Origin of the sequence: Thioalkalivibrio sp. AKL9, from assembly GCF_000377825.1 — a bacterium.
In the GTDB taxonomy this organism is placed as follows: Bacteria; Pseudomonadota; Gammaproteobacteria; order Ectothiorhodospirales; family Ectothiorhodospiraceae; genus Thioalkalivibrio; species Thioalkalivibrio versutus.
Window position 1 is genome coordinate 1 of record NZ_KB905118.1, and the last position, 41893, is coordinate 41893.

The 41893-nt window shown below is 68.3% G+C and carries 41 protein-coding genes and 3 pseudogenes; 33 read left to right on the top strand and 11 right to left on the bottom strand.

The window, feature by feature from the left end; genetic code table 11:
* The first annotated feature begins 23 nt into the window (after nucleotides 1-23).
* Nucleotides 24-237 (top strand): annotated as a pseudogene (locus D573_RS15010) (hypothetical protein).
* Nucleotides 238-518: 281 nt separating this feature from the next.
* Here D573_RS15010 and D573_RS0112500 read toward each other — a convergent pair.
* Complete coding sequence (locus tag D573_RS0112500; RefSeq protein ID WP_018939012.1) at nucleotides 519-1364, bottom strand: SDR family oxidoreductase; 846 nt, start codon at nucleotides 1362-1364, stop codon at nucleotides 519-521.
* Nucleotides 1365-1494: 130 nt separating this feature from the next.
* On the opposite strand from D573_RS0112500, the gene D573_RS0112505 reads away from it, so the two are divergent.
* Nucleotides 1495-1902, top strand: a complete 408-nt coding sequence (locus D573_RS0112505; RefSeq protein WP_018939011.1) for a YchJ family protein — start codon at nucleotides 1495-1497, stop codon at nucleotides 1900-1902.
* Entirely contained in the window at nucleotides 1899-2504 is a 606-nt protein-coding gene (locus tag D573_RS0112510; protein ID WP_026287994.1) for a DNA-J related domain-containing protein, read from the top strand. Before D573_RS0112505 ends, D573_RS0112510 begins: the two co-directional genes overlap by 4 nt.
* A 3-nt stretch (nucleotides 2505-2507) precedes the next feature.
* Here D573_RS0112510 and D573_RS0112515 read toward each other — a convergent pair whose 3' ends face one another.
* The 3 genes from D573_RS0112515 to queG form a co-directional block, all read right to left on the bottom strand.
* Nucleotides 2508-3299, bottom strand: coding sequence for a ferredoxin--NADP reductase (locus D573_RS0112515; protein WP_018175830.1), 792 nt, complete (start codon nucleotides 3297-3299; stop codon nucleotides 2508-2510).
* A gap of 110 nt (nucleotides 3300-3409) precedes the next feature.
* A complete protein-coding gene (locus D573_RS0112520) occupies nucleotides 3410-5854 on the bottom strand; it encodes an EAL domain-containing protein (protein WP_018939009.1) in 2445 nt (814 codons plus the stop codon).
* A gap of 142 nt (nucleotides 5855-5996) precedes the next feature.
* Nucleotides 5997-7166, bottom strand: a complete 1170-nt coding sequence (gene queG, locus D573_RS0112525) for a tRNA epoxyqueuosine(34) reductase QueG (protein WP_018939008.1) — start codon at nucleotides 7164-7166, stop codon at nucleotides 5997-5999.
* An 18-nt stretch (nucleotides 7167-7184) separates the two neighbouring features.
* On the opposite strand from queG, the gene D573_RS0112530 reads away from it, so the two are divergent.
* The 8 genes from D573_RS0112530 (at nucleotide 7185) to D573_RS0112565 (ending at nucleotide 16893) form a co-directional block, all read left to right on the top strand.
* Complete coding sequence (locus D573_RS0112530) at nucleotides 7185-8669, top strand: bifunctional ADP-dependent NAD(P)H-hydrate dehydratase/NAD(P)H-hydrate epimerase (RefSeq protein WP_018939007.1); 1485 nt, start codon at nucleotides 7185-7187, stop codon at nucleotides 8667-8669.
* Nucleotides 8666-9151 (top strand): tRNA (adenosine(37)-N6)-threonylcarbamoyltransferase complex ATPase subunit type 1 TsaE, encoded by a 486-nt coding sequence (tsaE, locus tag D573_RS0112535; protein ID WP_018939006.1) that lies wholly within the window; start codon nucleotides 8666-8668, stop codon nucleotides 9149-9151. The genes D573_RS0112530 and tsaE overlap by 4 nt, the downstream gene beginning before the upstream one ends.
* A gap of 191 nt (nucleotides 9152-9342) precedes the next feature.
* Nucleotides 9343-10647 (top strand): N-acetylmuramoyl-L-alanine amidase, encoded by a 1305-nt coding sequence (locus tag D573_RS0112540; RefSeq protein ID WP_051076222.1) that lies wholly within the window; start codon nucleotides 9343-9345, stop codon nucleotides 10645-10647.
* 120 nt (nucleotides 10648-10767) lie between these two features.
* Nucleotides 10768-12645, top strand: a complete 1878-nt coding sequence (gene mutL, locus D573_RS0112545; protein WP_018939004.1) for a DNA mismatch repair endonuclease MutL — start codon at nucleotides 10768-10770, stop codon at nucleotides 12643-12645.
* A complete protein-coding gene (gene miaA, locus D573_RS0112550) occupies nucleotides 12645-13613 on the top strand; it encodes a tRNA (adenosine(37)-N6)-dimethylallyltransferase MiaA (protein WP_018939003.1) in 969 nt (322 codons plus the stop codon). Before mutL ends, miaA begins: the two co-directional genes overlap by 1 nt.
* 128 nt (nucleotides 13614-13741) lie before the next feature.
* The gene (gene hfq / locus D573_RS0112555; RefSeq protein ID WP_018175824.1) at nucleotides 13742-14002 is read left to right on the top strand and encodes an RNA chaperone Hfq; all 261 of its coding nucleotides are present in this window, start codon (nucleotides 13742-13744) and stop codon (nucleotides 14000-14002) included.
* Nucleotides 14003-14026: 24 nt separating this feature from the next.
* A complete protein-coding gene (gene hflX / locus D573_RS0112560; protein ID WP_026287993.1) occupies nucleotides 14027-15367 on the top strand; it encodes a ribosome rescue GTPase HflX in 1341 nt (446 codons plus the stop codon).
* Between the two features lie 101 nt (nucleotides 15368-15468).
* Nucleotides 15469-16893: a rhodanese-like domain-containing protein gene (locus tag D573_RS0112565; RefSeq protein ID WP_018939001.1), complete on the top strand. Its 1425-nt coding sequence runs from the start codon at nucleotides 15469-15471 to the stop codon at nucleotides 16891-16893.
* Between the two features lie 94 nt (nucleotides 16894-16987).
* Here D573_RS0112565 and D573_RS0112570 read toward each other — a convergent pair whose 3' ends face one another.
* Nucleotides 16988-18568 carry a LysM peptidoglycan-binding domain-containing protein gene (locus D573_RS0112570; protein ID WP_018939000.1) on the bottom strand — a complete coding sequence of 527 codons (1581 nt, stop codon included), beginning with the start codon at nucleotides 18566-18568 and terminating at the stop codon, nucleotides 16988-16990.
* On the opposite strand from D573_RS0112570, the gene D573_RS0112575 reads away from it, so the two are divergent.
* Genes D573_RS0112575 through dnaQ form a run of 3 tightly spaced genes read left to right on the top strand, consistent with a single transcriptional unit; the run spans nucleotide 18567 to nucleotide 20504 of the window.
* Nucleotides 18567-19328, top strand: a complete 762-nt coding sequence (locus D573_RS0112575; protein ID WP_018939211.1) for a hypothetical protein — start codon at nucleotides 18567-18569, stop codon at nucleotides 19326-19328. The two genes, D573_RS0112570 and D573_RS0112575, sit on opposite strands and share 2 nt — an antisense overlap.
* The gene (gene rnhA, locus D573_RS0112580) at nucleotides 19321-19782 is read left to right on the top strand and encodes a ribonuclease HI (protein ID WP_018145389.1); all 462 of its coding nucleotides are present in this window, start codon (nucleotides 19321-19323) and stop codon (nucleotides 19780-19782) included. The genes D573_RS0112575 and rnhA overlap by 8 nt, the downstream gene beginning before the upstream one ends.
* An 11-nt stretch (nucleotides 19783-19793) precedes the next feature.
* Nucleotides 19794-20504, top strand: a complete 711-nt coding sequence (gene dnaQ / locus D573_RS0112585) for a DNA polymerase III subunit epsilon (RefSeq protein WP_018649705.1) — start codon at nucleotides 19794-19796, stop codon at nucleotides 20502-20504.
* A gap of 266 nt (nucleotides 20505-20770) precedes the next feature.
* Here dnaQ and D573_RS15015 read toward each other — a convergent pair.
* A pseudogene (locus D573_RS15015) lies at nucleotides 20771-21029 on the bottom strand (hypothetical protein).
* A 457-nt stretch (nucleotides 21030-21486) separates the two neighbouring features.
* Entirely contained in the window at nucleotides 21487-21966 is a 480-nt protein-coding gene (smpB, locus tag D573_RS0112590) for an SsrA-binding protein SmpB (RefSeq protein ID WP_018938998.1), read from the bottom strand.
* 198 nt (nucleotides 21967-22164) lie between these two features.
* Here smpB and D573_RS0112595 point away from each other — a divergent pair, with 198 nt between their 5' ends.
* The 3 genes from D573_RS0112595 to D573_RS0112605 are packed head-to-tail and all read left to right on the top strand — an operon-like array spanning nucleotide 22165 to nucleotide 24345.
* Nucleotides 22165-23523, top strand: a complete 1359-nt coding sequence (locus tag D573_RS0112595; RefSeq protein ID WP_018168070.1) for a sodium-dependent transporter — start codon at nucleotides 22165-22167, stop codon at nucleotides 23521-23523.
* Nucleotides 23523-23963 (top strand): type II toxin-antitoxin system RatA family toxin, encoded by a 441-nt coding sequence (locus D573_RS0112600; RefSeq protein ID WP_018938997.1) that lies wholly within the window; start codon nucleotides 23523-23525, stop codon nucleotides 23961-23963. The genes D573_RS0112595 and D573_RS0112600 overlap by 1 nt, the downstream gene beginning before the upstream one ends.
* 28 nt (nucleotides 23964-23991) lie before the next feature.
* Nucleotides 23992-24345, top strand: coding sequence for an RnfH family protein (locus tag D573_RS0112605; RefSeq protein WP_018145394.1), 354 nt, complete (start codon nucleotides 23992-23994; stop codon nucleotides 24343-24345).
* A 41-nt stretch (nucleotides 24346-24386) separates the two neighbouring features.
* Here D573_RS0112605 and D573_RS0112610 read toward each other — a convergent pair whose 3' ends face one another.
* Nucleotides 24387-24749, bottom strand: coding sequence for an outer membrane protein assembly factor BamE (locus D573_RS0112610; protein WP_018145395.1), 363 nt, complete (start codon nucleotides 24747-24749; stop codon nucleotides 24387-24389).
* A 98-nt stretch (nucleotides 24750-24847) separates the two neighbouring features.
* On the opposite strand from D573_RS0112610, the gene fur reads away from it, so the two are divergent.
* Nucleotides 24848-25273: a ferric iron uptake transcriptional regulator gene (gene fur, locus D573_RS0112615; RefSeq protein ID WP_018145396.1), complete on the top strand. Its 426-nt coding sequence runs from the start codon at nucleotides 24848-24850 to the stop codon at nucleotides 25271-25273.
* A gap of 423 nt (nucleotides 25274-25696) precedes the next feature.
* Nucleotides 25697-25904: pseudogene (locus tag D573_RS14855) on the top strand (hypothetical protein).
* 288 nt (nucleotides 25905-26192) lie between these two features.
* Here D573_RS14855 and D573_RS0112620 read toward each other — a convergent pair.
* Entirely contained in the window at nucleotides 26193-26882 is a 690-nt protein-coding gene (locus D573_RS0112620; RefSeq protein ID WP_018938996.1) for a glutathione S-transferase family protein, read from the bottom strand.
* Nucleotides 26883-26988: 106 nt separating this feature from the next.
* On the opposite strand from D573_RS0112620, the gene D573_RS0112625 reads away from it, so the two are divergent.
* From D573_RS0112625 to D573_RS0112680, 12 genes are all read left to right on the top strand, one after another.
* Nucleotides 26989-27429, top strand: a complete 441-nt coding sequence (locus D573_RS0112625; RefSeq protein ID WP_018938995.1) for an RNA-binding S4 domain-containing protein — start codon at nucleotides 26989-26991, stop codon at nucleotides 27427-27429.
* A complete protein-coding gene (locus tag D573_RS0112630) occupies nucleotides 27426-27896 on the top strand; it encodes an NUDIX hydrolase (protein WP_018144147.1) in 471 nt (156 codons plus the stop codon). The genes D573_RS0112625 and D573_RS0112630 overlap by 4 nt, the downstream gene beginning before the upstream one ends.
* Before the next feature lie 52 nt (nucleotides 27897-27948).
* A complete protein-coding gene (gene pcnB, locus D573_RS0112635; RefSeq protein WP_018938994.1) occupies nucleotides 27949-29388 on the top strand; it encodes a polynucleotide adenylyltransferase PcnB in 1440 nt (479 codons plus the stop codon).
* On the top strand, nucleotides 29385-29930 hold the full coding sequence (folK, locus tag D573_RS0112640; RefSeq protein ID WP_018938993.1) for a 2-amino-4-hydroxy-6-hydroxymethyldihydropteridine diphosphokinase: 546 nt from the start codon (nucleotides 29385-29387) through the stop codon (nucleotides 29928-29930). The genes pcnB and folK overlap by 4 nt, the downstream gene beginning before the upstream one ends.
* On the top strand, nucleotides 29927-30577 hold the full coding sequence (locus tag D573_RS0112645) for a deoxynucleoside kinase (RefSeq protein WP_018144144.1): 651 nt from the start codon (nucleotides 29927-29929) through the stop codon (nucleotides 30575-30577). The genes folK and D573_RS0112645 overlap by 4 nt, the downstream gene beginning before the upstream one ends.
* 34 nt (nucleotides 30578-30611) lie before the next feature.
* Nucleotides 30612-31406, top strand: coding sequence for a 3-methyl-2-oxobutanoate hydroxymethyltransferase (gene panB, locus D573_RS0112650; RefSeq protein ID WP_018144143.1), 795 nt, complete (start codon nucleotides 30612-30614; stop codon nucleotides 31404-31406).
* 30 nt (nucleotides 31407-31436) lie between these two features.
* Nucleotides 31437-32315 (top strand): pantoate--beta-alanine ligase, encoded by an 879-nt coding sequence (panC, locus tag D573_RS0112655; RefSeq protein WP_018938992.1) that lies wholly within the window; start codon nucleotides 31437-31439, stop codon nucleotides 32313-32315.
* A 320-nt stretch (nucleotides 32316-32635) separates the two neighbouring features.
* Nucleotides 32636-33016: an aspartate 1-decarboxylase gene (panD, locus tag D573_RS0112660; RefSeq protein WP_018144141.1), complete on the top strand. Its 381-nt coding sequence runs from the start codon at nucleotides 32636-32638 to the stop codon at nucleotides 33014-33016.
* Between the two features lie 68 nt (nucleotides 33017-33084).
* Nucleotides 33085-34245, top strand: a complete 1161-nt coding sequence (sucC, locus tag D573_RS0112665; RefSeq protein WP_018938991.1) for an ADP-forming succinate--CoA ligase subunit beta — start codon at nucleotides 33085-33087, stop codon at nucleotides 34243-34245.
* Complete coding sequence (gene sucD / locus D573_RS0112670) at nucleotides 34242-35117, top strand: succinate--CoA ligase subunit alpha (protein WP_018938990.1); 876 nt, start codon at nucleotides 34242-34244, stop codon at nucleotides 35115-35117. Before sucC ends, sucD begins: the two co-directional genes overlap by 4 nt.
* 7 nt (nucleotides 35118-35124) lie before the next feature.
* Entirely contained in the window at nucleotides 35125-36819 is a 1695-nt protein-coding gene (locus tag D573_RS0112675; protein WP_018938989.1) for an NAD+ synthase, read from the top strand.
* Between the two features lie 320 nt (nucleotides 36820-37139).
* Nucleotides 37140-37478: a P-II family nitrogen regulator gene (locus D573_RS0112680; protein ID WP_017940393.1), complete on the top strand. Its 339-nt coding sequence runs from the start codon at nucleotides 37140-37142 to the stop codon at nucleotides 37476-37478.
* Between the two features lie 263 nt (nucleotides 37479-37741).
* On the opposite strand, the gene D573_RS0112685 is transcribed toward D573_RS0112680, so the two are convergent.
* A complete protein-coding gene (locus D573_RS0112685) occupies nucleotides 37742-38584 on the bottom strand; it encodes an outer membrane protein assembly factor BamD (protein WP_018938988.1) in 843 nt (280 codons plus the stop codon).
* Nucleotides 38585-38663: 79 nt separating this feature from the next.
* Here D573_RS0112685 and rluD point away from each other — a divergent pair, with 79 nt between their 5' ends.
* Together rluD and pgeF are read left to right on the top strand one after the other, a co-directional pair.
* Complete coding sequence (rluD, locus tag D573_RS0112690) at nucleotides 38664-39623, top strand: 23S rRNA pseudouridine(1911/1915/1917) synthase RluD (RefSeq protein WP_018938987.1); 960 nt, start codon at nucleotides 38664-38666, stop codon at nucleotides 39621-39623.
* Nucleotides 39616-40398: a peptidoglycan editing factor PgeF gene (gene pgeF / locus D573_RS0112695; protein WP_018938986.1), complete on the top strand. Its 783-nt coding sequence runs from the start codon at nucleotides 39616-39618 to the stop codon at nucleotides 40396-40398. Before rluD ends, pgeF begins: the two co-directional genes overlap by 8 nt.
* Before the next feature lie 370 nt (nucleotides 40399-40768).
* Here pgeF and D573_RS0112700 read toward each other — a convergent pair whose 3' ends face one another.
* The gene (locus D573_RS0112700) at nucleotides 40769-41800 is read right to left on the bottom strand and encodes an IS110 family transposase (RefSeq protein WP_018937517.1); all 1032 of its coding nucleotides are present in this window, start codon (nucleotides 41798-41800) and stop codon (nucleotides 40769-40771) included.
* Nucleotides 41801-41893: the final 93 nt, after the last annotated feature.

The window sequence follows — 41893 nt, forward strand, 5'->3', positions numbered from 1 at the left end:
TATCCCAGCGTGCTTGCCAGTGGATGATGGCTAGGTCTTCGAGCATCTTCGGCACGTTCGGCCCTTGGCCCTTGGCCGTTGCGTGCCGCGCCCGCGAAGCGGGCGCTGGGGGCCTTCGAGCGGCTGTGCCTGTTGTTGTGCCACGGGGCCGGAATACCTGTTGTTTTGACCTCCCCCTCCCGTATGGAGCCCCTTGCGGAAGGGTCCTCGGGCCGGGAGAAGGCGCTGGATGTCTGAGCGAAGCGCAGCGTAGCGAGTTCAGCGCCGCCGGCCCGAGGGCACTGGAGCAAGGTTCCCGGGCGGAATCCGGGTGCCCTTCTTTGGGCACTTTCTTGGGCAAGCAAGAAAGTGCCTCGCGGTGCGCTCGCGAGAGAGCGCCTGGCAGGCGGCCGGACGAAGCCACCGTAAACACCTGATGACGAACCCTGGCTAGCCACCGTGGGGCTGGCGGTGGACCAAAGGCAACATAAACACGAGAGGATGAATACGCCCGAGCCATTGCGTGGCGAGGAGGCGGCTCAGGTGGTGGCGATGTGGTCGAGCAGGGCGCGGTAGCCGGTGCGGTAGTCGGGATACTGGAGGCGATAGCCACTGGCATGCAGGCGCTTGTTGCAGCAGCGCTTGCCGGAGACTTCGCCCTCGGGCATCGGCGGTGTGCCGGGCGGATCGATCTCCATCGCCTGTGCCAGCCAGGCGAGCAGCTCGTGGCGCAGGGCGGGCTCGTCATCCACGCCCAGATAAATCGGGTCGGGGTCATCCAGATGGAACAAATGGGTCAGCAGGCCCACGCAGTCATCGCGGTGGATGCGGTTGGTCCAGACCGGCGCTTCGTGCTGACCACGCACGCCCTCGCGTACCTTGCGCAGGTGGTACTCGCGGCCCGGGCCATAGATGCCGCCAAAGCGCACGACCACGCCGGGAAAGGGACTGTCGGCCAGCAACTGCTCGGCTTCCCGCAGGGCGCGCCCGGAGAACCGGGTGGGTTCGGTGGGGCTGGCCTCGTCCACCCAGCGGCCGTCGTCGGCGCCGTACACCGAGGTGCTGGAGACGAATACAACGCGGCGCGGCTGCGGGCTGGCCCGTTCCAGGGCGGTCAGGGTGTTGCGCAGGCCGTCAACATAGGCGCGACGATAGGCGGGCTCGGTGAACTCGCCCGGGGTGGCGATGAAATAAACCGTGTCGAGCGCCGGCGGCAGCTCCGGCAGGCCGTCCGCGACGCCGAAGTCGCCGGCCAGGGGCTGGATCGGCTTGGGGATGTGCTCCGGCCGGCGGCGCAGGCCCCAGACGGAGTGTCCGCCGTGGGCAAGTTGCTGGCCAACGGCACCGCCGAGATCGCCGCAGCCCATGATCAGGATGTTGGCCATTGTTCCCTCCGGGATCGTGATACGCACGCTACCGATTTCGCTGGCGAAAGACCAGTGCCAAAGTGAGGGTTCGACCGTGGGCGATAGCTCGGGCATGCTGACTGGAACGCAGATGAACGGGAGATGGGGCTTGGGCAAGGCGAGCCGAAAGAAGGTCGACACGTGTGTCTGCGGGTCCGGGCAGGACCGTGCCGCCTGCTGTGGGCCGTATCTGGATGGTACGGCCTCGGCGCCCACGGCGGAGGCGCTGATGCGCTCGCGTTATGCCGCGTTTGTGGAAGGGCGTGAGGACTATCTGCTGGCGACCTGGGCGGCCGCGACACGCCCGGCATCCATGGAGCTGGATTCGGAACAGCGCTGGCTGGGGCTCGCGATACGTGCGACCGAGGCGGGTGGGCCGGACGACGAGTCAGGCTGGGTCGAGTTCATTGCCCGGTCACGGGTGCGCGGTCAGGGCGTACGCCTGCACGAGCGTAGTCGTTTTCGCCGCGAAGACGGGCGCTGGGTGTATGTCGACGGGGAGTTTCCGGGCGCATGACAGCCGCTTCGGATTCGGTCGCGTCACCGGTCCATCCGGCATTGCTGGATCGGGTGCTGGAGTGCCTGCGCATGCAGTCGGACGGGCTGACCGAGCACGCCCTGATCACGCAGTTGCGCGACGCGGGCGTGGAGCCGTTTTCCGGGGCGCGGCTGCAGGAGCCCTTGAGCCTGTTTCAGGCGCACTTTGTGCTGTTCCACTGCCTCTACCGGCTGCGCGACCGCCTTGCGGAGGGCGGCGAAGGCTTGCGTATCCACTGCCTGGATATCGGGATCGAGCCGGTGCGGGAAGGTGGCGCGGTGGATGGGCTTCTGGCGACGCATGATCCACTGCGGGCCTATTACCTCGACCTGGCGCAGCTGGAAACCATGGATGCGTCGGCGGTGGAGGCGCTTCTGGGCGAGTTCTGGTCGCAGCTGGGGCGTGACCAGCAACGCGAGCAGGCGCTGGAGGTGCTGGAGCTTGCGGACCCGGTGGATGCCGACACGATCCGCCGACAGTACCGCCGGATGGCGCAGCGCCACCACCCGGACCGGGGTGGCGACACGGCCAAACTGCAGCGGATCAACGCGGCCCGCTGGGTCCTGCTGGTCCGGGGCTGAGGTTCAGTCGTCCGAGTCCGACATGGTGGTCACGAACGCCTGTTCCACGGTGAAGGTACCCACGCCCTTGTAGTTGGTCTGGGTCCAGCCGTGTTCGGTGAGCCACTCGCTCATCTCGCGGTTCATCGCCGGGTTGCCGCACAGCATTACGCGGTCGTGTTCCGGATCCGCGGGCGGCAGATCGAGGATCTGGCTCAGTTCGCCGGAGCGGAACATGTCGGCGCCACGCTGGTTGTTGTCGTAGGGCTGCTGCGCGATCGGGCAGGCGAAGTCGTGGTTCTCGCGGGTCACGGTCGGCACGTAGCGCAGGCGGTCGCTGATGCGCGACTCGATCTCCTGGCGGTAGGCCAGTTCCTCGACGGTACGCACGCTGTGCACCAGCACTGCATTGTCGAAGTGCTCGAACAGCTCCGGGCTGCGGATCAGCGAGATGAACGGGGCGAGCCCCGTGCCGGTGGCCAGCATGTACAGGGTGCGACCTGGCTGCACGTAGTCGAAGGTGAGCGAGCCGGTGACCTTGGTGTTGATCCAGATTGAATCACCCGGTCCAGCCTCGGCCAGGCGGCTGGTCAGGGCGCCATCCGGCACGTGGATGCTCAGGAATTCCAGTTCCTCGGCCTCGGGTTCGGAGACGATCGAATACGCACGCGGAATCAGCTTGCCCTCGGGGCGCAGCCCCAGGGTCACGAATTGCCCGTTCTTGAATTCCAGACCCTCCGGGCGCGTGGTGGTGAAGCTGAAGGTCTTGTCCGACCAGCGGTGCGTGGAGGTGATTCGTTGTTCCGAATAAGGCATAAGTGCGTGGTTTTCCGATTATTGTTCGGTCCTACGCTAGCAAGTCCGCGCACCGGAAGCGAAAGCGCCGGCAAAAACCAAGGAAAACACTCGGAAATGGGTATCGCTCGTCAGCGGACGTTGCTGTCGATGGGCGTGAGGTGTTGCTCCAGCGGGGCCGGTTCCGACAGGTAGAAGCCCTGCACGAAGTCCAGGCCGATCTCGCGCAGGCGGTCCATGGTCGCGGCTGATTCGACACATTCGGCGATGGTGCGCAGGCCGAGGACATGACCCACGCGGTGAATGGCCGTGACCATGGCCGAGTCCACCGCGTTGTGGGCAATATCGCGCACGAAGCTGCCGTCGATCTTGATGAAGTCCACCGGCAGGTTCTTCAAGTACCCGAATGACGACAGACCGCTGCCGAAGTCGTCCAGGGAGAAACGACAACCGATGTAGCGCAGGGTGCGGATCAGGCTCTGGGCGCGTTCGTGGTGGCTGATGGCCGCGGTCTCGGTGATCTCGAAGATGATGCAGCGCGGCGGGATCGCGTAGTGCTGCAGGCGCTCGGTGACGAACTCCAGCATGCTCTCCTGCGCCAGCGACTGGCCCGAGAGGTTGATCGCCAGAGTGGGGTCGCAGTGGGATGAGTTCTCGCGCGGCGCACGATGCCGGGCGAGCATGGCGAAGGCGTTGTCGATGATGTGTCGGTCGATATCCGGCATCAGGTGGTAGCGCTCCGCGGCCGGGATGAAGCTGCCCGGCGGGATCAGCCGGCCATCCTCGTCGCGCAGGCGCATCAACACCTCGACATGGGCAAGGTCCGGGGCGACCGGACCCAGCGGGTGGACGGCCTGGCCGAACAGCGCGAAGCGCCCTTCCTCCAGCGCCGAGCGGATGCGGCCGACCCATTCCATCTCCCCGCGTCGGCGGCGCAGGGCCTGGTCGCTGGGCTGCCAGACGTAGACCTGGTTGCGGCCGTTTTCCTTGGCGGCGTAGCAGGCGGAGTCCGCCTGGCTGAGGATCTCGGGCAGGGTCTGTTCCGGGCCGCTGACCGGCACCAGACCGATGCTGACGCCGACATCGAAACGCCGGCCCTCCCATGCGAAGCGCAGGGACTGGACGGTCTCTAGCATCTTCCGGGCAATCGCCTCGGCGCGTTCGGGCGGGCAGTGGCACAGCAGCACGCCGAATTCGTCGCCACCCAGCCGGGCCAGGGTGTCGTTCTCGCGGATCAGGTGCCGCAGGCGCTCGGAGAGTTCCCGCAGGAGCTCGTCGCCGGCCTGGTGACCGCAGGTGTCGTTGATGATCTTGAACTGGTCGAGGTCCATGTAGAACACCGCATGCGGCGTCTCGCCCTCCTCCTGAATGTGCAGGGCCTGGTCCAGCCGCCGCTCGAATTCGCGGCGGTTGCACAGGCCGGTGAGGTCGTCATGGGTCGCCTGATGGTTGAGCTGCTGGGTCATCTGCCACAGCTCGGTGTGGTCGTGCAGCACGACCACCACACCCTGGGCCTCGCGGTTCGGGCGTTGCAGGGGCGAGGCCAGCATGCGTACCACGCGGGTTTCGCCGTCGGCGCGATGCAGTATGCGTTCGGGCGATTCCACGGTACCGCCCAGGTTCAGGCAGTGTTCCACCGGGCGGAGCACGCTGGCCCCCGTCCGGGTGTCTTCCAGGTCCAGCAGTTCGTCCACCAGGTGGCCCTGGGCGCTGGTGGCATCCAGCCCCAGCAGTACCTGGGCGGCGGGGTTCAGGTAGGTCAGGCGCCCGTGGGTGTCTGCGGTGATGACCCCGTCGCTGATCGATTGCAGCGTGGTTAGCAGGCGGTCCCGTTCGGCACCCGTGGCGGCCTCCGCGGCCCGCAGCGAGGTGACGTCCCAGGCCACGCCGAGTGCGCCGTCCGGACCCTTTTCTGGGTCTTTCATGGGGATCCACGAGACGCTGAGATGCGTACCGTTGACGGTGTCCTCGAACTGGAAGGCTTCGCCCGCGAGGGCGCGTTCGGCGGCCTCCAGTGTGCCGGGCTGGTCCGCATAGACGTCGTGGAAATTGCGCCCGACCACCTCGCCGGGGTTCAGACCCAGGGCCTGCAGCCCGGCCCCCTCGGAAAGCGTGAATCGGCCGTCTGCGTCCAGCGCGAACAGGATCAGTGGGGCGTGGCGAATGGTCGCGCCCAGCTGGGTCTCCAGGCTCTTCAGCGCCTGCTCCGACTGACGCTCGCGGGTGATGTCGCGGACGGTCGCGAAGACCTCGAGCTCGCCGTCCGTGCGGATCGCGTTGATGTGCACCTCGGCCGGAAATTCACCACCGTCACTGCGCCGGTAGCGGCTTTCGAAGTGCGCGGGGAGGCGCTGTTCGGGGTTGGAGTGGGCCTGGTCCACGTCGTCCTGAGTGGCCTGCAGGTCCAGCTCGGTGATGTGCACGCCGCCGGTCAGTTCGGCGCTGGTATAGCCCAGAAGTTCGCAGGCGGCGTAGTTGGCCGCGACGATCCCGCCCTTGCGGTCGAGGACCAGATGAGCCTCGGGCGCCTGTTCGAAGATCCGCTGATAGCGCGTGGTGTCCGGGTGATCGGGCATGGCGGCGGGCTGAACCTTTGGTGGCGGGCCGGGCCCCGCGTCGGGGCGTGATTCGGCACCGGAGTGTCGCCGGTTGCGCCGGCACTGGCAACCTTGGAAGGTGCGGATTTGCCTCTTCCGGGGCGGTTTCTGCTTGCCCGGCTTACCCGGGCGCTTGGGTGAGCCGGGACAGGTTTTCCGTGGACAGGGGCGCGCTGTGCGGGGGATTGCGCAGTTGTTCGCGCGCCCAGGCGGCGTGTTCGCGCACCAGCTCGGAAGGGTGCTCGGCGCGGGCGGCCAGGGCCGCGTCCGCCTCGGGTGTGGCCGGACCGTTGCCCAGGGCCACAGCGAGGTTGCGCAGCCACTGCGCATGGCCGATTCGGCGAATGGCCATGCCCTCGGTGCGGGCGAGGAAGGTTGCCTCGTCCCAGGCGAACAGCTCGATCAGGCTGGCGCTATCCAGACCGTGGCGGGCGATGAAGTCGGGTTCCGCCGTGACCTCGGCAAAGCGGTTCCAGGGGCAGACCAGCTGGCAGTCGTCGCAGCCGTAGATGCGGTTGCCGATCAGCGGGCGCAGGTCCTCGGGGATCGCACCCTTTAGTTCGATGGTCAGGTAGGAGATGCAGAGGCGTGCGTCCAGGTCGTACGGCCCGCGGAAGGCCCGGGTCGGGCAGACATCGAGACAGGCGGTGCACTGGCCGCAGTGCTCGTCCACGGGTTCGTCCAGTGGCAGTGGCAGGTCGGTAAACAGCTCCCCGAGAAAGAACCAGGAGCCGCTCTCGCGCGCCAGCAGATTGGTGTTCTTGCCAATCCAGCCCAGCCCGGCGCGGGCGGCCAGGGCCTTTTCCAGGATTGGCGCGCTATCGGTGAAGGCGCGATAGCCGAACGGCCCGACCTCCGCCTCGATCCGGCGCGCGAGGGTGGTCAGGCGCTTGCGCAGCAGCTTGTGGTAGTCGCGGCCCAGGGCATAGCGCGAGACATAGGCGTGATCGCGTTCGGCCAGCTGGATCGCCGGGCGCCGGGTGGCCGGCGGGAAGTAGTCCATGCGCACGCTGATGATGCGCTGCACACCGGGCATCAGGGCATCCGGGGCGTGGCGCAGGGGGGCGCGGTCGGCCATCCAGTCCATGTCGCCGTGCGAGCCCTGGGCCAGCCAGTCGTCCAGATGCCGGCGATCCGCCTCGGGCACCTCGGCGGGGGCGATGCGCACGGCCTGGAAGCCGAGCTCGCGTCCCCAGTCGCGGATGCGTTCGGCAAGCTCGGTGGATTGGCGTGGATCGAGGCGCTGAGGCACGATTTCGGCTTCCGCGACGGAGGTGATGGCGTGAATCATGAACCCGACCCACAAGCATTGACCAGCGCACTGTTCGATAACGCGGGCATGCGGGCCCTGGATGCCGCCGGCCTGGCCCTGCCGGGGATGGCGCCGGGCGAGCTGATGGAGCGTGCCGGTCAGGCCCTGCTGGCGGTGGTGCGCCGCGACTGGCCGCAGGCCCGCCGCATCGGGATCCTGTGCGGGCCCGGCAACAACGGCGGAGACGGCTACGTGCTTGCCCGGCTGGCGGCCGAGGCCGGGCTGGAGGTGCGGGTCCATGGCGGCCCCTCGTGGGCGCGCCCCGAGTCCGATGGTCGCCAGGCCCATCGGCGCTGGCAGGAGGGCGGCGGCGAGGTCCATGCCCTGGAAAGTTTCGACCCGGCGGCCGCGGACCTGTGGGTGGATTGCCTGTTCGGGATCGGCTTGGAGCGGCCGCTGACCGATGCCTACGGCGCGGTGATCGAGTCGTTGAACGCGAGTGGGCGGCAGGTGCTGGCGGCCGATGTGCCCTCGGGCGTGGATATCGATCGCGGCCGGGTCCTGGGGGAGGCGGTCAGGGCGAATCACACCCTGACCATGATCGCCGACAAGCTGGGCCTGCATACCGGGGCCGCGGTCGACCGGGTCGGCCAGGTGGAGGTGGCCCCGCTCGATCTCCCTGCCTCGGTGGCCCATGGCATCGCGCCGGTTGCGCGTCGGGTCGGGCCAGAGGACTGGCGGCAGCGTCTGCCGGTACGGCGCCCGGGGGCGCACAAGGGCGACTGTGGGCATGTGCTGATCGTGGGCGGCGCGCCCGGCTACTCGGGGGCCGCGCGGCTGGCGGCGACGGCCGCCCTGCGCGCCGGGGCCGGCCGTGTGACCCTGGCCACGCACCCCGAGCATGCGGCCTGGGCGAACCTGGAGCGACCCGAGTTGATGGTGCGTGGCGTGGCGGACGCCAGCGAGTTGCAGGCCCTGATGCGTCGCGTCGATGTCGTCGCGGTGGGACCGGGATTGGGACAGGACGCCTGGGGTCGTGGCCTGTGGCTGGCGGTGGCGGATGCCGACCTGCCCCGGGTGGTGGATGCCGATGCCCTGAACCTGCTGGCCGAGGCCCCGCGCCGGGGCGAGGACTGGGTGCTGACCCCGCACCCAGGCGAGGCCGCCCGTCTGCAGGGGCAGGACGTGGCCACTATCGAGGCCGATCGCCCCGGGCAGGTGCGGGCGCTGGCCGCGCGCCTGGGTGGAGTGGTGTTGTTGAAGGGGGCGGGCACGCTGGTCGCCAGTTCGGGTGCGGAGCCGCTGGCCTGTGTCACCGGCGGCCACCCGGGTATGGCCACCGCCGGCAGCGGGGACGTGCTGACCGGCATCATCGCCGCGCTGCGCGGGCAGGGCGCGGATGCGCGCAGCGCCGCGGAGATCGGGGCCGCCTGGCACTGCGCCGCAGCCTGCATCGCGCGTGACCGCCTGGGCGGGGCGCGCGGGATGCTGGCCGGGGATCTGGCCGAAGCCCTGCCGGCCGCGTCCGGGGGTGGGGCATGACGGTGGCAGCGGCCCCTCTGGTCCTCCCGCACCTGGAGGCGACCGAGGCGGCCGGGGCCGCGCTGGTGGCGCTCGACGCCCCGCATATCGTGTTCCTGGAGGGTGATTTGGGTGTCGGCAAGACCACTTGGGTTCGGGGTCTGCTGCGCCGGCTCGGGCATGAAGGCGCGGTCCGCAGTCCGACCTACACCCTGGTGGAGCCGTATGAGCTGGCGGGGCGCGAGGTCCTGCACTTCGACCTTTATCGCCTGGGTGATCCCGAAGAACTCGAGTACCTGGGGGTGCGCGAGGCCTTCGGGGGCGATGTCCTGTGGCTGGTGGAGTGGCCGGAGCGCGGTGTGGGCTGGCTGCCGGCGCCGGATCTGGTGGTGCGCCTGGCGCATCGCGAGGGCACAGCCGAAGGTCGGGAGCTGTGGCTGGAGGGGCCGCTGGCGGCGGCCTACCACCGGGTGCTTCGGGACCAGGAGATCGTGACAGGGTGACACGCCGGGGCTGCCCCGGAGTTGGCCCGCCACGCGCACAATGCGCGATATCTCGCTCATAAAGAAAGAAAATCGCTATTGCTTTTCCAGAAAAAGCGTCCACAATGTAGTCAGAACCCCTGATTACAAAGGGAAACGCCGTGGGCCAATCAACATCGCCGGATCTGCGCCGCCGCCAGCTGCTGCGCGCCATGACTGCCCTCGGGCTGGTCGGGATGCCTTTGCCGGCCCTGGCTCGCACGGACGTCCGGCGCGTGCGTATGTCCGTGGATGGCGGAACCACCCGTCTGGTCTTCGACATGGACGGTGAGGCGGAATACTCCATGTTCCACCTGCAGTCTCCCGACCGCCTGGTGGTCGATCTGGAGAACGCGCGGGCCGTGGAAGACCTGACCATCAGCGATAACCCGCGCTCGGCGATCAGGGCCGTGCGCCATGCCGCACGCAATGGCTCCGATCTGCGCGTGGTGTTCGACCTGCGCAAGCCGGTGGAGCCGAGCAGTTTCGTGCTGATGCCGGCACAGGGTGCGCCGCACCGCCTGGTCCTGGATCTGACCAGCGGCGAGGCACCCGCCGCGCCGCGCTCGGCGGAGAACAACGGCTCCCGCCGTGGGCGCTCGCAGGAGGACCTGCGCGATGTCGTGGTCGCCATCGATGCCGGTCATGGTGGGCATGATCCGGGTGCCATCGGCCCCGCCGGCACCCGCGAGAAGGACGTGGTCCTGCAGATCTCGAAGCGTCTGGCCGATCGCGTGAACAGCGAGCACGGCATGAAGGCCGTGATGACCCGCAGTGGAGACTATTTCCTGCCCCTGCGCGAGCGCATCGAACGGGCGCGCAAGGCGGACGCCGATATCTTCGTGTCCATCCACGCCGACGCGATCGCCAATCGCAACGTGCAGGGTTCGTCGGTCTACATGTTGTCCGAGCGCGGGGCCTCCAGCGAGGCGGCGCGCTTCCTCGCCCAGCGCGAGAACCAGGCGGATCTGAGCCTGGGCGGGGTGCCGATCAACGGCAAGGACGACTCCCTGACCAACGTGCTGCTGGACCTGGCCCAGAGCGGGAGCCTGGAGGCCAGCAACACCCTGGCCGAGCGGATGATCGCGGAGCTCCACCGGGTGGGCAAGGTGCGCAAGCCGGAGGTGGAGCGCGCGAACTTCGCGGTCCTGCGCTCGCCGGATGTGCCGTCGGTCCTGGTCGAGGCGGCCTTCATCTCCAATCCCTCCGAGGAGCGCAAGCTGCGCAGCACGACCTTCCAGAACTCGCTGGCGGACGCCCTGCTGACCGGGCTGCGGTCGTACTTCTCCACCCATGCCCGTCCGGGCACGCTGATCGCCGACGGCCAGCCCGACCAGCACATCATCCGCCCGGGCGAGACCCTCTCCGGGATTGCCGATCGCTATCGCCTGTCGCTGGCGGACCTGCGTTCGGCCAACGATGTCCGCGACGATCGCATTTACGCCGGCCAGGTCCTGCGTATCCCCCGCGACTCCTGAGCCCGGAACCTCCGGGCAGCCCGTCACGTCTTGCAGGCGTTGTTCGGCCGCCGGCTAGGCACTCCGGCGCTGCCCCGGTTAGGCTAGGCACCCGGTTCTCGTCTCTCCCAGGTGTCGCGCGTGGCGATCGCAAAGCTCTCCGAACAACTGATCAATCAGATCGCCGCCGGCGAGGTGATCGAGCGCCCGGCCTCGGTGGTCAAGGAACTGCTGGAGAACGCCCTGGATGCCGGGGCGACGCGGGTGGATGTGCGCCTGGAGCAGGGCGGCGTCCGCCTGATCCAGATCAGCGACAACGGCAGCGGGATCTATCGCGACGAGATGCCGCTGGCCCTGTCGCGCCATGCCACCAGCAAGATTGCCTGCATGGACGACCTCGAGGCGTTGCATACGCTGGGCTTTCGCGGCGAGGCCCTGCCCTCGATCGCCTCCGTCTCGCGGCTGTCGCTGACCTCCATGGTGGCGGACGAGCGCAACGGCTGGCGCCTGACCGGGGACGGCTCCGATGTCTTCCGCGAGGCCGCCCCGGCGTCACATCCGGTGGGCACGACCGTCGAGGTCCGCGACCTGTTCTTCAACGTCCCGGCGCGGCGCAAGTTCGTGCGTACCGAACGCACCGAATACAACCACTGCGAGAACGTCATCCGCACCCAGGCGGCTGCCTGTCCCGAGGTCGCCTTCAGCCTGCGCCACAATGACCGCGTCACCCTGGACCTGCCGGCGGCCGACGACCCCGGCGAACGGGTGCGGGCGCTGCTGGGTGATGCCTTCCTGGAGCATGCGACCCCGGTGGACGAACAGCGCGCCGGGCTGGCGCTGTCCGGCTGGCTGGGCTCGCCGACCCAGTCGCGGGCGCAGCCCGATCAGCAATTCTTCTTCGTCAACGGCCGCGCGATCCGCGACCGCGTGCTGGCCGCGGCCGTGCGCAAGGCCTATCAGGACGTGCTCTACCACGGGCGGCATCCGATGTTCGTGCTGGACCTGGAACTGGATCCGACCCAGGTGGATGTGAACGCGCACCCGACCAAGCAGGAAGTGCGCTTTCGCGAGTCGCGCATGGTTCACGACTTCATCTTCCACAGCCTGCACAAGGCGCTTGCCGCGTTGCGTCCGGGGGATTCCGGGCATGCCGCGGCGGTACCCGACATGGGTGCGCCGGCCCCCGCCGGTCGCCCCATGCCCATGCCGGCGCAGGCGGATCGCCCGCTGTCCGGGCTGGGTGTGCCGGGTGCGGGCGGTGGGTACGCGCCCCCTCGCGAACCGCGACTTGAGCCGGTCGGGCGCGATCCAGGCTTTGGTGCGGCCTGGGCCGAGTTCCGCGGGACGTCTGCGGTGGCCGAGGCGCGGCCCGCCGCTTATGACACCCCGATGCCATCCGCCACGTCCGGTGCGCCCGCAGCGGACCCGGACGGCATGCCGCCCCTGGGGTTTGCCCTGGGGCAGGTAGCCGAGACCTTCATCCTGGCCGAGAGTCCCCGCGGCCTGATCGTGGTGGACATGCACGCGGCCCACGAGCGCATCACCTATGAACGTCTCAAGCGCGAATGGGAGGGGGCACGGGTGACCTCGCAGCCGCTGCTGGTGCCGGAGACCCTGGACGTCACCCCGGCCGAGGCCGAACTGGCCGAGGAACGCGCGGGCCTGCTTGGGGAACTCGGCTTCGAGCTCGACCGTGCCGGCCCCGAGACGCTGACTCTGCGCGCGGCGCCCGCGTTGCTGCGTGGCCAGGACACCGCGCAGCTCGTGCGCGATGTCCTGGCGGACCTCGCGGCCGATGGCTATAGCCATCGGGCCGAGGGGGCGATGAACGCGGTACTGGGAACGATCGCCTGCCACGGTTCCGTGCGTTCGGGGCGACGCCTGACCCTGCCCGAGATGAACCAGTTGCTGCGCGACATGGAGGCCACCGAACGCTCCGGCCAGTGCAACCACGGGCGCCCGACCTGGGTGGAGCTGGACCACTCGGCGCTGGACCGGCTGTTCCTGCGAGGACGCTGATGGCCGGACTGGATGGGGACCGGCCGCCGGTCATCCTGCTGGCCGGTCCCACCGCGAGCGGCAAGACCGCGCTGTCGCTGGCGCTGGCCGAGGCCCTGGACGCGGAGATCGTCAGCGTGGATTCCGCGCTGGTCTATCGCGGCATGGATATCGGCACCGCCAAGCCGGACGCCGCCGAGCGTGCCCGCGCCCCGCATCACCTGCTGGATATCCGCGACCCGGAGGACACCTACAACGCCTCCGACTTTGCCCGCGATGCCCGCGCCGCGATCGATGCCATTCATGCCCGCGGCCGGGTCGCCCTGCTGGCGGGCGGCACGCTGCTCTACCTGCGCGCCCTGCTGGACGGCTTCGATCCGATCCCGCCGGTCCCGGATGCGGTCCGCGAGTCCGTGCGTGGCCGTCTGGAACACGAGGGCGCCGTGGCCCTCCATGCCGAGCTGGCCACCGTGGACCCGGAGGCCGCCGCGCGCATCCACCCGAACGACCCGCAACGCATCCTGCGCGCCCTGGAGGTGTACGCGGCCAGTGGCCAGCCATTGTCGGGCTTCCAGAGTGGCGCGGCCGCGACGGTCCCGGCGGGCTGGGTGTCGCTGGCCCTGTGGCCGGCGGATCGCGAGCGCCTGCGTGCGCGCATCGCCGACCGCTTCGATGTGATGCTGGAGGCCGGCTTTGTCGACGAACTGATGACCCTGACCCGTCGCCCCGGCCTGACCGCGGAGCACCCGTCGCAGCGGGCGGTGGGGTATCGCCAGGGCTGGCAGTGGCTGGCCGGCGAATGCGACTTTGCGACCTTTCGCGAGCGGGCCATCGCCGCGACTCGACAGCTCGCAAAACGCCAGCTCACCGGGCTGCGGCGCTTCCCCCTGCATGCCCGGTTGAACGCCGAGGACGCGGATTTGTCGCAGGCTCTGCGGGCCATCCAGGCTGCACGGATGGCGGCCCCGGCAGCGGCGATGTCCGAATAACGCCCGGTGTACGCCTGGAACGGCGCCGCGAAGCCGGTATGCTACGCTTCAACCTGACCGTGCGGCGGGCCGACTTCGAGCCGCCGGCGCGGGTCGCGAACCAATAATAACGATCAAGGAACGCACCGATGGCCAAAGGGCAAATGTTGCAGGAACCCTTCCTGAATGCGCTGCGTCGGGACCGGATCCCGGTCTCCATCTACCTGGTGAACGGGATCAAGCTGCAGGGGCAGATCGAATCCTTCGACCAGTTCGTGGTGCTGCTGCGCAGTACGGTCTCGCAGATGGTGTACAAGCACGCCATCTCCACGATCGTGCCGGCCCGTCAGGTGAACATGAATCTCGAGGGCGAGGCAGCGGCCCCCGCCTCCGCCGAGGCCGAGTCCTGAACATGAGTGGAGGTCTCCTCCAGCTTGTTTGAGCGTCCGGAGAGTGCCGGCGACGAGCGCGTCGGCAATGGCGCGGTCCTGGTCGCGCTGAATGTCGGGGACAACCCCGATATCGAGGCCCAGGTCCAGGAATTCGACGAGCTCGTGCGTTCCGCCGGGGCCGAGATCATGGCGGTGGTGCGCGGCTCGCGCGACCGGCCGCACCCCAAGCTGTTCGTCGGCGCCGGCAAGGCCGACGAGATCCGCGATGCGGTGGAGGCGTCGGGTGCCGACGTGGTGATCTTCAACCACGCCCTTTCGCCCAGCCAGGAACGCAACCTCGAGGCCCACCTGAAGGCCCGGGTGCTGGATCGCTCCGGCTTGATCCTCGATATCTTCGCCCAGCGCGCCCGCTCCCACGAGGGCAAGCTGCAGGTGGAGCTGGCCCAGTTGCGCCACATGTCCACGCGCCTGGTCCGTGGCTGGACCCACCTCGAGCGGCAAAAGGGCGGGATCGGCCTGCGCGGTCCGGGGGAAACCCAGCTGGAGACCGACCGCCGCCTGCTGGCCGGGCGCATCAAGCACATTGAGCGGCGTCTGGAGAAGGTCGAACGCACCCGCGAACAGGGCCGTCAGGCGCGCCTGCGCAACGAGATCCCGACGGTCTCGCTGGTGGGCTACACCAACGCCGGCAAGTCGACCCTGTTCAATCGCCTCACGCATTCCGACGTCTACCAGGCGGATCAGCTGTTCGCGACCCTGGACCCGACCCTGCGCCGTCTGGACCTGGCCCCGCACCAGTCGCTGATCCTGGCCGACACCGTGGGCTTCGTGCGCGACCTGCCGCATGAGCTGGTCGCTGCGTTCAAGGCGACCCTGACCGAGACCCGCGAGGCGGCGCTGCTGCTGCACGTGATCGACGCCGCCGACCCGGAGCGCGAGGCGCGCATCCGGCAGGTCGAGGAGGTGCTCGAGGAGATCGGCGCCGAGGACGTCCCCTGCTGGCGGGTGTACAACAAGATCGACCAGCTGGAGAACCCGGCCGAGGACCCGGACGACCGTTTCGGCATGGCGGACGATGCCTTCTGGCTGTCGGCGCATACCGGCGAGGGTGTGGAGCGCCTGGAGCAGCGCCTGGCCGAGACCTTCACCGAGTCCATGACCCAGGGCTGGGTCGAGCTCCCGGCCTCGGCCGGGCGCCTGCGCGCCCAGCTCTACGAAGAGAAGGCCGTGGAGGCCGAGCAGACCACGCCGGATGGGTCGATCCAGTTGCGCCTGCATGTGCCGAAGCGGCGTTTCGAGCAGCTCTTCCGGGCGGCCGGGCTGGATCCCGAAGCGGTGCGCCTGCAGCCGGAAGTACCCGGACCGACCGCCGCCCACCACTGACGACGCGACCTCCCGGCGCCCCGCGCCACCAGGAACTTTTGTGTTAATACCTGACCAAATCAGTCAGACATTCATGCAAAAGCCAACGCGAGGAGGTCCGCATGATCCTTGAACGCTTTGTCGATGCCGGCCTGTCCCAGCACTCCTTCGTGGTCGGCTGTCAGGGCAGCGGCGAGATCGCCGTGATTGACCCGCAGCGCGACGTCGATGTGTACCTGGACTACGCCGAACGCAACGGTTATCGCATCACCCGCGTGATGGACACCCACATCCACGCCGACTTCGCCTCCGGTGCCCGCGAACTGGCGGACAAGACCGGCGCCCGTCTGCTGTTGTCCGGGCACGATGTGGGCGAGCATTTCCAGGTGCAGTTCCCGCATGACGACCTGTTTGAGGGCGACCGCATCGAGCTTGGCAACGTGCGCATCGAGACCCGCCATGTACCGGGGCATACCCCGGAACACCTGATGTTCGTGGTGTATGACGGCGCCCGGTCCGGCGAGGATCCGATCGCGATTATCACCGGCGATTTCCTGTTCGTGGGCTCGCTGGGCCGGCCCGACCTGCTCGGCGAGGAGGCCAAACAGGCCCTGGCACGGCAGATGTTCCACAGCGTGCGCGAGCAGCTGGCGGACCTGCCGGACGGGGTCGAGGTGCATCCCGGGCACGGTGCCGGTTCCGCCTGTGGCGCCGGCATGGCCGGCCGGCCGGTCTCCACGCTCGGCTACGAGCGCCGGACCAACCCGTACCTCGACCCGTCGCTGGACGGGGACGCCTTCGTGCACAAGTTGCTGCACGGACTGCCGCCGATCCCGGATTTCTATCCGCGCAACAAGCGGATCAACTCCGAGGGGCCGAAGGCGGTCATCCCGTTGCCCGGTATGACGGCGCTGGACCCGGCCGACGTGGCCCGGCGGGCCGCGGCCGGCGAGGTGACGGTGATCGACCTGCGCGATCCGCTGGCCTTTGGCGGGGGGCATACTCCCAATGCACTGGGCATCGGGATCGACGGCGGTTTCGCCAACTGGGCCGGCTGGGTTACGCCGGATGATACGCCGATTGTCCTGATCGACCAGACCGGCGATCCGGCGGTGATCGAGCGGGCCGTCCGCCATCTGGTGCGCACTGGCCGCGACTATATCGAGGGCTACGTGCGCGGCGGCATGGCGGCTTGGGCCGGCACCGGCCTGCCTCTGGCGACCCTGGCCCAGCTGGATGCCCCGGCGGCGCAGGCCGCGGTCGCCGACGGGCGGATTCGCTTGGTGGACGTGCGCGCCGTGGCCGAGTTCGAGGCAGGACATGCCGAGGCCGCGGTCAACCAGCCGGTGGCCGACACCCGTACCGGCATCCCCGGTATCGACAAGACCGAACCGGTCGCCGTGGTCTGCGGCAGTGGCTACCGTTCGACGGTTGCGGGCTCCATCCTGCAGCGGCTGGGCTACCACGAGGTCTACAACGTGGTGGGTGGCATGCAGGCCTGGGACCGTGTGACCGCGGCGGGCGAGGGCGACCGGCGCGCCGCCTGATCTCGGCGCCGAGCGGGTGGCAAGCGCCGCCCGCTCCCCTACGCAAAAGGCCCCGGTTCCACCCGGGGCCTTTTGCGTGGGGGCATGTCGTGATTCAGGCGTCGCCTTGGGCGAGGGTCTCCCGGTCGGCGCTGGCCAGGTAGACGGTCAGGGTCTCTCCGGCTCGGATGCCGTCGCCGTTTAGCCCGTTCCAGCGGCGCAGGTCCCCGATGCTGACCTGGTGGTGCCGCGCGATGGTCGAGAGGGAATCGCCTGGACGGACCTCGTACTCGATGCGCTGGCCGTCGGGACCGCGGTTGGGGTCGGCACGCACCACCTTAAGGGTGTCGCCGGGCCGCAGGATGGCATCCGGCTCGAGATCGTTGGCGGCGCGCAGGGCGCCGATCGACATGCCGGTGCGCTGGCTGATGTGCCACAGGCTGTCGCCAGCCTGCACCTGATAGTCCTCCGCTAACTGGCCGTTGTCGCCGGCCACCTGCAGCGGAGCCTCTTCGCTCGGGGCGGAGGCCGGCAGGCGCAGGGTCTGACCGGCGCGGATCATGTCGTCGTCGAGGTTGTTCATGTCGCGCAGCACGGCGACGCGGGTGCCGGCGCGCTGGGCAATCTGGCCGAGGTTGTCGCCCGAGCGCACCGTGTATTCGCGGAACCGGAGCAGCGGTTCATCGTTGCGGGTCTCCAGTGCCGCCTCGAGGGTGGGCAGCGCCTCGCGCGGGACGAACAGGTGCTGGGCGCCGCCGGGGTGGGTGGCATGGCGGTGGTAGCCGGGGTTGAGCTGTTTGAGGGTCTCGGTATCCAGGTCGGCGAGCTCCGCGATTAGCGAGAAGTCCGCCTGCTGGCCGGGTTCGATCATCTCCAGCGCGGGTTCGTTGGCGATGGGCGCGATGGCGATGTTGTGGGCATCGGGGTCCAGGAACAGGTGGCGCAGGGCCAGCAGTCGCGGGATGTACGCGGTCGGCTCGGACGGCAGGTCCAGGCTCCAGTAGTCAGTGGGCTCACCGCGAGCGGCATTGCGGTCGATCGCGCGCTGGATGTTGCCCTGGCCGTAGTTGTAAGCGGCCAGGGCCAGGTACCAGTCGTCGAAGCGTCGATGCAGCGCCTGGAGGTAGTCCAGCGCGGCGAGGGTGGATTTGTAGACGTCGCGGCGGCCGTCGTACCAGTGATCGCGCGACAGATCGAAATAGTCGCCGGTGGCCGGCATGAACTGCCAGATCCCCGCGGCGCGGCTGCGCGAGGTCGCCTGGGCGACGAAGCCGCTCTCCACGATCGGCAGCAGCAGGAGCTCGGCGGGCATGTCGCGCGCCTCGATCTCGGACAGGATGAAGTAGGCGAACGGCTCCGCGCGCCGGGTGCTGTACTCGATGATCCGTGGATGGTCACGGTAGTGCCTGATATAGCGATCCACGCGCTCGTGGTCCAGCGCGTCGTTGAAGCCGAAGCCCAGGCGCGCGCGCTCCCACAGGTCGTCGGTCTCGGCGGCGCGTTGCGCGGCGTCGCGCTGCTGGCGTTCCATCGCGGCCTGCACGTCCTCGGTCGTGCGCGGTTCCACGATCGGCCGATCCGCCGCCGAGGTGTCCAGCGTGCGCTCGGAGTCGTGTAGGCTACAGGCAGAGGCGAAGATCGCCGTCAGCCCGAGAATCAGGGCGGTGGTCAGTCGTGTGCGGAGGCGTGGTGTCATGGCGCTGGAGGATAAACCAGAGATGGGGGATCACCAAGACCCATTCCTGACTTGGTTGGCGCACTGGTATGCCCAGCCGCAGGGGCGGAGGGTCCGCGAGCGCTTTCTGGAACGCATTCGGCGCTATGGCGATGCGGGCCCCGGGGGGCTGGCGGTGGAGCTGGCGCCGGTGCCGATCCTGGAGGACAGCGATGCCCTGCAGGCCCCGCTGATCCGGATTGCCTCGGCGCGCCCGGCGCTGCGCATGGACCCCGAGGCCTGGCCGCTGGAGTCCGCCTGTGCCGGGCGCATCGTGCTCGCCCATCCCTGCGCTCAGAGCGAGCAACCGGCGGCGGTGGTGGCCGAGGCAGCCCGGGTGCTGGAGCCCGAGGGACGGGTATTTCTGCTGGAAGGCAACCGCCTGCAGCGCGGTGGGCGCAACGGGGTGCGCGCCTCGCCTCTGCCCGAAGGCCTGCGGCGGCGCCAGTATCGCGAGTTGCTGGAGGCGGCGGATCTCGAGGTGCTGGATCAGTGGAGCCTGAGCCTGCTCCCACCGGGGCTGCCCGCCGCCTGGCAGAAACGCCTGGCCACCATGGATGCCTGGACCCTGCGCGGTCTGCCGCCGCTGGCCAGCATGATCCTGACCGTGGCCCACAAGCGGGTGAACATGCCCCTGCGTCCGGAGCCGCGTTTCCGCTTCGCAATGCCCAACCCCGCGATGCGTCCGGGGCTGGTATCCTCGCGCTCCTCTCATTCTGGAGCCCGCCGAACGCATGGCTGACGAACGCGTGTACATCTATACCGACGGGGCCTGCCGTGGAAACCCCGGGCCGGGCGGCTGGGGTGCGATCCTGCGCTTCGACGGGCGCGAGCGCGAGCTCTACGGGGCCGAGGCCGAGACGACCAATAACCGCATGGAGATGACCGCGGCCATCCGCGCGCTGGAGACCCTGAAGCGCCCCTGCAAGGTGGAGCTGGTCACGGATTCCAAGTACGTGAAGCAGGGCGTGACCGAGTGGATGCCGGGCTGGAAGCGGCGCAACTGGAAGTCCGCCAGCGGCTCGCCGGTGAAGAACCGTGATCTCTGGGAGGAGCTGGATGCACAGGCCCAGCGCCACGACATCGAGTGGTACTGGGTACGGGGCCACAGCGGTCACCCGGAGAACGAGCGCGCCGACGAACTGGCCAATGCAGGCATTGATGCCCTGCTGGCCGGCGAACCGATCGAGAACTGAAGGAAACCACGATGCGTCAGATCGTGCTGGATACCGAGACCACGGGCCTGGACCCCTCCGACGGCCACCGCATTATCGAGATCGGCTGCCTGGAGCTGGACAACCGCCGCCCCACCGGGCGCAAGCTGCACGAGTTTCTGCAACCGGATCGCGAGATCGACGCCGGCGCGATCGCGGTGCACGGGATTACCAACGAATTTCTGGCTGACAAGCCTCGGTTCGCCGATGTCGTCGATGACTTTGTCGAATTCATTCGTGGGGCCGAACTGATCATTCACAACGCGCCCTTCGATGTCGGCTTCATCAACAACGAGCTGCGCCTGTTGGGCGATGTGGCGCCGGCGTCCGAGGTGGCCGAGGTCAGCACCGTGCTGGATTCGCTGGTGATGGCGCGGCGCATGCACCCGGGGGCGCGCAATTCCCTGGATGCCCTGTGCAAGCGCTACGAGGTGGACGGCTCCGGGCGCACCCTGCACGGGGCGCTGCTCGATGCCGAGCTGCTCGCGGATGTCTATCTGGCGATGACCGGCGGGCAGGTGGCGCTCACCCTGGATTCCGGAGGCGACGGCGATGCCGCGGCCGGCCCGGTCAAGGCGCGGCGCTCGGGCAAGCCGCTGCCGGTGATCGAGCCGACGCCCGAGGAGCAGGCGGCGCACGAGGCGCTGCTGCAGACGCTGGACGAGGCGGCCGGCGGCACCTGCCGCTGGCGCGCCAACGCTTGACCCTGGCGCCCGACGCGGGCTCTGCTTCTGCGTTTCGGTGCCTTCGGCCCGTCACCCTGCCTTGTTGTGGCTGGCCATAGTTCGTCCTTCGGTGTTTACGGTGGCTTTGCTCCGCTTACTGCCATGCGCTGACTCGCCAGCGCGCCCCGAGGTACTTTCTTGCTTGCCCAAGAAAGTACCCAAAGAAGGGCCCCCGGATTTCGCCCGGGAACCTCGCTCCGGGCGTGCTGGGCCGGCGGCGCTGAACTCGCTACGCTGTGCTTCGCTCAGACATCCAGCGCCTTCTCCCGGCCCATCACGCCCTCCGCGAGGGGCTCCATACGGGAGGAGAAGGTCAAAACAGGCGGTATCCCGTAGGGTGCGGTTGAGCGCAGCGAAACGCACCGTTCCCCACGCCGCGCGAAACCCTGATGCGATTCGCTGCGCTCATCACATCCTACGCTCCCCCGGCGCCCGCTCCGCGGGCGCGGCACGCTATGGCCAAAGGCCGAGCGTGCCGAAGATGCTCGAAGACCTAGCCATCATCCATTAGCAATATCGTCGGAACGGCCGTTGTCTTGACCTTCCTCCCCGTTGTCGTCGCGCCGAGTGGAGAGGCTTTTCGCGGGACGATTCTAAATAGACACGGGGCGCTGGATGTCTGAGCGGAGCCGCAGGCGCAGCGAGTTCAGCGCCGCCCGCGAAAAGCCTCGGAGCGAGGGAAACCCCGGCCCGCACAGCGGGCCGGGGTCGCGGCAGTCGGGCGTGTTTCTTGGGTACTTCTTTGCACGAGCAAAGAAGCCAGTTTTTGATCAACAACGGGCGCGGTGCGCTCGCGAGAGAGCGCGTGGCAGGCGGCCAGACGAAGCCCCCGTAAACACCGGAGGGCGAACCAAGGCCAGCCACAGCCTGGCAGGCGACGGACCGAAGGCACCGTAAACGGCGAGTGACGGGGCAGGGACATCCGGCGCGAGCCGGAATGGGGATGGTGGGCGGGGCGGCGTTAGCCGTGCTTCAGGATCCGCGCCCGCTCGCGTTCCCAGTCCTTGTCCTTCTTGTCAGCGCGCTTGTCGTATTCCTTCTTGCCCTTGGCGAGGCCGATCTCGAGCTTGGCTCGCCCGCGCTTCCAGTACAGAGCCATGGGCACCAGGGTGTAGCCCTTGCGCTCCACCGCGCCGACCAGGCGGTTGATCTCCGAGCGATGCAGCAGCAGCTTGCGCGTGCGGCTGGGATCCGGATTGATATGGGTGGAGGCGGTCGGCAACGGGGTGATGTGGGCCCCGAACAGGAAGGCCTCGCCGTTGCGCAGCAGCACGTAGGCCTCGCTCAGCTGCGCGCGGCCCGCGCGCATCGACTTGACCTCCCAGCCCTCGAGCTCCATCCCCGCCTCCAGGCGGTCCTCGATGAAGAATTCGTGGCGCGCCTTGCGGTTGAGGGCGATGGTGCTGGACGGTTCCTTGGCTTGTTTCTTGTTCTTTCCCATAACCCGGGCAGTGTACTGCAGGCGGGCGGCCGAAGCAGTCCGAATGTCCGGGCGCGCGGGGTGAAAGTTGAGCCGGGCGACCCGCTGCCCCACAATTCCGGCGGACCCGGCGATGCGCTTGCGCGACCGGCCCTGGCCGCTGCCGGGGGCGGCGGCCCGCGGGAGCGCCCCCCGTCTCCGTTCAACAAGGAGTCACCGATGCCAGCCACGACCTCGATCCACGGGCAATGGACGACCCGTCTGGCCTTTATTCTCGCGGCCACGGGTTCGGCCGTTGGCCTGGGCAATATCTGGCGTTTCCCCTATATCGCCGGTGAGAACGGGGGGGGCGCCTTCGTGCTGGTTTATCTCGGCTGCATCCTTTTGATCGGCCTGCCGGTGATGATGGCGGAGATCCTGCTGGGCCGGCGCGGGCGGCAGAGCCCGATCAATACCATGTCGGCGCTGGCGCGCGAGGAGGGCCTGACGCGCGCGTGGGGCATGATCGGCTGGATCGGGGTGCTGGCCGGTTTCCTGATCCTGTCGTTTTACAGCGTGGTCGCCGGCTGGTCGCTGTCGTACGTCTTCAAGTCGGGGACCGGCGGCTTTCTCGGGCTGGATGCAGATGGCTCGGAGTCGATGTTCGGCAACATGCTGGCGGACCCGGAGGCCCTGCTGGCCTGGCACACCATCTTCATGGTGATGACGGCGATGGTGGTCGCGCGTGGGGTGCAGTCCGGCCTGGAGAAGGCGGTGACCATTCTGATGCCGCTGCTGTTCGTGATGCTGGTGGTGATGGTCGGCTATGCGATGGTCGAGGGGCAGTTCCTCGCCGGACTGGAGTTCCTGCTGTATCCGGACTTCTCCGCGCTGTCCGCCAACGCGGTTCTGCTGGCGATGGGCCAGGCCTTCTTTACGCTCAGCCTGGGCATGGGCGCGATCATGATCTACGGCAGCTATCTGCAGAGCGATGCGTCGATCGCGCGCACCTCCGCGGCGGTGGTCGGGGCGGACACCCTGGTCGCCATCATGGCCGGGCTGGCGATCTTCCCCATCGTGCTCGGGGCCGGGCTGTCGGCCGAGCAGGGGCCGGGGCTGATCTTTGTGACCCTGCCGCTGGCCTTTGCCGACATGCCGGGCGGGCTGTATTTCGGCACCATGTTCTTCGTGTTGCTGGTGTTTGCGGCCTGGACCTCGGCGATCTCCATCATCGAGCCGGCGGTCGCCTTCCTGGTCGAGAACATGGGGCTGACCCGGGTGATGGCGACCGCGATGATCGCCATCGGGGCCTGGTTCCTCGGCATCGGCGCATTGCTGTCGCTGAACGTCTGGTCCGACTACACCCTGTTCGACATGGGCATCCTGGACCTGCTGGATTACGTGACGGCCAACATCCTGCTGCCGCTGGGTGGGTTCCTGATCGCGATCTTCGTGGGCTGGCGCATGACCGAGCGCTCGGTGCAGTCCGAGCTGCGCCTCAAGCACCCGGTCCTTTACCAGGTCTGGTACTTTCTGGTGCGTTTCGTCGCGCCGGTCGCGATCCTGTTTGTGTTCCTGCGCGCCGTGGAGTTGATCTGATGGCCTCGAAGATTCGCCGCTACGCGGACGTGCCCTACAGCCGTGAGCAGATGTTCAATCTGGTGAATGACGTAGACGCCTATCCGCAGTTCCTGCCCGGCTGCCGCAGTGCCTCCGCGCGCCCGCGTGGCGAGCACGAGGTGGAGGGCACGATCGAGCTGGCCAAGGGGGCGCTGCACAAGTCGTTCACCACCCGGAACACGCTCAAGCGCCCGGAAAGCATCGACATGCGCCTGGTCTCCGGGCCGTTCCGACGCCTGCACGGGACCTGGAGCTTTACCGAGGTCGAGGGCGGCAAGACCCGCATCGCCCTGGAGCTGGAGTTCGATTTTGCCAACCGGCTCATGGCCTTTGCGATTGGCCCGGTGTTCACTCAGATTGCCAATTCGCTGGTGGATGCCTTTGTCCAGCGCGCGCGCGAGGTCCACGGTGACGGATAGCCACGCGGCACCGGCCGCAGAGGGCGGCATGATCCGGGTGGAGATTGCCTACGCGCGGCCCGACCGGCAGGTAATCCTGCCGCTGGTGGTGCCCGAGGGCACGACGGTCGATACCGCGCTGCGCCAGTCGGAGATTGAACTGCAGTTCCCCGAGATCGATCTGGACAACGCCAAGGTCGGGATCTTCGGCAAGATCACCCGTAGGGACACCGTGCTGCGCCCACGCGACCGCATCGAGGTTTATCGCCCGCTGATCGCGGACCCGAAGGAGGTGCGGCGCCAGCGTGCCGACAAGGGGCGCAAGAAGAAGCCGGGCAAGGGTGACGCCGGGGCCGCCGACGACAAGCCGAAGGAGGCGCCGGCCGACAACGCGAAGGAGTAGCAGGGGCTTGCGGCGGCGAAATATGCCGCCGCGCGCGGGTGTCAGTCGTTGTCTCTGTCGACCGGATGCTCGTCCAGCGCCACCGGCTGCGGGATGTCGGCATCCACATGGCTGACTACGCCGTTGTCGAAATGCACGGTCACTCGCTGGCGTTCGGTGGAGCCGAAGCCTGGACGGCGATAGTAGACGTAGTCCCAGCGGTCATCGGCCCGGAAGGCGGGCTCCAGCTGGGGCGACCCCATCAGGAAGCGGACCTGCTGCGGGGTCATGCCGGGCTGGATCTGGGCCACCTGTACGGGGTCGATCACATTGCCCTGCTGGACATCCAGACGGAACTGGTTGAGGCCGCCGCAGGCGCTCAGCAGGCTTGCGGCCACGGCGATAGAAATGAGAATCTTGATCATCTGAGCGGGCGGTCCTCGGCGTCTGGTGGGCCGTGAACGCGCATGGTACACCAAAGCGTCCCGCCTCTCTCAAGCGGACGGGACCGGGAAAACGGGCAATGGAAACGAGCAATCTCAAGAAGGCCGGGCTCAAGGTCACGCTGCCGCGGATGAAGATCCTCGAGATCCTCGAGAACTCGGAGACCCGTCACCTGACGGCCGAGGCGATCTATCGCGAGCTGCTCGATTCCGGCGAGGAAATCGGTCTGGCCACGGTGTATCGCGTGCTGACCCAGTTCGAGGCGGCCGGGCTGGTCTGCCGCCTGCACCTGGAGGGCAACCAGGCGGTGTTCGAGCTGGAGCGGGGCGGGCACCATGACCATATCGTCTGCAACCAGTGCGGGCGGGTCGAGGAGTTCTTCGACGAGACCATCGAACGGCGCCAGCGCGAGGTGGCGCAGCACCACGGCTTTGCCATCAAAGACCACGCGCTGGTCCTGTACGGCGACTGCACCGACAGCGCCTGCCCCCACCGCCCCGCCTGACGTCGCGCCTCTCGCTAGTCTTTTCCCAGCCGCACCGACGCGACGCACGCGGCGTGTGATGTGGGCTCGCTCTCGGGCCTTTTCTCGCTCAGTTGTGGCTGGCTCTGGTTCGTCCTCTGGTGTTTACGGTGGCTTCGTCTGGCCGCCTGCCACGCGCTCTCTCGCGAGCGCACCGCGAGGTACTTCTTTGCTCGTGCAAAGAAGTACCCAAGAAACACGCCCGACTGCCGCGACCCCGGCCCGCTGCGCGGGCCGGGGTTTCCCTCGCTCCGAGGCTTTTCGCGGGCGGCGCTGAACTCGCTGCGCCTTCGGCTCCGCTCAGACATCCAGCGCCTCTTCTCCCGCGAAAAGCCTCTCCACTCGGCGCGACGACAACGGGGAGGCAGGTCCAAACAACGGTTATCCCAACGTTACTGCCAGTGGATGATGGCTAGGCTTTCGGACATCTTCGGCACGCTCGGCCTTTGGCTGTTGCGTGCCGCACCCGCGGAGCGGGTGCCGGGGGGCCTTCGAGCGGCTGTGCCTTTTGTTGTGCCACGGGGCCGGAATACCTGCTGTTTTGACCTTCGCCTCCCGTATGGAGCCCCTTGCGGAAGGGTCCTCGGGCCGGGAGAAGGCGCTGGATGTCTGAGCGAAGCGCAGCGTAGCGAGTTCAGCGCCGCCGGCCCGAGGACCCTGGAGCAAGGTTCCCGGGCGGAATCCGGGTGCCCTTCTTTGGGTACTTTCTTGGGCAAGCAAGAAAGTACCTCGCGGTGCGCTCGCGAGAGAGCGCGTGGCAGGCGGCCGGACGAGGCACGTAAACATCGGCGCCGAATGGGAGCCAGCCACAAGCCAGGCCGGCGGAGGGCAGAAGGCAAGGTCAACGCCGGATGACGAACCGAGGCCGACCACAGGGATAGGCGGTCGGGTGAAGCCTCGGTCAGGCGGACGCGTCGAGCTGCGGCGCGAAATGCGCTGGCGCAAAGCCGTCCTGCTGGCGCAGGTAATCGGCCAGTTGCGCCGCAAAGTCGGTCGGGACGGAGTCCTGCACGGCCGGCATCTCGCGCAGCTGGTCCCAGCGGGCCGCAAGGCGCGGAAAGGCCTCGGTCTCCCAGGGGCTGTCCGGATCCTCCAGCAGCGCATAGCGCATCAGGATCGGGGCCAGGGTGGCATCAATCAGCGAGAAGCCGGGCGCGGCCAGGCGGTCGTCCTGCGTCATCTGCTGTTCCAGGCGCTCCAGCCCGCGTGCGGCAGTGTGGCGCGCCAGCTCGAAGGCATCCTCGGTGGTCGCGGTCATCCAGTGGTACTGGGCAAAGGTCTGTTCCGAGAGGTACTCGATCCAGGCCCGGGTGCGTGCCTGTTCCAGCGGGTTGGTCGGCATCAACGCGGGCGGGGTAATGGCATCGATATATTCGTTGATCACGGCCGACTCGAACAGCACCGTATCGTGGTCGACGATCAACAGCGGAACCTTGCCCAGGGGCGAGCGTTCGCGGAACCAGTCCGGCGGGTTGGCCAGATCGATCAGGCTCAGCTCGAACGGCGCCTCCTTGTATTTCAGTGTGATCACGCTACGCTGAACGAACGGACAGATGGCGAAACTGATCAGGTGCAGATGCGGCAGATTCATGGTGGTCTTCGGCGTCCGCAGGTGGGGCGGGGCCCCGATCCGGGTCGCCGGTTCCTCGCTATTAAGGGGGGCGCATTGTCTCCCCTCGTGATGTCGCGGGAAAGCCTTGGGCAAGGGTAGCGGCCACAACGGGGCGCCCGGCGCCGGGCTGCGGATCGACAAATGGCTTTGGGCCGCCCGTTTCTACAAGACGCGCGGCCTTGCCAGCGAGGCGGTCGGCGGCGGCAAGGTCCACGTGAACGGCGAGCGCTGCAAGCCGGCGCGTCGGGTGCACACCGGTGATCGCCTGACCATCCACCGCGGCCCGCAGGTCTGGGAGCTGGATGTGGTCCATTTGAGCGATCAGCGACGGCCGGCGCGCGAAGCCCAGGCGCTGTACACCGAGACCGAAGAAAGCCAAGCCCGGCGCGCGGCCGAAAGCGAACGCCGGCGCGCCGAGCGCGCGGTCGCGGACAGCGCCCCCAGCCGGCGCCCGGACAAGCGCGAGCGGCGCAAGATCCGCCGCTTTATTCGCCAGGACGGCAGCGACAGGAGTGAATCCGAGTGAACAACCCCGAAGCCTCGAGTGGCCCGCCCGTCACCCCCCGGCTGGCGGTGGATATGGTCATCCGCCACTCGGCGCAGCCCGGTCGTGTGCTGGTGATCGAGCGCCACAACCCCCCGCACGGCTGGGCCCTGCCGGGCGGCTTCGTCGACGTCGGTGAGTCGACCGAGAATGCCGCGGTACGCGAGGCGCGCGAAGAGACCGGGCTGGAGGTCGAGCTGGAGGCGTTGCTGGGGGTGTATTCCGACCCGCAGCGCGACCCGCGCGGGCACACCGTCAGCGCGGTCTACATCGCTCGGGGCCGGGGCGAGGCCAGGGCCGGGGATGACGCTGCCGACTGCGCCTGGCTGGACCCGGAAGACCCGGGCCAGGTGCTGGTCTTCGACCACCGACGTATCCTCGACGACTATCGGCGCTGGCGCCTGACCGGCGAAACCGCCGCCCCGCGTCCGGTACAAAAAACGGGATGAATCCGGCCAAGCTGTTACCATACGGCGCTTTCGACCACCGATACGGTATCGCGTGACAAAGGCTAACCCCGCAACCCCGTCCCGGCCCGACAGCGAGCTGCCGGAACCGCGCGTCTACGAGCGTGCGGAGCACGGCATTTCGCGCGCGGCGATCGACGACAACGCCCTGAAGGTGCTCTATCGGCTGCGCGAGGCCGGTTATCGCGCCTGCCTGGTGGGCGGCGGCGTGCGCGACCTGCTGCTGGGCCGCGAGCCGAAGGACTTCGATGTCGCCACCGACGCCACCCCCGAGCAGGTGCGTGGCCTGTTCCGCAACTGCCGTCTGATCGGGCGTCGCTTTCGCCTGGCGCATGTGCTGTTCGGACGCGAGATGATCGAGGTGGCGACCTTCCGCGCGCCGCATGACGACGAGTCCGAGGACGAAGGCCAGGTCGCGCTGAGCGAGGAAGGTCGTATCCTGCGCGACAATCGCTACGGCACCATCGAGCAGGATGCGGTGCGCCGCGACTTCACCATCAACGCCCTGTATTACGACATCGAGGATTTCTCGGTGCTGGATTACACCGGTGGGTTCGAGGACCTGCGCGCGGGCGAGCTGCGCCTGATCGGCGACGACGTCGAGACGCGCCTGCGCGAAGACCCCGTGCGCATGCTGCGAGCGGTGCGCTTCGCCGCCAAGCTGGGTCTGACCATCGCGCCGGAGGTCGAGGCCGGCATCCTTGATCTGGCCTCGCTGATGCAGACGGTGGCCCCGGCGCGGCTGTTCGACGAGGTGATCAAGCTGTTCCACAGCGGCGCGGCGGTCACCTGTCTGGACGAGCTGGAACGCCTCGGCCTGTTCGAGCCGATGTTTCCCGAGGCTGCGGCCTGCTTTGCCGATCCGGACGTTGGCCCCGAGCGCCGCCAGTTCCTGGTCGAGTCGCTGCTGAATACCGACAAGCGCATCAATGAAGGCCTGGGTGTGAACCCGGCGTTCCTCTACGCGGCCATCCTCTGGGCCCCGGTGCAGGTGGCCGCGGCCAAACGGATCGCGGCCGACGAACAGGAGATTCCGGCCTGGCAGCAGGCGATGGCCGAGGTGCTGGATCGTCAGGTGAAGACGGTGTCCATTCCCAAACGCTTCAGCCTGATTGTGCGCGAGATATGGGAACTCCAGGCGCGGCTGGAGCGCCACCGTGGTGGCCGTGCGCTGCGCCTGCTGACGCATCCGCGCTTTCGCGCCGGTTATGACTTTCTCTGCCTGCGCGCCCGCGCCGGCGATGCCGACCCCGAGCTGTGTCACTGGTGGACCGAGATCCAGGAGCTGGACGAGGACGCACAGAAGGCCATGGCGGGTGCCCAGGGCAAGGGTGCTCCCAAAGGGGATGGCAAGGCTGGAGCCAAGAGCAAGTCACGCCGTGGCGGCCGGCGCCGGCGTCGGGGACGCAAGGGCGGCGCCGGCGCGAGCGCCGATGCGGGCGCAAACCCGGAATCGGGGGGTGGCGGCGAATGAGCAGCGAGCCTGCCCGCGGCGTGCACGCGTTCATCGGGATCGGCGCCAACCTGGGTGACCCCGAGACGCAGGTGCGGGACTCCTTTGCCCGGCTGGCGCATGAGTTGCCGCAAACGCGTCTGATCGGGCGCTCGCGGCTGTTCCGTAACCCGCCGATGGGCCCGCAGGACCAGCCCGACTACGTGAACGCCGTGGCCCGTCTGCACACCCGGCTGGAGCCGCTGGATCTGCTCGCGGCGCTGCAGGCAATCGAGTGCGCCTGCGGGCGCGAGCGGGACGGTACCCGCTGGGGACCGCGCCTGCTGGATCTGGACCTGTTGCTGTTCGGCGAGCACTCGCTGGATCTGCCGGGGCTGAAGGTGCCGCACGCCGGGATTGCCGAGCGCGACTTTGTGATCCTGCCGCTGCTGGAGCTGGCGCCGTCGCTGCAGATCCCGGGAGTGGGTCCGCTGGAGCGGCTGGCGCAGCGCTTCGACGGTGCGAGCCTGATCCCGATCGCGGAACCGCAGGAGGCCGTGGCGACTGCGGAGGGACGCGGATGAGCCTTGCCGATTTCGATTTCATCGCGGTAGAGGGACCGATTGGGGTCGGCAAGTCCAGCCTGGCCAAGCGCCTGGCCGAGCACCTGCAGGCGGAGGGCATCTTCGAGGCCCCGGACGAGAACCCTTTCCTGGATCGCTTCTATCAGGAGCCGGACAAGCACGCCCTGGCGACCCAGTTGCACTTTCTGGTGCAGCGCGTGCGCCAGCTGACGCCGCTGGCGCAGAAGGGCCTGTTCGAACAGCGCCATGTGTCCGACTACCTGATGGACAAGGACCCGCTGTTCGCCGAGTTGAACCTGCATCCGGACGAGCTGGAGATCTACCGCGAGATGTTCCGCCATCTGCGCGGGGGGCTGCCGCGCCCGGACCTGGTGGTCTACCTGCAGGCGCCGGTGGAGGTGCTGCAGGAGCGCATCCGCCGCCGGGCGCGACCGTACGAACGTCACATCGAGGCCGGTTATCTGGAGCGATTGAACGCGGCCTATGCGGAATTCTTCTATCATTTCGAAGGACCGGCGCTCGTGATTGTGAACGCCACCGAGATCGACTGGGTGAACAACCCGGCCGACTTTGACCAGCTGGTGCAGTTCCTGGAGCCGATCCAGGGCGGGCGGCACTACTTCAACCCGTTGCCGATCTCGCTTTGAGGCTGGCAAGCCGGACTGCCCGGGAGGCATGAGCATGCGTCCGATTACCGTGAATACCCTGGCCCAGCGCAAGCAGGCGGGCGAACCCATCGCTTGCCTCACGGCCTATGATGCAGCCTTCGCCGGGTTGCTGGATCGCTGTGGGGTCGACGTGATCCTGGTCGGCGATTCCCTGGGCATGGTGGTCCAGGGGCATGCGACCACCCTGCCAGTGACGCTGGAGGACATGGTCTACCATGTAGCCAACGTGGCCCGCGGCAGTGAGAACGCGCTGATCATGGCCGACATCCCGTTCCTTGGCGATGTCGATCCCGCTACCGCCCTGGTCCAGTCCGGGGCGCTCCTGCGCGCCGGGGCTCACATGGTCAAGGTGGAATGCGGCGCGATGGAGGTCCCCGTGGTCGAGCGCCTGGTCGCCGCCGGGATTCCCGTCTGTGCCCATCTGGGCCTGACCCCGCAGGCGGTGCACCGTCTGGGCGGGCACCGCGTGCAGGGGCGCGACCCGAAGGCTGCGGCGGAGCTGGAATCCCTGGCCGCGCAGCTGGAGAGCGCCGGGGCCCAGGCCCTGCTGCTGGAGGGTATCCCCGAGAGCCTGGCCGATGTCATCGTGCGCAGTGCAGGGGTCCCGGTGATCGGGATTGGCGCCAGCCCGCGTTGCGATGGTCAAGTGCTTGTCTTGACCGACGTGATCGGCCTGACGCCCGAGCCTCCGCGCTTCGCGCGCGATTTCCTTGCCGAGGGCGGTTCCCTGGAGGGCGCCGTCCGCGGATACTGTGACGCGGTGCGGGCGCGAGCCTTCCCCGAATCCGGCGTGCATACCTTCAGTTAACTCCGTTTCCCTAAGGATGGATCCTGGCCCATGAGAATCCTGCGTGATCGGCCGCAACTGGTGGCCATGCATCGAGAGTGGTCCCGCAAGGGGCGCGGTACCGTGGCGCTGGTTCCCACGATGGGCAACCTCCACGAGGGCCATATGACCGTGATCCGGCATGCCCGGGCGCGGGCCCAGCGGGTGGTGGTGTCGATCTTCGTCAATCCACTGCAATTCGACCGCGCCGAGGATCTGGAGCGCTATCCTCGCACCCTCGACGAGGACGCCCGGCTGGCGACCGAAGCCGGTGTGGATGCCCTGTTCTGCCCCACCGACGAGGACATGTACCCCGCCGACGGCATGCCCCCGGTGCAGGTGGTGGTGCCGGTGCTCTCGGAGATCCTGGAGGGCAACTACCGCCAGGGGCACTTTGAGGGCGTGGCCACCGTGGTGACCAAGCTGTTCAACCTGGTGCGCCCGGATCTGGCCCTGTTCGGCGAGAAGGATTACCAGCAGTTCAAGCTGATCGAGCGCATGGTGCAGGGGCTCGACATCCCCACCCGGGTGGAGGCCGTCCCGACCGTGCGCGAGCCGGACGGCCTGGCCTTCAGTTCACGCAACAGCCAGCTGTCGGAAGAGGCGCGGGCCGTGGCACCCGAGCTCAAGCGGGTGCTGGACGAGGTGGCGACCGTCTGCCGCACGGCCACCAAAGTGGACGCCGACCGCATCGCCGAGGTGGAGGCCCGCGCCAGCGATCGTCTGCGCGAGGCCGGCTTCGAGCCCGAATACCTCTCCATCCGCCGTGCGGAAGACCTGATGGAGCCGGCAATCGATGTCCCCCTGGCCGAGCAGGACCTGGTGGTCCTGGCCGCCGTCTGGCTGGAAGGCGTCCGCCTGATCGACAACGTCCGCACCCGTACCGACTGACGCTGCTTGTTTCGGCTACCCCGAAGCACATGAAGAAATTCAAGAGTCATCCACAGAAGACGGGCAGGTTGAAGGCTGAGGGTGGTGCTGCAGGGCGCTGACAATCGGTAACGTTCTTGCGGGCCCCCGAACGCCGGGTCCATTCCTTTTTTGCCACTCGTTCTGTCTTCCAGCCTGCCTGTAAATCGCCCTCGAATTTCTCCGTGTCTTCGCGCGCTTCACGGTGAAAAACCATCGACTCGAGAAGGCGCGTTTGCCGTATCCGCCGGGATCGCGGATAATTTTCCGCCCTTCCGAGGTTCAAGCCGGGAATTCGCCGTATGTTTGTCACCATGCTGAAAGGCAAGCTGCATCAGGGCCGGGTCACGCATTGCGAGCTGGAATACGAGGGCTCCTGTGCCATCGACACGCGCCTGCTGGACGCCGCCGGCATCCTGCCGTTCGAGCAGATCCAGATCTACAACGTCGACAACGGCGAGCGCTTTACCACCTACGCGATCGAGGGCGAGGCCGGCTCCGGGATCATTTCGGTCAACGGCGCGGCCGCACACAAGGCCGCCGTGGGCCATCGCGTGATCATCTGTGCCTATGGCCAGATGGAGGCCGCCGAGGCCCGCGAATTCACGCCCGACCTGGTCTATCTCGACGCCGGCAACCGCATCGTGCGCACCGGTAACGGCATCCCGGTCCAGGCCGCTTAAGAACACTCTCCTTCGCGCGCGCCTCCCGCAGTTGTCGGGCCGGGGCTGCGCCGCTATCCTCGACGCCCATGAATCTCCACGAATTCCAGGCCAAGGCGCGCTTTCGCGACGCCGGTATCCCCGTCCCCGAAGGTCAGGTGATCGACGCCGTCGAGCAGGTCTCCGGGGCCTGGCAGGCGCTGGGTGCCGAGCGCGCGCTGGTCAAGGCCCAGGTGCACTCGGGTGGTCGCGGCAAGGCCGGTGGCGTGGTCATGGCGGATTCCGCCGATGCTGCGCGCGAGGCGGCGGAAAAGCTGCTGGGTTCGCGCCTGGTGACCGGCCAGAGCGGCCCCGAAGGACTGCCAGTGGGCCAGCTTCTGCTGGAGCCGGCGGCGGACATCGCCCGCGAGTTCTATTTCGCGATGCTGGTGGATCGTTCGCGCGAGCGCCTGGCGCTGGTGGTCTCCGCCGAGGGCGGCATGGACATCGAGACCCTGGCGGCGGAGCGCCCGGAGGCCGTGGTGACCTTGCCGATCCATCCGGCCACCGGCGTGATGCCCTTCCACGGCCGCCGGGTCGCCGCCACCCTGGGCCTGTCCGGCGACGCGGCGAAGGCGATGGCGCAGCTGGTGACCAATGCCCATGCCCTGTTCCAGCAGCTCGACGCGCAGCTCCTCGAGATCAACCCGCTGGTGCTGACCCATGAGGATCAGCTGCTGGCGATCGACGCCAAACTGACCATCGACGACTCCGCTGCCTACCGCCAGAAGGCGCTGTTCGCGGAGCGTGACGTGCGCCAGCGCGACCCTGCCGAGGAACAGGCGCACGAGCACGACCTCAACTACATCCGCCTGGACGGCTCGATTGGCTGCATGGTCAACGGCGCTGGGCTGGCAATGGCGACCATGGACCTGATCCAGCACCACGGCGGCTCGCCGGCCAACTTCCTCGATGTCGGTGGCGGTACGACGGTGGAGCGGGTCACCGCAGCGTTCAAGCTGATCCTGTCGGACCCATCGGTGAAGGCGGTGCTGGTGAATATCTTTGGCGGCATCGTGCGCTGCGACCTGATCGCCGAGGGCATTATCGCCGCGATCCGCGAGATCCAGGTTCAGGTACCGGTGGTGGTGCGCCTGGAGGGCACCAACGCCGAGCAGGGCCGCGCCGCGCTGGCCAACTCCGGCCTGGACGTGATCCCGGCCGCCGATCTGGACGCGGCGGCGCGCGCCGTGGTGGAGGCTGTGGCATGAGCATCCTCGTCGACCGCGACACCCGGGTGATCTGCCAGGGCTTCACCGGCAAGCAGGGCAGCTTCCACTCGGAGCAGGCCATCGCCTACGGCACCCGCCTGGTCGGGGGCGTGACCCCGGGCAAGGGCGGCCAGACCCACCTGGACCGGCCGGTGTTCGATACCGTCGCCGATGCGGTGGCGCAGACCGGCGCCACGGTCAGCATGATCTACGTCCCGGCGCCGTTTGCGGCCGACGCGATCTGCGAGGCGGCGGATGCCGGGATCGAACTGGCCGTTTGCATCACCGAGGGCATCCCGGTCCAGGACATGGTGCGGGTCAAGCAGGTACTGGCCGGCAGCCCCACGCGCCTGATCGGCCCGAATTGCCCGGGCATCATCACCCCGGATGCCTGCAAGGTCGGGATCATGCCCGGCTATATCCACAGCCGCGGGCGCATCGGCATCATCTCGCGCTCGGGCACCCTGACCTACGAGGCGGTCAAGCAGACCTCGGACCTCGGGCTTGGTCAGAGCACCTGCGTGGGCATCGGCGGTGACCCGATCCAGGGCCTCGACTTTGTCGACTGCCTGCGCCTGTTCCGCGATGACCCGGAGACCGACGGCGTGCTGATGGTGGGCGAGATCGGCGGTGATGCCGAGGAACGCGCCGCACGTTACATCGCGGACGAATTCGACAAGCCGGTAGCCGCCTATATTGCCGGCGCCACGGCGCCCCCGGGGCGACGCATGGGTCATGCCGGCGCGATCATCGCCGGTGGCCAGGGTACCGCGGAGCAGAAGATGACGGCCCTGCGCGAGGCCGGCGCGACCGTGGCGGAGAGCCCGGCCGAGCTGGGCGCCGCGATGCAGTCCGCGCTCGCCCGCGCCTGAGTCGCCGATGACCTCGGACCAGCCTCTGCGTCTGGCCCTGGCCCAGATCAATCCGGTCGTGGGCGGGCTGGACGACAATCGCCACCAAATCCTCGAGGCCATCGAGCAGGCCCGTGCCGTTGGCGCCCGCGCGGTGGTTTTCCCCGAACTCGCGGTCACCGGTTATCCCCCCGAGGATCTGCTGCTGCGCCCGGCCTTCCTGCTGGGCGTGGAGCGCGCGGTGGTGGCGATCACCAAGGCGGCGCGGGATATCGACGTGATCCTGGGTGCCCCGGTGCAGGGAGATGGCGGCCTGATCAATGCGGCCCTGTGGCTGCGCGACGGGGCCTGTATCGCGCGCTACGCCAAGCAGGTCCTGCCCAACTATTCGGTATTCGACGAGCAGCGCTATTTCGTTGCTGGCGATGCCCCCTGCGTGGTCGAGCTGGATGGCTGGCAGATCGGGCTGACCGTCTGCGAGGACATCTGGCAGCCGGGTCCGGCCGCCGGGGCGCAGGCTGCCGGGGCCGAGCTCCTGCTGAATCTCAACGCCTCGCCCTACCACCGCGGCAAGGCCGAGGAACGCCTGCAGGTGGTCGGGGCGCGGGTGGCCGAGACCGGCTGCCCGGTGGTCTACGTGAACCAGGTGGGCGGGCAGGACGAACTGGTGTTCGACGGCCGCTCGTTCGTGCACGACCCGGTCAACGGGGCCCGCGCCGTGCTGCCCGCCTGGGCCACCGGCCAGGGCCAGGTAGAGGCGAGTCGCAGTGCGCAGGGGCCGGTCCTGCGGTCCCGCGACGAGCACATGCACCTGTCCGCCTGCGGCATGCTTCCGACCCTGACCGACCCTGGCCCGGAACCGGACGAGGCGGACGCCCGTGACCTCTATCAGGCGCTGATGATCGGCATCCGTGACTACGTGAGCAAGAACGGCTTCCCGGGGGTATTGCTGGGCCTGTCTGGCGGCATCGACTCCGGCCTGACCGCGGCCTTGGCGGCGGATGCGCTGGGCCCGGCGGCGGTGACCGCGGTGATGATGCCCTATCGTTACACCGCCTCGATGAGCATCGAGGATGCGGAGGAGCAGGCGCGGCTTCTGGGTCTCGAATACCACGAGATCGCCATCGAGCCGATGGTGGAGAGCTTCATGGCCGGGCTCGGGGATGCCCTGGCGGCGTATCCGGCCGGGGCGGGAGACGTGACCGAACAGAACCTGCAGGCGCGCGCCCGCGGCGTGCTGCTGATGGCGCTGTCCAACCGCAGCGGCAAGCTGCTGCTGGCCACCGGCAACAAGTCCGAGATGGCGGTGGGCTATTCCACGCTGTACGGCGACATGAATGGCGGTTTCGCGCCACTGAAGGACGTCTCCAAGCAGTGGGTGTACCGCCTGGCACGCTGGCGCAACACGTGCGGCGCGGCGATCCCGCCACGGGTGATCGAGCGCCCGCCCAGCGCCGAGCTGGCGCCGGACCAGCAGGATGCCGACTCGCTGCCCCCATACGATGTGCTGGACGCGATCCTCGAGGCCTTCGTCGAGCAGGAGCAGTCGGTCGCCGAGATCGTCGCCCAGGGCTTCGACCGCCCCACGGTGGAGCGCATCGCGCGCATGGTGTTCATCGCCGAGTACAAGCGCCGCCAGGCCGCGCCGGGGGTGCGGGTCAGCCCGCGCGCCTTCGGCCGCGACCGGCGCTACCCGATTACCTCGGGGTATCGTCCGGATTGAGCGATACGCGACGGCGGACGCGGGCACCGTCATTGCGAGGAGGCGAAGCCGACGCGGCACAAAAGCAGCGAAGCTGCGTTGAACGGCCGCAGGCCGGCCCGAAGGGCGAGCGTAGCGAGTAACCTCCGTCCGGAACCACCGATGTCCGCCTTGGCCGGCATCGGGGCCACCCACGGAGATCGCCACGGCGCTGCGCGCCTCGCAATGACGGGGGCCTCGGACCGCGCCGGGGCGGATCGGCCAGCGCAGGGCCGGGGGTTTGATACACTTCCGGGTGTGAGACAAGCGCCCGCGCAGCGGGCTCAACCAAAGGGATTCGCATGAAGAAGATCGAGGCGATCATCAAGCCGTTCAAGCTGGAAGATGTCCGCGAGGCCCTGACCGAGATGGGCATTGCCGGCATGACCGCGACCGAGGTTCAGGGTTTCGGGCGCCAGAAGGGCCATACGGAACTCTACCGGGGCGCGGAATATGTGGTCGACTTCCTGCCCAAGGTGAAGCTGGAACTGGTGGTGGACGACGACCGTGTCGATCCCTGCATCGACGCGATCGTGAAGGCCTCGCGCACCGGCAAGATCGGGGACGGCAAGATCTTCGTGTCCGACATGTCGCGCGTGGTCCGCATCCGTACCGGCGAAGAGGGCAGCGAGGCCCTCTAGCAGGGCGGAGTTACAGGTACCGTCATTGCGAGGAGGCGAAGCCGACGTGGCACAAAAGCAGCGAAGCTGCGTTGAACGGCCGCAGGCCGGCCCGAAGGGCGAGCGTAGCGAGTAACCTCCGTCCGGAACCACCGGATCCCGGCGCTCTGCCAGCTTCAGGAGGTTGCTTCGTCGCTGCGCTCCTCGCAATGACGGTGCCACCCCCAAGGTGGTGCGGGGGCGCCCGCCGGGGGATGGCTTTACGGTTGCGCCGCTTTTCCCGCTTAATTCGTCAGGAAGGGGATGCGGTCCATCACGCGCCACAGGCCGCGGCGTTCCTCGCCTTCCAGTTCCACCGGCTCTCCGGCGCGCACGGCGACGGCGGCATCCGGGTAGTTCAGTTCCAGCACCGTCATGGTGTTCTCGGCGTGGTCTTCCAGGCCGAGTTCGGTGTAGGCGCGGTGCAGCACGGCCAGGGCCTTCGGCATGACCTCGGCGCCAGGGTAGGTGGCGATCACGTTGCGTGCGCGCTGGGCCGCGGCGACCCAGGCGGTACGTTCCATGTAAAACTCTGCCACGCGCAGCTCGTAGGCGGCCAGTGCATTGCGGATGTAGAGCATGCGCTGGTAGGAGTCCGGGGCGTAGCGGCTGTCCGGGAATTCGCGGATCAGGCGGTCGAAGTCCTGGAACGCCTGGTCAAAGGGCTCCGGGTCCATCTCGGCCGGGTCGCGCGGGAACAGGTTGGCGAGAAAGCCCTGCTGGCGGTTGAAGTTGATCAGCCCGCGCAGGTAGTACGCATAATCGAGGTTCGGATGCCGCGGGTTCAGCTGCACGAAGCGGTCCACGGCCGCCAGGGCGGGTTCCGGCTCGCCGGCCTTGTAGTAGGCATAGGGAATCTCGATCTGCGCCTGCTGGGCGTAGCGCCCGAACGGGTAGCGCGCCTCGAGTTTTTCGTAGTATTCGACGGCCTGATCGTAATTGCCCTCGTTCAGGGCGTTCTTGGCCTCGCCGTAGAGCTGACTGGCGGACCAGCCGAGCGTGGGGTCTTCGCGCCCGGCGCAGCCGGCGACCACGAGCGCCACGAACAGAACGACGAGCAGGCGCGACAGGTGCGGGACAGAAATCACGGCGAGGCCTCACAGATGAACCAAAGTCCAAGGATTCTACAACATCAAGCCCCGGTGGCGACGAGCGGGAGGCTGCGCAATGAGTGAACCGCGTGAGGCCCATCTGCCGGAGGAGTCGGCCGGGCAGCGCCTGGATGCCGCGCTGGCGCAGCTGTTCCCCGAGTATTCGCGCAGCCAGTTGACCCAGTGGCTGAAGGAGGGCGCGCTGCGGGTGGACGGCGCCTCGCCGCGCCCGCGCACGCCGGTTCGAGGGGGGGAGCGGGTGGAACTGACCGCGCCGGACGCCCCGGTGCTGGCGGCGCAGCCCGAGGCCATAGCGCTGGATGTCCTGTACGAGGATGCGGCGGTGCTGGTGATCAACAAGCCGGCCGGGCTGGTGGCCCACCCGGCAGCCGGGCATCGCGACGGCACACTGGTCAATGCCCTGCTGCACCATGCCCCGGAACTGGCGCAGTTGCCGCGCGCGGGCGTGGTCCACCGCCTGGACAAGGACACCACCGGATTGATGGTGGTCGCGCGTACCCCGGAGGCGCAGACCGCCCTGGTGCGCCAGTTGCAGGCGCGCAGCGTGCACCGTGAGTACCGCGCGCTGGTCCAGGGGCGGGTGATCAGCGGTGCCACTATCGAGGAGCCGATCGGGCGCCACCCGGTGGATCGCAAACGCCAGGCGGTGACCGGCGGTGGCAAACCTGCAGTCACTCATTACCGCGTGGCCGAACGCTTCCCCGCCCATACCCTGCTGAACGTGCGTCTGGAGACCGGCCGTACCCACCAGATCCGCGTACACATGGCGCATATCCGCCACCCGATCGTGGGCGACCTGACCTACGGCGGACGCCCGCGGCCGGTCAAGGGTATGGGTGAGGCGGCCAAGGCCACGGTGGCGGCCTTCAAGCGTCAGGCCCTGCATGCGGCGCGCCTGGAGTTCGAGCACCCGACCAGCGGCGAACCCTGCGCGTTCGAGGCCCCGCTACCGGAGGACTTCGAGGGCCTGCTTGCAGCCCTGCGCGCCGATGCCCGGGAGACCGGTGATGCCTGAGACCCTGCCCCTGCTGGCGCCGTCCCCCGGCGAACTGCCGGCCGGCGTGCGCGCGGTCCAGACCACGCGGGTGGGCGGCGTCAGTACCGGGCCCTGGGCCGCGCTGAACCTGGCGCTGCACACTGGCGATGACCCGGAGCATGTGGCGGAGAATCGGCGTCGGCTGGAACAGTCTTTGGGGCTGGGCGCGCCGATCGCCTGGCCGCGCCAGGTTCACGGCACCGGCGTGACCAACGCCGACACCCTGCACGCGGCGCTGGAGGCCGGCGACGCGGCCGAGGCCGATGCGGTGGTCAGCAATCAGGCCGGGGTTGTCTGTGCGGTGCAGACCGCCGACTGCCTGCCGGTGGTGCTGGCGACCGCCGATGGCGCGGCGGTGGGGGTGGCGCATGCCGGCTGGCGCGGGCTGGCCGACGGGGTGCTGGAGGCCAGCGTGGAGGCCCTGAAGACGCTGCGCCCGGGGATACCGATCCAGGCCTGGATGGGGGCGGCCATTGGCCCCGCGGCCTTCGAGGTGGGCCCCGAGGTCCGCGAGGCCTTTGTCGCGCACGACCCGGAGGCCGTTGTCGCGTTCTGCCCCGGCGCCGAGGGCCGCCTGCTGGCGGATCTCTACCTGCTGGCTCGGCAGCGCCTGCAGCGGGCCGGGGTGGCGCAGGTCGCCGGTGGCGGACGCTGCACCTTCAGCGAGGCGGATACCTTCTTTTCCTACCGCCGCGATGGCGAGACCGGCCGCATGGGCACCCTCGTCTGGGTCGATTCCGGCCACCTGCGATAACCCCGGCGCTCGGTCTGGCGCGAGGGTTGCCCATGGAGATCGCTGCTTCGCTGCGCGCCTCGCGATGACGGTGCTTTTTCCTGCCCCGTCATTGCGTACATGGACGCCCCCGGTTTGCCAAGCGTTTGAGTAGATGGTTTCGGGGCGACGATTGCTCCCGTACATTCGGACTGCGTGTGCGGCTTTCATTCGCCACGGTCCCGGATGGATTCCGCGGGTGGAGGGTCCCAGCGAGGTCGCGCACTCGAGGTGCTTCGCAATGATCGGACTGGCCCCCACCGGGATCGCTCCCGTTGCCATCATGCTCAATCGCTTGCGCAATCGAGGGTTGGGTACGTAATAACGCGTTCGCTTCTCCGTTTTTGCGGGCTTACGCGGCGGCGCCGCGCAGGCCGGGGTCAAACGTCCGGTCATGGGCCATCAGGGCCCAGACCGTGCGGGCATTCTTGTTGGCCAGGGCCACGGTCGCCACGTTGGGACAGCGCCGCTGGCGCAACCCTTCGAGCCAGGGGTCGCCGCCCTCGCCGCGGCGCTGATCCGCCAGCAGGGCGGACCGCGCCCCGTGGATCAGCAGCATGCGCAGGTAGCGGTCGCCGCGTTTGCTGATACCCAGCAGGTTCGACTGGCCGCCACTGGAGTGCTGCTTGGGCACCAGACCCATCCAGGCGGCCAGTTGGCGACCGTTCTTGAAGTGCCGGGCATGGCCGATCGCGGCGACCAGGGCGGTCGCGCTGATCGGTCCGATCCCCGGGATCTCGGCCAGGCGCCGGCTGACCGCATGACTTCGATGCCAGGCCTGGATCTGGCGCTCCTGTTCCTTCACGGCCTGGTCCAGTCGCCGCAACTCCTCCAGCCGGTCGGCCAGCAGCGTGCGGAACAGATCCGGCAAGCCGTTCTCCGCATCCTCCAGGATCCCCGGGAGCTCGCGGAACAGGGTCGTCATCCCCTGGGGCACCACGATCCCGAACTCGGCCAGCAGCCCGCGCACCTGGTTGGCCTGCGCGGTGCGCGCCTTGATCTGGCCCTCGCGCACCCGGTGCAGCGCCAGTACCGCCTGCTGGTCGGGCGTCTTGATCGGCACAAAACGCATGTTCGGGCGGGTCACCGCCTCGCAGATCGCCTCGGCGTCCGCCCGGTCGTTCTTGTTCGTCTTCACGTAGGGCTTCACGAACTGCGGCGCCATCAGCCGTACCTCGTGCCCCAACGCCTGCAACTCACGCGCCCAGTAATGGGCACTCCCGCAGGCCTCCAACCCGATCCGGCAGGCCGGCAGCTGGGCTACGAAGTTGCGCAACTGGCTGCGCCGCAGCGTTTTCGAAAACACCTGCCGTCCCTGCGCATCCACGCCGTGGACCTGGAACACGTTCTTCGCGAGATCAATGCCGAGTGTTGTAACCTGCATCCGGACGCCTCCGTCTTCTTCGAGTGAGAGTGATCACCCCCACTCTGGCACATCGCGATGCCGTAATAGGGCGGGGGCGTCCATCCCATTGAG

Bases quoted from the DNA above. Each gene is read 5' to 3' on its own strand.
- D573_RS0112500 (WP_018939012.1), bottom strand. From the start codon at position 1,364: ATGGCCAACATCCTGATCATGGGCTGCGGCGATCTCGGCGGTGCCGTT.
- D573_RS0112510 (WP_026287994.1), top strand. From the start codon at position 1,899: ATGACAGCCGCTTCGGATTCGGTCGCGTCACCGGTCCATCCGGCATTG.
- D573_RS0112515 (WP_018175830.1), bottom strand. From the start codon at position 3,299: ATGCCTTATTCGGAACAACGAATCACCTCCACGCACCGCTGGTCGGAC.
- D573_RS0112520 (WP_018939009.1), bottom strand. From the start codon at position 5,854: ATGCCCGATCACCCGGACACCACGCGCTATCAGCGGATCTTCGAACAG.
- queG (WP_018939008.1), bottom strand. From the start codon at position 7,166: ATGATTCACGCCATCACCTCCGTCGCGGAAGCCGAAATCGTGCCTCAG.
- tsaE (WP_018939006.1), top strand. From the start codon at position 8,666: ATGACGGTGGCAGCGGCCCCTCTGGTCCTCCCGCACCTGGAGGCGACC.
- D573_RS0112540 (WP_051076222.1), top strand. From the start codon at position 9,343: ATGACTGCCCTCGGGCTGGTCGGGATGCCTTTGCCGGCCCTGGCTCGC.
- miaA (WP_018939003.1), top strand. From the start codon at position 12,645: ATGGCCGGACTGGATGGGGACCGGCCGCCGGTCATCCTGCTGGCCGGT.
- hfq (WP_018175824.1), top strand. From the start codon at position 13,742: ATGGCCAAAGGGCAAATGTTGCAGGAACCCTTCCTGAATGCGCTGCGT.
- D573_RS0112565 (WP_018939001.1), top strand. From the start codon at position 15,469: ATGATCCTTGAACGCTTTGTCGATGCCGGCCTGTCCCAGCACTCCTTC.
- D573_RS0112575 (WP_018939211.1), top strand. From the start codon at position 18,567: ATGGCGCTGGAGGATAAACCAGAGATGGGGGATCACCAAGACCCATTC.
- D573_RS0112570 (WP_018939000.1), bottom strand. From the start codon at position 18,568: ATGACACCACGCCTCCGCACACGACTGACCACCGCCCTGATTCTCGGG.
- rnhA (WP_018145389.1), top strand. From the start codon at position 19,321: ATGGCTGACGAACGCGTGTACATCTATACCGACGGGGCCTGCCGTGGA.
- dnaQ (WP_018649705.1), top strand. From the start codon at position 19,794: ATGCGTCAGATCGTGCTGGATACCGAGACCACGGGCCTGGACCCCTCC.
- smpB (WP_018938998.1), bottom strand. From the start codon at position 21,966: ATGGGAAAGAACAAGAAACAAGCCAAGGAACCGTCCAGCACCATCGCC.
- D573_RS0112595 (WP_018168070.1), top strand. From the start codon at position 22,165: ATGCCAGCCACGACCTCGATCCACGGGCAATGGACGACCCGTCTGGCC.
- D573_RS0112600 (WP_018938997.1), top strand. From the start codon at position 23,523: ATGGCCTCGAAGATTCGCCGCTACGCGGACGTGCCCTACAGCCGTGAG.
- D573_RS0112605 (WP_018145394.1), top strand. From the start codon at position 23,992: ATGATCCGGGTGGAGATTGCCTACGCGCGGCCCGACCGGCAGGTAATC.
- D573_RS0112610 (WP_018145395.1), bottom strand. From the start codon at position 24,749: ATGATCAAGATTCTCATTTCTATCGCCGTGGCCGCAAGCCTGCTGAGC.
- fur (WP_018145396.1), top strand. From the start codon at position 24,848: ATGGAAACGAGCAATCTCAAGAAGGCCGGGCTCAAGGTCACGCTGCCG.
- D573_RS0112620 (WP_018938996.1), bottom strand. From the start codon at position 26,882: ATGAATCTGCCGCATCTGCACCTGATCAGTTTCGCCATCTGTCCGTTC.
- folK (WP_018938993.1), top strand. From the start codon at position 29,385: ATGAGCAGCGAGCCTGCCCGCGGCGTGCACGCGTTCATCGGGATCGGC.
- D573_RS0112645 (WP_018144144.1), top strand. From the start codon at position 29,927: ATGAGCCTTGCCGATTTCGATTTCATCGCGGTAGAGGGACCGATTGGG.
- panB (WP_018144143.1), top strand. From the start codon at position 30,612: ATGCGTCCGATTACCGTGAATACCCTGGCCCAGCGCAAGCAGGCGGGC.
- panC (WP_018938992.1), top strand. From the start codon at position 31,437: ATGAGAATCCTGCGTGATCGGCCGCAACTGGTGGCCATGCATCGAGAG.
- panD (WP_018144141.1), top strand. From the start codon at position 32,636: ATGTTTGTCACCATGCTGAAAGGCAAGCTGCATCAGGGCCGGGTCACG.
- sucC (WP_018938991.1), top strand. From the start codon at position 33,085: ATGAATCTCCACGAATTCCAGGCCAAGGCGCGCTTTCGCGACGCCGGT.
- sucD (WP_018938990.1), top strand. From the start codon at position 34,242: ATGAGCATCCTCGTCGACCGCGACACCCGGGTGATCTGCCAGGGCTTC.
- D573_RS0112675 (WP_018938989.1), top strand. From the start codon at position 35,125: ATGACCTCGGACCAGCCTCTGCGTCTGGCCCTGGCCCAGATCAATCCG.
- D573_RS0112680 (WP_017940393.1), top strand. From the start codon at position 37,140: ATGAAGAAGATCGAGGCGATCATCAAGCCGTTCAAGCTGGAAGATGTC.
- rluD (WP_018938987.1), top strand. From the start codon at position 38,664: ATGAGTGAACCGCGTGAGGCCCATCTGCCGGAGGAGTCGGCCGGGCAG.
- pgeF (WP_018938986.1), top strand. From the start codon at position 39,616: ATGCCTGAGACCCTGCCCCTGCTGGCGCCGTCCCCCGGCGAACTGCCG.
- D573_RS0112700 (WP_018937517.1), bottom strand. From the start codon at position 41,800: ATGCAGGTTACAACACTCGGCATTGATCTCGCGAAGAACGTGTTCCAG.